The organism is Streptococcus sp. 'caviae' (assembly GCF_001937065.1).
Taxonomy (GTDB): Bacteria; Bacillota; Bacilli; order Lactobacillales; family Streptococcaceae; genus Streptococcus.
On record NZ_MOWR01000011.1, the window covers coordinates 1 to 48,700 of the forward strand.

The 48,700-nt window shown below is 40.0% G+C and carries 41 protein-coding genes, 3 tRNA genes and 1 pseudogene; 22 read left to right on the forward strand and 23 right to left on the reverse strand.

Features of this window, described 5'->3' with window-relative positions; translation table 11 throughout:
• Positions 1 to 279: 279 nt before the first annotated feature.
• From BMI76_RS09390 to BMI76_RS09475, 18 genes and pseudogenes are all read right to left on the reverse strand, one after another.
• A complete protein-coding gene (locus BMI76_RS09390; protein WP_142355081.1) occupies positions 280 to 1,677 on the reverse strand; it encodes an amino acid permease in 1,398 nt (465 codons plus the stop codon).
• Positions 1,678 to 2,012: 335 nt separating this feature from the next.
• Positions 2,013 to 3,986, reverse strand: coding sequence for an ATP-dependent zinc metalloprotease FtsH (gene ftsH, locus BMI76_RS09395; protein ID WP_075347314.1), 1,974 nt, complete (start codon positions 3,984 to 3,986; stop codon positions 2,013 to 2,015).
• A gap of 22 nt (positions 3,987 to 4,008) precedes the next feature.
• The gene (gene hpt, locus BMI76_RS09400) at positions 4,009 to 4,551 is read right to left on the reverse strand and encodes a hypoxanthine phosphoribosyltransferase (RefSeq protein ID WP_075347315.1); all 543 of its coding nucleotides are present in this window, start codon (positions 4,549 to 4,551) and stop codon (positions 4,009 to 4,011) included.
• 3 nt (positions 4,552 to 4,554) lie between these two features.
• Complete coding sequence (gene tilS / locus BMI76_RS09405) at positions 4,555 to 5,826, reverse strand: tRNA lysidine(34) synthetase TilS (protein WP_075347316.1); 1,272 nt, start codon at positions 5,824 to 5,826, stop codon at positions 4,555 to 4,557.
• On the reverse strand, positions 5,823 to 7,058 hold the full coding sequence (locus tag BMI76_RS09410) for a serine hydrolase (RefSeq protein ID WP_075347317.1): 1,236 nt from the start codon (positions 7,056 to 7,058) through the stop codon (positions 5,823 to 5,825). The genes tilS and BMI76_RS09410 overlap by 4 nt, the downstream gene beginning before the upstream one ends.
• Positions 7,055 to 7,198 (reverse strand): SP_0009 family protein, encoded by a 144-nt coding sequence (locus BMI76_RS09415; RefSeq protein ID WP_075347318.1) that lies wholly within the window; start codon positions 7,196 to 7,198, stop codon positions 7,055 to 7,057. Before BMI76_RS09415 ends, BMI76_RS09410 begins: the two co-directional genes overlap by 4 nt.
• The gene (locus tag BMI76_RS09420) at positions 7,198 to 7,569 is read right to left on the reverse strand and encodes a septum formation initiator family protein (protein WP_075347319.1); all 372 of its coding nucleotides are present in this window, start codon (positions 7,567 to 7,569) and stop codon (positions 7,198 to 7,200) included. The genes BMI76_RS09415 and BMI76_RS09420 overlap by 1 nt, the downstream gene beginning before the upstream one ends.
• Positions 7,556 to 7,828 carry an RNA-binding S4 domain-containing protein gene (locus BMI76_RS09425; RefSeq protein WP_075347320.1) on the reverse strand — a complete coding sequence of 91 codons (273 nt, stop codon included), beginning with the start codon at positions 7,826 to 7,828 and terminating at the stop codon, positions 7,556 to 7,558. The genes BMI76_RS09420 and BMI76_RS09425 overlap by 14 nt, the downstream gene beginning before the upstream one ends.
• Positions 7,829 to 7,948: 120 nt before the next feature.
• Positions 7,949 to 11,452, reverse strand: coding sequence for a transcription-repair coupling factor (mfd, locus tag BMI76_RS09430; protein WP_075347321.1), 3,504 nt, complete (start codon positions 11,450 to 11,452; stop codon positions 7,949 to 7,951).
• Positions 11,445 to 12,014: an aminoacyl-tRNA hydrolase gene (gene pth / locus BMI76_RS09435; RefSeq protein WP_075347322.1), complete on the reverse strand. Its 570-nt coding sequence runs from the start codon at positions 12,012 to 12,014 to the stop codon at positions 11,445 to 11,447. The genes mfd and pth overlap by 8 nt, the downstream gene beginning before the upstream one ends.
• A gap of 88 nt (positions 12,015 to 12,102) precedes the next feature.
• Positions 12,103 to 13,218: a redox-regulated ATPase YchF gene (gene ychF / locus BMI76_RS09440; RefSeq protein WP_075347323.1), complete on the reverse strand. Its 1,116-nt coding sequence runs from the start codon at positions 13,216 to 13,218 to the stop codon at positions 12,103 to 12,105.
• A 79-nt stretch (positions 13,219 to 13,297) separates the two neighbouring features.
• Positions 13,298 to 13,549, reverse strand: a pseudogene (locus BMI76_RS09445) (helix-turn-helix domain-containing protein); the annotation flags it as partial.
• Between the two features lie 355 nt (positions 13,550 to 13,904).
• Positions 13,905 to 14,096, reverse strand: coding sequence for a DUF951 domain-containing protein (locus BMI76_RS09450; RefSeq protein WP_075347353.1), 192 nt, complete (start codon positions 14,094 to 14,096; stop codon positions 13,905 to 13,907).
• A gap of 14 nt (positions 14,097 to 14,110) precedes the next feature.
• On the reverse strand, positions 14,111 to 14,989 hold the full coding sequence (locus BMI76_RS09455; RefSeq protein ID WP_075347324.1) for a diacylglycerol kinase family protein: 879 nt from the start codon (positions 14,987 to 14,989) through the stop codon (positions 14,111 to 14,113).
• 49 nt (positions 14,990 to 15,038) lie between these two features.
• Entirely contained in the window at positions 15,039 to 16,175 is a 1,137-nt protein-coding gene (gene dnaN / locus BMI76_RS09460) for a DNA polymerase III subunit beta (RefSeq protein WP_075347325.1), read from the reverse strand.
• Positions 16,176 to 16,331: 156 nt separating this feature from the next.
• Entirely contained in the window at positions 16,332 to 17,684 is a 1,353-nt protein-coding gene (gene dnaA / locus BMI76_RS09465; RefSeq protein WP_075347326.1) for a chromosomal replication initiator protein DnaA, read from the reverse strand.
• Positions 17,685 to 17,884: 200 nt separating this feature from the next.
• Positions 17,885 to 18,661, reverse strand: coding sequence for a ParB/RepB/Spo0J family partition protein (locus tag BMI76_RS09470; protein ID WP_075347327.1), 777 nt, complete (start codon positions 18,659 to 18,661; stop codon positions 17,885 to 17,887).
• A gap of 192 nt (positions 18,662 to 18,853) precedes the next feature.
• A complete protein-coding gene (locus tag BMI76_RS09475) occupies positions 18,854 to 20,074 on the reverse strand; it encodes a S1C family serine protease (protein WP_075347328.1) in 1,221 nt (406 codons plus the stop codon).
• Positions 20,075 to 20,290: 216 nt separating this feature from the next.
• Here BMI76_RS09475 and rlmH point away from each other — a divergent pair, with 216 nt between their 5' ends.
• Both rlmH and BMI76_RS09490 read left to right on the forward strand, forming a co-directional pair.
• Positions 20,291 to 20,770: a 23S rRNA (pseudouridine(1915)-N(3))-methyltransferase RlmH gene (gene rlmH, locus BMI76_RS09480; RefSeq protein WP_075347329.1), complete on the forward strand. Its 480-nt coding sequence runs from the start codon at positions 20,291 to 20,293 to the stop codon at positions 20,768 to 20,770.
• Between the two features lie 247 nt (positions 20,771 to 21,017).
• Positions 21,018 to 21,698, forward strand: a complete 681-nt coding sequence (locus BMI76_RS09490; RefSeq protein ID WP_075347331.1) for a YoaK family protein — start codon at positions 21,018 to 21,020, stop codon at positions 21,696 to 21,698.
• A 376-nt stretch (positions 21,699 to 22,074) separates the two neighbouring features.
• On the opposite strand, the gene BMI76_RS09495 is transcribed toward BMI76_RS09490, so the two are convergent.
• Positions 22,075 to 22,148 (reverse strand) — tRNA-Arg (locus BMI76_RS09495).
• Between the two features lie 173 nt (positions 22,149 to 22,321).
• On the opposite strand from BMI76_RS09495, the gene BMI76_RS09500 reads away from it, so the two are divergent.
• Together BMI76_RS09500 and BMI76_RS09505 are read left to right on the forward strand one after the other, a co-directional pair.
• Positions 22,322 to 22,393, forward strand: a tRNA-Glu gene (locus BMI76_RS09500).
• A 5-nt stretch (positions 22,394 to 22,398) separates the two neighbouring features.
• Positions 22,399 to 22,472, forward strand: a tRNA-Asn gene (locus tag BMI76_RS09505).
• Between the two features lie 61 nt (positions 22,473 to 22,533).
• Here BMI76_RS09505 and BMI76_RS09510 read toward each other — a convergent pair.
• Positions 22,534 to 25,128 carry a YfhO family protein gene (locus BMI76_RS09510; RefSeq protein WP_180372842.1) on the reverse strand — a complete coding sequence of 865 codons (2,595 nt, stop codon included), beginning with the start codon at positions 25,126 to 25,128 and terminating at the stop codon, positions 22,534 to 22,536.
• Positions 25,129 to 25,167: 39 nt separating this feature from the next.
• Positions 25,168 to 26,787, reverse strand: a complete 1,620-nt coding sequence (locus BMI76_RS09515) for an ATP-binding cassette domain-containing protein (protein WP_075347333.1) — start codon at positions 26,785 to 26,787, stop codon at positions 25,168 to 25,170.
• Positions 26,788 to 26,950: 163 nt separating this feature from the next.
• Here BMI76_RS09515 and trpS point away from each other — a divergent pair, with 163 nt between their 5' ends.
• Positions 26,951 to 27,973, forward strand: a complete 1,023-nt coding sequence (gene trpS, locus BMI76_RS09520; RefSeq protein WP_075347334.1) for a tryptophan--tRNA ligase — start codon at positions 26,951 to 26,953, stop codon at positions 27,971 to 27,973.
• 169 nt (positions 27,974 to 28,142) lie between these two features.
• Positions 28,143 to 29,624 (forward strand): IMP dehydrogenase, encoded by a 1,482-nt coding sequence (gene guaB / locus BMI76_RS09525; RefSeq protein ID WP_075347335.1) that lies wholly within the window; start codon positions 28,143 to 28,145, stop codon positions 29,622 to 29,624.
• A gap of 174 nt (positions 29,625 to 29,798) precedes the next feature.
• On the opposite strand, the gene recF is transcribed toward guaB, so the two are convergent.
• Together recF and yaaA are read right to left on the reverse strand one after the other, a co-directional pair.
• A complete protein-coding gene (gene recF, locus BMI76_RS09530; RefSeq protein ID WP_075347336.1) occupies positions 29,799 to 30,890 on the reverse strand; it encodes a DNA replication/repair protein RecF in 1,092 nt (363 codons plus the stop codon).
• A 2-nt stretch (positions 30,891 to 30,892) separates the two neighbouring features.
• Positions 30,893 to 31,267, reverse strand: a complete 375-nt coding sequence (gene yaaA, locus BMI76_RS09535; protein WP_075347337.1) for a S4 domain-containing protein YaaA — start codon at positions 31,265 to 31,267, stop codon at positions 30,893 to 30,895.
• A 79-nt stretch (positions 31,268 to 31,346) separates the two neighbouring features.
• Here yaaA and yfmF point away from each other — a divergent pair, with 79 nt between their 5' ends.
• From yfmF to BMI76_RS09615, 16 genes are all read left to right on the forward strand, one after another.
• Entirely contained in the window at positions 31,347 to 32,594 is a 1,248-nt protein-coding gene (gene yfmF / locus BMI76_RS09540; RefSeq protein WP_075347338.1) for an EF-P 5-aminopentanol modification-associated protein YfmF, read from the forward strand.
• Entirely contained in the window at positions 32,595 to 33,887 is a 1,293-nt protein-coding gene (yfmH, locus tag BMI76_RS09545; protein WP_075347339.1) for an EF-P 5-aminopentanol modification-associated protein YfmH, read from the forward strand.
• Between the two features lie 72 nt (positions 33,888 to 33,959).
• Positions 33,960 to 34,967, forward strand: coding sequence for a RodZ family helix-turn-helix domain-containing protein (locus BMI76_RS09550; RefSeq protein WP_075347340.1), 1,008 nt, complete (start codon positions 33,960 to 33,962; stop codon positions 34,965 to 34,967).
• Between the two features lie 11 nt (positions 34,968 to 34,978).
• Complete coding sequence (gene pgsA, locus BMI76_RS09555) at positions 34,979 to 35,521, forward strand: CDP-diacylglycerol--glycerol-3-phosphate 3-phosphatidyltransferase (protein WP_075347341.1); 543 nt, start codon at positions 34,979 to 34,981, stop codon at positions 35,519 to 35,521.
• A 3-nt stretch (positions 35,522 to 35,524) separates the two neighbouring features.
• Positions 35,525 to 36,367, forward strand: coding sequence for an energy-coupling factor ABC transporter ATP-binding protein (locus tag BMI76_RS09560; RefSeq protein WP_075347342.1), 843 nt, complete (start codon positions 35,525 to 35,527; stop codon positions 36,365 to 36,367).
• Positions 36,343 to 37,185, forward strand: a complete 843-nt coding sequence (locus tag BMI76_RS09565; protein ID WP_075347343.1) for an energy-coupling factor transporter ATPase — start codon at positions 36,343 to 36,345, stop codon at positions 37,183 to 37,185. Before BMI76_RS09560 ends, BMI76_RS09565 begins: the two co-directional genes overlap by 25 nt.
• Complete coding sequence (locus tag BMI76_RS09570; protein ID WP_075347344.1) at positions 37,178 to 37,972, forward strand: energy-coupling factor transporter transmembrane protein EcfT; 795 nt, start codon at positions 37,178 to 37,180, stop codon at positions 37,970 to 37,972. The genes BMI76_RS09565 and BMI76_RS09570 overlap by 8 nt, the downstream gene beginning before the upstream one ends.
• 184 nt (positions 37,973 to 38,156) lie before the next feature.
• Complete coding sequence (locus tag BMI76_RS09575) at positions 38,157 to 39,068, forward strand: LysM peptidoglycan-binding domain-containing protein (protein WP_075347345.1); 912 nt, start codon at positions 38,157 to 38,159, stop codon at positions 39,066 to 39,068.
• Between the two features lie 158 nt (positions 39,069 to 39,226).
• Entirely contained in the window at positions 39,227 to 39,877 is a 651-nt protein-coding gene (locus BMI76_RS09580) for a transglycosylase SLT domain-containing protein (protein WP_075347354.1), read from the forward strand.
• A 441-nt stretch (positions 39,878 to 40,318) separates the two neighbouring features.
• Positions 40,319 to 41,440 carry a tRNA 2-thiouridine(34) synthase MnmA gene (gene mnmA / locus BMI76_RS09585; protein WP_075347346.1) on the forward strand — a complete coding sequence of 374 codons (1,122 nt, stop codon included), beginning with the start codon at positions 40,319 to 40,321 and terminating at the stop codon, positions 41,438 to 41,440.
• A 58-nt stretch (positions 41,441 to 41,498) separates the two neighbouring features.
• Positions 41,499 to 42,131: an RpiB/LacA/LacB family sugar-phosphate isomerase gene (locus tag BMI76_RS09590; RefSeq protein ID WP_075347347.1), complete on the forward strand. Its 633-nt coding sequence runs from the start codon at positions 41,499 to 41,501 to the stop codon at positions 42,129 to 42,131.
• Positions 42,132 to 42,257: 126 nt separating this feature from the next.
• The gene (mnmG, locus tag BMI76_RS09595) at positions 42,258 to 44,159 is read left to right on the forward strand and encodes a tRNA uridine-5-carboxymethylaminomethyl(34) synthesis enzyme MnmG (protein WP_075347348.1); all 1,902 of its coding nucleotides are present in this window, start codon (positions 42,258 to 42,260) and stop codon (positions 44,157 to 44,159) included.
• A gap of 76 nt (positions 44,160 to 44,235) precedes the next feature.
• A complete protein-coding gene (locus BMI76_RS09600; RefSeq protein WP_075347349.1) occupies positions 44,236 to 46,206 on the forward strand; it encodes a DHH family phosphoesterase in 1,971 nt (656 codons plus the stop codon).
• 2 nt (positions 46,207 to 46,208) lie between these two features.
• Positions 46,209 to 46,661: a 50S ribosomal protein L9 gene (rplI, locus tag BMI76_RS09605; protein ID WP_075347350.1), complete on the forward strand. Its 453-nt coding sequence runs from the start codon at positions 46,209 to 46,211 to the stop codon at positions 46,659 to 46,661.
• A gap of 40 nt (positions 46,662 to 46,701) precedes the next feature.
• Entirely contained in the window at positions 46,702 to 48,066 is a 1,365-nt protein-coding gene (dnaB, locus tag BMI76_RS09610) for a replicative DNA helicase (RefSeq protein ID WP_075347351.1), read from the forward strand.
• A gap of 15 nt (positions 48,067 to 48,081) precedes the next feature.
• Positions 48,082 to 48,354, forward strand: coding sequence for a Veg family protein (locus BMI76_RS09615; protein ID WP_075347352.1), 273 nt, complete (start codon positions 48,082 to 48,084; stop codon positions 48,352 to 48,354).
• Positions 48,355 to 48,700 lie beyond the last annotated feature (346 nt).

Below are 48,700 nucleotides of genomic sequence, written 5' to 3' on the forward strand. Positions count from 1 at the left end.
ACCTTCATAAAATCGGAAAATCTTATGAAGAATTCAAGCGTGAGAGGAATACCTCTCAACCACAATTATAACAGATTTTTCACTTATCTAACCGATTTTTTCAAGACATTGTCATTTTCGATTGACATACTTTTTTTCACCTTTTTTTTCACCCTTAAATACACCTCCTCGCCTTGGACGTTTTCCTTGCTCCCTAATAACGTGAGAATTCCAACGGCGGCATCAACTATCTGTTGAAATTTAAAAAACATTTTGGAATCTCCCAAAATGTTTTTCTGTTTAATCCGTTGAAATAGTAGAGTGTTTATAGCCATAACTGAAGTAGATTAGAACACCAATCACAGTGCTGACAGCAAATGCAATCCAAGTGATTGTCATATATTGACTCATCAGCGCTAAACATATAATTATTGACATAATCGGCAGTATTGGTATAAAAGGTGTTTTAAATTCCCCGGCCTTGGGTTCCCCTTGATCTTTTCTTAGTTTAATAATGGCAACTGCCAGCATAATAAGGTAGGCTAAGGTACAAATATTTAAGAATTCTGCAATACTGGAAAGAGGAAATACACCCGCACAAATCATGGACGCAAATCCCACCACAAGTGTAGCATTCTTAGGAACCTTACTGTGTTTCGTAACAACACTGAGTTTTTGCGGCAAAAGGCCATCGCGGCTGATACTGTAGACCGTTCTTGCCAAAGCATAAGTCATTGAAATGCAGACGGTTATCAGCGTTAAAATAGCAATAATGGAAATGTAGTCGGCTGCCCAATTTAAACCTGCTTGGCGAAGGGAGTAGGCAACTGCATCAGCCACATTTAATTTGGAATAGTGGACAATTCCTGTCAGTACCAAAGTCACACTGGCATAAAGAATCGTTACAATAGTTAAGGAAGTGATAATGCCTTTAGGAATTGTTTTTTGCGGTTCCTGAACTTCATCGACAGCCATTGAAATAGATTCAAAACCTAAAAAAGCAAAAAACATCAAAGAAGCACCGGCCATTATTCCTGTCTGGCCTCCGTAAATTTGACCAAAGCCAAAAGGAGAAAAATCAGACCAATTTTCAGGTTTTAAATGAAAAATCCCTACAATGATAAAAAGAGCCAAGGCAGAAAACTTCATGATGACCAGACTGCTGTTGAAGCGCAGGGCAATTTTAGAGTTCAAAAGGACAATCCCCGTAACCAGCAGAACAACTAAAACCGGCAGCAGATCAATGTAACTGCCTTTACTTGGATTGAAAGTACCGTTTAAAGATGTTGGCAGCTTTATATTATAGCTCAACAGCAGCCCCTTGAGATAACTTCCCCAACCGGAAGCAACGCTGGATACCGCAGTCAGAAATTCCATAATGATATACCAACCGGCCATCCAAGCTGGAAATTCTCCTAAAGTAGCATACAAATAACTGTAAGCTCCTCCATTTGCCGGAATTCTTGAGGCAAATTCTGCATAAAAAAGAGCTGAAATTCCAACAGCTACTGCCGCAATGATAATCGAAATCACCAAAGCCGGACCTGCATATTGTGCCGCACCAATACCAGTAATCGTAAAGATTCCTGTTCCTACCATTGAACCCAAACCAAGAAAAATCAAGTCCGCTACTTTGAGGTGGCGCTTCATTTCTGTCTTGTCTAACTTTGTATTTTTCTTTCTGAATATAGTCATCATTTCTCCTAATAGTTTTAACAACCATATTAGTTTATCACAGTAAGCAGTCCTTGTAAATTTAATTGAACAAAAAAATGGAAGTGGAATCAACCCCAAAATTGAAAATTTTGGTTCGTATTCCCACTCCCATACATTTGTTTAGGTCTTCCGCTTTGGCCTTGTAGCAAAAGGAAAGCCAGCCAACAGTGGTTTATTGGTGCTTTAGCACCAATGAACTGTGCAGGGATGAGACTTCTTGGCCTGGCCAACAGGTCTTACTCCCAAGCACTGCGTCAAGAGCTTATTTCAAAACAAGAATATTGGACACGTTTTTGCCTAGTCTCATTTTTTCAATATCAATCAGCCTTATCTTCAGTCATTTTTTCTTTGATTTCATCATAGGACAGGGCATGAGCTTCTTCTGAATCATCATCTGACTTTTCAGGCATCTTGCCTGTTTCGTAAATAGACTTGATTTGTGCTGCATCAAGTGTTTCATACTTAAGCAGGGCTTCCGCAATTAATTTATGTGTTTCGCGATTGCCATTAATAATATCAGCTGCCTTATTGCGAGCTTCATTTAGGAGATCGCGAACTTCTTCATCAATAAGAAGGGCTGTCTGAGCTGAATAGGCCTTTTCAGGTGCAAACTGACCTGGCATCATTGAATGATTGCCTTCGTATTGAACAGGGCCGAGTTTTTCACTCATACCATATTCTGTTACCATGGCACGGGCTAATTGCGTTGCCTGTTCAAAGTCGTTGGAAGCACCCGTTGTTTGAGCATTAAAGATAATTTCTTCAGCAACACGGCCTCCCATAAGTCCAGCCAATTGCTCTTTCAAATCATCTTTAGACAGGAGATTCTGATCTTCCTTCGGAAGTGCAATCATGTAACCGCCGGCACGTCCGCGCGGAACAATGGTAACTTTATGAACAACACGCGCATTGGATAAAACAAGTCCTACAATAGTATGTCCAGCTTCATGATAAGCCACCATCTGACGTTCATGTTCAGAAATGGTTTTATCCTTCTTAGAAGGACCGGCAATAACACGGTCTTCTGCTTCATCGATATCACTGGCATCAATTGTTTTCTTGTTGCGGCGGGCTGCGACAAGAGCAGCTTCATTCAAGACATTTTCCAAGTCTGCACCGACAAATCCCGGTGTCTGCTGAGCAATGACTTTTAGGTCAACATCTTTAGCCAGAGGTTTATTCTTCGAATGAACACGAAGGATAGCTTCGCGGCCCTTAACATCCGGTCTGCCGACAAGAACCTTACGGTCAAAGCGTCCGGGACGAAGAAGAGCGGGATCCAGAACATCACTGCGGTTGGTTGCAGCAATAACAATGATATTTTCGTTTCCTTCAAAACCATCCATTTCAATCAGCAGCTGGTTGAGGGTTTGTTCACGCTCATCGTTTCCGCCGCCCATTCCGGCTCCGCGGCGGCGGCCGACAGCATCAATTTCATCGATAAAGATAATGGCACGCTCAGCCTTTTTAGCATCCTCAAAGAGGGAACGAACACGGCTGGCTCCGACACCAACAAACATTTCGACAAAGTCCGAACCTGAAATACTGAAGAAAGGAACTCCGGCCTCACCGGCAACAGCTTTAGCAAGCAGGGTTTTACCGGTACCTGGAGGGCCTTCAAGGAGGACACCTGACGGAATACGTGCTCCCAAAGCTTTATAGCGTTTTGGTTCCTTTAAGAAATCAACCACTTCAATAAGTTCTTGTTTTTCTTCTTCTGCTCCGGCAACATCTGAAAAGCGCACTTTAACATCGCTTTTAGAAGATGAACGCGCCTTGTTTTTACCAAAACTCATGGCGCCGCGGGCACCGCCTCCGCCTTGATTCATCATCATGGTAAAGAAGAAGATCATAATGATAATTGGCAGGAAGCTTATGAGGAAAGAAATCCAGGCACCGCTTGAGCTCTCTTGTTTAACAGAAATTTTGGTCCCATGATCTTCTGCCAGCTTTTCAATTTTTTCAATAGAAGCGCTGTTAGGCAGAACGATTGAGGTAAACTTCTTAACTTTTGCAGTACTGCCGTTAAAGAAGGCTAAGTCACTGTTCGTCTTTATTTCTTTAGCCTTTTCATACTCACCTGTTACTTGAACAATGCTGCCGCTGGGCTGATAGGTAATTGATTTTATATCACCTGATTTGACATGTTTAACAAGGGTCGTGTAACTGATTTTTTCACTCTGTGAACCTGTTCCTTTAAAAAAATACTGAAAACCAGTTACAATAGCCAAAATCAGTATGATATAAACAAAGGAGTTTTTCACAAATCCATTATTTCGATTATTTTTCATGTATTAATTAACAACCTTTTTCTTATTTTGAATAAACTTCTTCTTTCAGCACTCCTACATAAGGAAGATTACGGTAATTTTCAGCGTAATCTAAGCCAAAGCCAACGATAAATTCATTTGGAACATCGTAGCAGACATAGTCAGCATCAATGTCAACGACACGACCTTCCGGCTTATCAAACAAGGTAGCAATCCTGACAGAATTTGCCCGACGATACTTGAACATGTCACGCAGATATTTTAAGGTGCGGCCGGTATCAATAATATCTTCAATAAAGACAACATCGCGGCCTTCAATATTGGTGTCAACATCTTTTAAAATCTTGACTTCACCGCTGCTGCTAGTGCCGCCATGATAGCTTGATACAACCATGAAATCAATTTCAACATGCGTATCAATATGTTTCATTAACTCAGCCATAAAAGGAACAGAGCCTTTTAAAACACCGACTAAAAGGGGATTTTTCCCAGCATAGTCTTTGGTTAACTGAGCGCCTAACTCTTTGGTCTTAATGATAATTTCCTCTTCAGAATAGAGGACTTTTTTAATATCTTGTTCGAGCATCTCTCACCAATTTCTATTTTGAATATACAGTCTGCCTTTCATTATACCATCTTTAAAATCTTTTCTCAAATAAGTAATATCATCTAAAAGAATTAAAATGATTTCGCCGTCCTGCTCAAGAATAACCGCTTCTGAGCGTTTAGCAGGAGGAATTTTATCATCGATAAACAGGCGCCGCACTTTTTTAGAATATGAGCCCAGCTGAATTTTATCCCCCGGTCTGCGTTTCCTGATCAAAATAGGAGCGTCACTCTTTAAAGCAAAACCTTCTTTAGAATCTGACACTTGCTGAAAAGAAAATATGTACTGACCATATTTGACCATACTGTCATATTCTAGCACTCTTTGTTCGTCATCTCCATCCGTCTTAAGACCTATTTTAGCAATTTCAAACCTTTTATCATCCTTTTTTAAATAGTAGCCATTTTTTAAGTAATGGTGATAGTAACTTTTTGTTCTAAGAATATGCAGCAGATTATTAAACTGCGCCTTGCTTATATTTAAGTCAGGGAAATTTTCGAGATAGCCTTGCAGCAAAAAATACTGAACAGGCTCACTCTGGTTTTGAAAAACCTGACAGTCCTGAGGATCCAACTGCTTGCTTAAATCAGCAAAGGCCTGAAAAAGCTTGTCAGTTTCTGCACCCAGAGCAATTAAATGCCGAGCTATTTGAGGATTCTCCTGCTTTAATGTCGGCAGGTAAGTGTTTCTGATTCTGTTTCTTAAATAGCGGTCTTCTTTATTCGAGCTGTCATCAAAGTGAAAAATATCCGGCAGATCTTTTTTGGGAAAGGCCAAAAAAGGCCGGATCAGCTGACCGCAGGCAAAAGGCTGCACTTCCTTGATTCCGGTTAAATAACGCAGGCGCGACCCTCTCAGTAAACGTAAAAAAACTGTCTCAGCCTGATCATCAGCATGATGGGCAGTGACAAGAGCCGTGTAATCATATTTAAGCATGACTTTTTTAAAAAAAGCATAACGAAAATCACGCGCTTTTTTTTCAGAAAATGCTCCCTTATAAGTATCGCTGTAAAAAGGAAGCTGCTGTTCTTGAGCCCAGTTTTTAAGATAGGCTTCCTCTTCATCGGCTTGAAGCCTTTGTTTATGATTAACATGAGCTATGGCTATTTCTATACCTAGCTGCTTTTGATAGACATGCAAAAAGTGCAGCAGATTCATAGAATCTACTCCACCTGATACAGCTATTAAAACCTTGTTATGCTGGTCAAAAAACTTTTTGTCTTTCGCATATTTAAAAATCTTGTCGTAGGTCATTTTAAGATACCATACACATCGTCAGCGATTGCTGAGATATTGTTATAAGATGATTTATCTGTAAAAATAGATAAAATAAAGGGTTCACCAGCATAAATGACAGCTACATCATGCTTATAGTCATAGGCATCGCCGATTTTATGGGCAACAGGAGCAGCAATATCACGAGAAATACGATCACTGTCAAACTCAGTTGTTTTTAAATAATTTAAAGCTGAGCCGCTCTGATTGTAGAGAGCTTCCATGACATTTGCTGCTGTCCTTGATGAAACCTTTCGATTGTCCATATTCCACTGGACACCAGCTGCTTTTTGAATGGTTTCCTGATAAGTTTTATCGTATTTGTGGGCAATATAGTAGCCTAAAATATTGCTGGCAGCATTGTCTGAATGCTGAGTTACCGCTTTTAATAAGCTATCTACAGTATAGGCCTTATTGTCTGCTTTTTTAGGCATTTTACCGCTGCCCTCAGTCTTATAGGCCCCCTTAAATTGATTCACTTGTTCGGTATAGGTCAGCTTGTCCGTTAATTTTACTTTTCCGTCTTTAATTTGTTTTTCAACAAAATATAAAATAGGAAGCTTTGTCACACTGGCAGAGTACATTGCCTTGTCTTCATTAATTCCAGCTGTCTGCTGCGTATCCAGCTGCTTGATGTAGATAGAATAGTTCGATTTATTGTATTTTTTATTTAACAAATCCTGAACTTTTTCCATGCGATTGTCCACAGCATCTAAATCTTTTTCATTTATCCAGCCTTGGCCGTCAGCTTTTAAATAGATGCCATGGTTGGTAACAGCTCTTTTGGAAACGTGTACCTTACTATAGCCTGTAAGTTTCGTCTTGACCTTTTTTACACCTGTCACATAAGGATTTTGATAGATGGTAAACGTTTTTTTCAGCCAAAAATTTCTGGAAAAATGATCCTGCCGAAGAACAATATCGGCATAAACACTGTCATAGCTAGCCTTTATAAAGCGGCCATCTAACAGCTTAAAAACCGGTGTCTTAACATTTTTTGTAATCAGGGCCTTGATTTTCAAAGCAGAATCGGGCTTAATGGTTTGAGCTTTCCCTGTCAGATCAGCCTTTGGAAAACTGGATACAGCATGATAAATATTAGGATTTGTTGGAATATTATTAAAAAATTCTGAAGACGATTTTTCCGTACTGATTGCCAAAATAGGAGCAGAAAAAACAATCATTAACATGATGGCTAACAATTTTTTCATTTTGCTCCTCCTACTTTATTTTGAACGTTCATTTTATGAGACGGCTCTTCTCGCAAAGCCTGATTTTTTTGAGCCAATTCTTCCAGTTTATCATCAGAATAAGCTAAAAATTTTTCGACTGTTTCAATTAAATGTTCCATTATTTCGGTAATAAACTTGGTGCAGGGTAAATATTTTCTCCGTCAATAGAATAATAATATTTAGCGCGTGCATACTTTTCAACATAACTGTCATCTTTCAGACGCTTAGCAAATTTTTGTTCAGCCTCTGTTTTAGCATTTAGCTGGTCCTGCTGTTTTTGCAGTTTGACAATCTGTTCTTTTTTCTCCTGTAAATTCATATAGCTGGCAACCAGATTGTAGGCCGGCAAAATAAAGAGCAAAATAATAAAGACTAAAATCCAGCCAATGAAGCGATGGCGGCGTCTCATCTCCTCTTCTTCATAGCGTTTTCTGCTGTTTTCATCATTGATGTACTTATTATTAAGCTGAACAATGTTAGGTTTCTCCATCTGGTTCAATCCTCGTCTCACTTATGATTTCATACATATTGGCAGCGTCATCTTTTTTAGTGCTGTCTTTCATTTCCAAAACACGGACCGTCAGCAATTTATTGCCAAAGCGTATTTCAACAGTGTCATTGATTTTTAAATCTGTTGAACTTTTGGCCAAGATACCGTTAACTTTAATACGTCCTTTATCAGCTACTTCCTTGGCTACCGGGCGGCGTTTTATAATACGGGATACTTTCAAATACTTATCTAATCTCACCTAATCACCTCAAGTCTATTTTTTTATTCTAACATTTTTCTTTTTAAAAAGATAGAAAGAGCTTAGCTGCATGCTTATATTTTCTGTTGAAGACCGCTAAGAAAATGTGCTGTCCTTAACTTAATGATCAGCTTTTCTCATTTTAATCTCATTTAAACTGTCTCCAAATTTGAGCAGCTCTTCTAAAATTTCGTAATCTTTCTTTGCTCTTACATTAAAAATGACTTTAATTTGTCCTTCTTCTTCGCTGATCTGAGCTTTCAGACTGGTTTTAGATAAGGCTTCAAAATAGTCCTGCGTCAGATAAAATTTCTGAGAGGCTTTTTCAAATAAAACACTGATATGATCGTCTTTTTTCTCCAATAAAGTCACAAAAGCCTTATCCATATAGGACTTAACAAGGCCGATTTCCAGCAAGTAAGCCACCTGATCCGGATACTCGCCAAAACGGTCTATCAGCTCATCTTGAAGTTCTTGATAGTCTTCACGGCTGTCAATTTCACGGATTCTCTTGTAAATATCTATTTTTTGCCGCTCATCACTAATGTAGCTGTCTGGCAGATAGGCATCGATCTGCAGATTGATTTCTGCATTTCCTTTGGAGCGTGCCTGTGATTTTCCTAATTTTGCCGCAATAGCTTCTTCTAACAGCTGCGAATACATTTCAAAGCCCACAGAATCAATAAAGCCGCTCTGTGAGGATCCCAGCAGATTTCCAGCACCGCGGATAGACAGATCCCGCATGGCAATTTTAAAGCCTGACCCGAGTTCTGTAAATCCTTTGATAGCTTCCAAACGTTTTTCTGAAACTTCAGTTAAAATTTTATCCGGATGATACATGAGGTAAGCATAGGCAATACGGCTGCTTCGGCCAACACGGCCCCGAAGCTGATACAGGGTTGATAAGCCCATATAATCTGCATTTTCAATGAATAGTGTATTAACATTTGGAATATCAACACCAGTCTCAATGATTGTCGTTGTTACTAAAATATCATACTCTCCATCAATAAAATCCAGCAAGGTATTTTCAAGCTGAATTTCACTCATTTGTCCATGAACAAAACCAATGCTGGCTTCTGGAACTAACTCTTGAAGCTCTGAAACTTTCTTGTCAATCGTGTCAACTTTATTGTAAACATAGAAGACCTGGCCGCCGCGGTCAATTTCACGCATAATGGCCTCACGGATGACCCCTTGATTATTTTCCATAACATAAGTCTGGACAGGATAGCGGTTAGTTGGCGGCGTTTCAATCACTGATAGATCACGTATTCCAAGCATAGACATGTGCAGGGTTCGCGGAATGGGAGTAGCTGTCAAGGTTAAGACATCAACCTTTGTCTTCAGTTTTTTCAGCGTTTCCTTGTGCTTCACACCAAAGCGCTGTTCTTCATCAATAACCAGAAAACCTAAATCTTTAAAAGTAACATCTTTAGAAAGCAGACGGTGGGTGCCAATAATAATGTCAATCTGACCCTTTGCCAATTTTTTCAGCGTTTCCTGCTGCTCTGCTTTTGTCTTAAAACGGCTCATGACATCGATATTGACTGGAAAGTTTTCAAAACGTTCTTTGAAATTATTGTAATGCTGCTGAGCCAGAACAGTTGTCGGAACCAAAACAGCGACTTGCTTGCCATCATTGACAGCCTTAAAAGCTGCCCGCATGGCGACTTCTGTTTTTCCAAAACCAACATCCCCAACAAGCAAACGATCCATAGGCTGCCCTTTTTCCATGTCTTTTTTTACTTCCTGAATAGACCTTAACTGATCCTCAGTTTCAACGTAGGAAAAATGATTATCGAAAGCTTCTTGACTGTCATCATCGTGAGAAAAAGCAAAGCCCTTTAGCTGACTGCGTTCAGCATAGAGTTTCAAAAGGTCATCAGCAATATCCTCAACCTGGCGTGATACCTTTTGCTTAGCTCTCTGAAAACGGCCGTCGTTCAGCTTATTAATCTTTGGTTCTTTTCCATCACTGGCAACATATTTTGACAGCATTTCTATCTGTTCGACAGGAATAGAAATACGGTCAGAATTTTGATACTGGATGGTTAAATAGTCGCGATGGACACCTGATACCTCAATGGTTTCAATCCCCAGAAAACGGCCAATTCCATGAACATTATGAACAACATAATCTCCCTTTTCCAGCTCATTGTAATCTTTAAGACGTTCAGCATTGCTGGCAGTCTTACGGCGGATTTTGCGCTTGATTTTTTTATGGAAAATTTCACGCTCAGTGATAAGAGCAATTTTTTCATCAGCAAAATAAAAGCCGCTGGACAGATTTCCAATAATCAGCTGGGCTTGATTTTCAAGAATCTCATCAGCTTTACTAATAGGTAAAGTTAACTGGTACTCTTGTAAAGTTTCCTGTAAACGTTCCTGACTAAGCTGTGAATCTGTCTGTAAAAGAACTGTAGCGCCTGATTTCTGATAACGTTCGATTTCACTGACCAATAAAGGAAACTGATTAAAGAACTCCTGCATGGGGTACTGGGTAAAGTTATGAATGCAGTCGAACTTTAGATTTCCCAAACCCTTATGAAAATTTGAAAAGAAAACAGCGGGTTGATACTGCCGCAAAGACCTGTAAGTATCTGCAAAATAAGATAAACTTGACACTGCTTTACTATTTTGTAAATCCTCTGTCAAAAGAGTGGCAGCATCCAAATCAAAACGGCTGTTTCTATCTATAATCTTTTGAAAATCATCAAAAAAGATAGGTGTTTGTTTGGGCAGATAATCCAACAGCGTCCATTCTTTTTGATAGAAAAAAGATAAAAATTTTCTAATATCCTGATGCCGATGGTGTTCTTTTGTAACCGCTGAGACTTCCTTTAAATAAGATTTCAAATCCTCACTGGCAGTAAGAGGAACTTTCTCCAGCTGGCGGCAGGCACGTTCAAAATCACCTTCCGTAAGAACAATGTCATCAGACGGTGTTAAAATGAAGGAATCAAGATTAGCAAGAGATTTTTGGCTATCAACATCAAAAGTACGAATACCATCTATTTCATCACCAAAGAACTCAAGACGGTAAGGCAATTCCTGCTCAACTTCATAGATATCTAAAATATCCCCTCTTTTGCTGAATTCTCCTGGATTATAAACCTGAGCTACTTTTTCATAACCACTATTTGACAAGTGCTTTACAAGATTGTCAAGATCATGTTCTTCACCAACAGCTAGTTTTAATCTGGCAGCTTGATAATTTTGCGGATTTGGCAGCAGAATCCGAGTTCCCGCAATACTGGTAACCAAAATACCTTCTTTTTGCTCATCTAACAGAAAATTTAAGCTCTGGACACGAGAATTTGTCTTATCCTGAGAGGCAAAAATAAATTCAGCAGCAGCCGCATCGTCAGCAAAAAAACGATAGACTTTTTCTTCGCCTATCAAGCCGATCAAATCATCTGACAGCTTTTCAGCCTCATTTTGCGTTGAAGTAACAATGACTATTTTGCCTTTATAGCCACTCCATACTGCTGCCATTGCCAAAGCCTTGCTGGCGTTTGACAATCCTGTTATTAACTGTCTGCTGGAAACAGACAGCTGCTCAGTCAATTTTTTAAGTTTAGTATTTTCTTTAAATAAATCAATTATAGTCATCTTATCCATTAAATTTTTGCATGGTCATATTGAAATCTTTAGTCTGTAAATAATACTTTACAGCTTGGTCAACTTTGTCAATTGTCATTGAAATAGTTATGCTGTCATCTTTATCAAACTTTCCAAGAACATGATGAACGACACTCACACCAGCTTTGGGACGGCCAATCCCAATTTTAACTCGGTCAAACTCTTGTGTTCCCAGTTCTTTAATAATACTCTTAATTCCATTATGTCCACCCGCGGAACCTTTCTGTCGAAAACGTATTTTCCCCACTTCCATATCCAAATCGTCATAAATGACAATCAGGTCTTTCGGTTCTAGATTATAATAGGCTAAAAAAGCTCTGACAGCTAAGCCGCTGGCGTTCATAAAGGTAGTAGGTTTAATAAAATAAATCTTCTCACCATCTATAAAAGTACTGGCTTCCTCTGCTTTGAAAACTTTATTTTCTGTAAAGCTGATATTCAAAGAGTTGACAATCCTGTCAACTGCCATAAAACCAATATTATGCTTTGTATCCTTATACTTACTTCCCGGATTACCTAATCCCACAATTAATTTTGTCATTTTTTCCTTTCAAAGACCAAAAGGGAGCTGAGAAAATTTCCCAACTCTTTTTAGGTTATAGGTGATTTTTATAGCTTTTCTCAGCACTTTAAACATTAAAACGAAATTCCATGATGTCACCATCCTGAACAACGTAATCTTTTCCTTCTTCACGCAGCCGGCCGGCTTCTTTAACAGCTTTCTCAGATCCATAATGAATGAGATCATCATAGGACATCGTTACAGCACGGATAAAGCCCTTTTCAAAATCCGAATGAATAATACCCGCTGCTTGAGGCGCTTTGATTCCGCGCTTGAAAGTCCAGGCACGGACTTCCTTTTCTCCAGCAGTAAAGTAAGTGCCAAGCCCCAATAAATGGTAAGCAGCTCGTGTCAGCTTATCAATACCTGACTCCTCCAAGCCCATCGCTTCAAGAAACTCTTGCTTGTCTTCATCATCCAGTTCAGAAATTTCTTCTTCAGCACGCGCTGAAATTACGACAACTTCAGCATTTTCAGTAGCTGCAAACTCACGGATTTGTTTGACATAGTCAATATTATCTGGATCAGCTACCTTATCCTCATCCACATTGGCCACATAGAGCACTGGTTTCGTTGTCAGCAAAAACAAGCCTTTGACAATCTTTTGTTCATCTTCTGTAAAGTCAATGGTTCTAGCAGATTTACCGTCTTCAAGGACTGGCTTAATTTTTTCAAGCACCTTAAATTCAGCTACAGAATCCTTATCTTTCTGAGTTCTCGCAATTTTTTCCACACGCGCATAGCGTTTATTAACAGATTCCAAATCGGCCAAAATCAATTCGAGATTAATCGTTTCAATATCTGCTATGGGATCAACAAAAGCCGACTCACGGCCCTGTTCACGCATGACATTTTCATCATCAAAAGCACGGACAACATGAACAATGGCATCCACCTCACGGATATTGGCCAAAAATTTATTGCCCAGGCCCTCTCCTTTGGAAGCACCTTTGACAATACCTGCGATATCAGTAAATTCAAAAGTTGTCGGAACAGTTTTCTTAGGTTTTATCAATTCTGTCAGTTTTTGCAGCCGTGCATCCGGCACTTCAACCATGCCAACATTAGGATCAATTGTTGCAAAAGGATAGTTGGCAGCTTCTGCTCCTGCCTTTGTAATAGCATTAAAAAGAGTTGATTTACCAACGTTTGGCAAACCAACAATACCTGCTGTTAAAGCCATAAATGTTAGTCTCCGTTATTTTATTCAATCATGATTATTATAGCAAAAAAGATAAGAAAAAGCTTGCCAATTAACAAGCTTAATGAAAAATATCAGCAAGACTCCTTAAAAACCACAACACCAATCCTCCAAGAGGAAACAGCATCCACCAGTAGTTTACTAAAAATTCCCAGCCGTTCATTTGTTTTTCAGTTTTTTTATTCACAGCACTTTCACTTTCAGCAACCGTTTCATCTTCTTTGCCTAAAACAAGCTTATCTAAGCTAACTTCAAAGATCTCTGCCAGTTTTACCAGATTGTTCATATCAGGAGTCGCTTCGCCATTTTCCCACTTGGCGGTAAGACAGAAATCTATGATTTCGTCGTCGCACCCCCGCAAGGCTGATTAGAATGGTCACGAGAAGAGCGATGTGAACATTCAATCAGCTACTACGAAAATTGCCTGACGGGATATGAAAAGTTGATTGGCTAATTCTTCTTGCGAAAGTTTACGCTCAGTTCGTAATTTCTTTAATTGATTTGAAAATTGTAACACAGTAGCCCTCCTTCTCCTCCCTATCATAAATCTTTTGTTTGATGCTTACCAGCAATTGTGAGCAAAAGAGCAGTTAAAATTGCGCAACCAATGCTTGCTTTTTCTGTTAAAAACACTGATTTAACAAGTCTTTTTAAGTTGCGCGACTTTTTTATAAAACTTTCTTCATCTTTCGCTCAAAATCGTGCCGGCTCATCATGACGACATGATCACAGTTGGTGCAGCGAATTTTGATATCTGCTCCCAGGCGCATAACTTCCCAACGGTTAGCTTTTTTGCCTGTTGCTTTGATAGTGCAGGCATGAGGCTTTTTCATTTCCACAAAACTTCCTACATCGTACATGGTATTTTTTCCTTTCAAAGATATATTTTCCTCTTTTGACATGTGAAGGTTTCTCTAACAATCTTAGTCAGTTCACCATCAACCTGAGCGGCTGTCGGTTTATAGCAGTCTAAGGTTAATTCCGTGTAAGACTCATGTTTTAAACGAGAACTTTTTTGATGTTTTTTCAACACTAGAGCCAGCAATCCTTGGATATTTTGAAACACTGTTCCCTTTTCCAGATAAACCAAATCAAGCTGATTCGTTTTAACAGAAGCTTCCGGCCAAATCGTAATACCGCCTCCAAAATAAGCAGTATTGGCCAAAACAAACAAAAATAAATCAGATAAGTTTTGCGAGCGGCCTTTAGCGTCTCTAATCGTTAAAGAGACACTTTTACGGCTGAAAGCAGAACGTATGCCAAAGAGCAAATAAGTCAGTTTTCCCAAACCAAGCTGATTCAGCCGTTTTTTTAAAGAAGAATGTTGGGAGTAGGAGATGACACGTGCATCAAAACCAAGGCCCAAACTGTTTAAAATCAAATGATTAGCCGACTGAAAAACAGAAATATCTTGTGTCCTTCGTTTTTGCAGAGCTTCCATAACTGTCTCCAGACTTGCCGGCAAACTGCGGCTAAAGTCATTTCCTGAACCAGAAGCCAGATAGGCAAAGGGAATATCTTTTGGCAAGGCAAAGAGAACTTTGGACAGCGTGCCGTCTCCGCCAATGATTAACAGCTGATCTCGATCAGATTGATAGGCAGCCAGGATTTGGGTCAGCTGGTTGATTTCATCATCAGCACACTGGGTCAGATAAATTTTTGCCTTAAACTGTGGATAAGTTTTTTGAATCATTATCGCTTTTTTTAAGCCGCTTTTATCTCCTGCATTAGGATTGACAAGAATATAGAGCATGTTGTTTATTATATCATATTGATAAAAATAACGCCCTCAGGCGTTATTTTTAATTAGTACGGACAGGTGTAATCAGCTGAATGAAGTTTTCACTGTCGTCGCCCGGTGTCAGGGTGAAAGGACGAATCGGAGAGATGAAACGAATAGTTACCGTTTCACTCTTAAGTGCCTTTAAGGCTTCAATCAGATAAGTTGGGTTAAAACTAATTGTTAAATCACTGCCGGAGATGTTTTCTGTATCCAATTCTTCATTAACCTTACCAACTTCAGGAGAGTTAACATGGGCTGTCACTTGATTGTTGATAATTTCTAATTTAACAGTACCGTTTTGCGTGGCATTTGAAATAAGGTGAGCACGCTCCATGGCATAGCGCAGAGAATTGGTATTAAAAACAACTTCGGTTTCAAAATTATTAGCCAGCAGACGGTCGGTATCTGGATAATTACCCTCTAAAAGGCGCGTGTAAAAGCTGATTGTTTCACTTCTAAAGAGGATTTGGCTGCTGGAGAAGAATACTTCTACAGATTCCACATCTTCTGTGAAAACCGCTGCAAATTCACGCAAAGAACGGCTGGGGATAACAACATCAAAATCATCAGTTGAATTGTCCAAGGTCAGTTTGCGCTGACTCATGCGGTGAGAGTCTGTTGCAACAGCCTTAAATTCTTTGTGATTGGTCAAAATCAAATGAACACCGGTTAAAATCGGACGGCTTTCCTGTGTGCTGGCAGCAAAAGCTGTTTCTGAAATAATGGTTTTCAACAGTTTTGTTTCCAAGATTAAAGGATTGTTTGTGACAACTTCCTGCAAGCGCGGATATTGTTCAACATCTTTTCCTTTAAGAGTAATTTCTGATTTGCCGCTGTTTAAGACGACTTGATGCTGTTCAATTTCTTCAAAATCTAAAGTGACATCCGGCAGACTTGAAACAACGTTAATAAAGAAATTAGCTTCAAGCAGGATTGCCCCCGGAGAAGTAATTAACAGTCCTGCATTCTCATCATCAGCTGAAATGGTATTTTCAATAGAAATTTGACCATTAGAACCGGTTAAAACGATTGATTGGGAGTGTACTTCGATTTTTAAGCTGGAAAGAATAGGAATAGCATTTTTAGAACTAATAGCTCTTTTGGTTGCATTTAGAGCTTGTAAGAAAAAGGTTTTATTGATTGAGAATTTTATCATGGAATACTCCTTTATTTTATAAGTATTAAGTTAGTGGTAGTAGTAGGTCTTGTGCATAGTGCGGATAAGTCTGGGAAACTAAGGTACTGCCTAGCTTAAGAGTTGTTCACAACTTGTGGATAAAAAGTTACGTTTATCAGACTTATGCACAGAAGCCTATTTTATTTTGTTTTTGATCGTCTCCAACTCAATTTTTAAGCTGTCGTCCTGGGCCAGCATATTTTTGATTTTGTTGTAGGCATGCAGGACGGTTGAATGGTCGCGTCCGCCAAACTCTTTCCCGATTTTTGGAAGACTGTTGTCCGTCATTTCACGCGCTAAATACATGCCAACCTGACGTGCCAGCACAATGTTTTGTGTCCGTTTGGTCGATTTGATTTCCTTGACCGTTACGCCGTAAAATTTTCCTACCTGTTTTTGAATGTCTTCAATAGGAATAACAATCATTTTAGGGCTGCTGTCTTGCTTTCTGGCTCTGATAGCTTCTGCTGCGACTTCAACGGTTATAACATCAAGATTTCTGTAATTGGCCACCAGACTGATATCTTTTAAAGCACCTTCCAAATCCCGGACATTGGAATCAAACTGTCCTGCCAGATACTCAATTGTTTCTGACTGGAAGCTGTAGTTATATTCTTGAATTTTGTTATTTAAAATAGCGACGCGGGTTTCAAAATCAGGCGGTGTAATATTAACCGTCAGTCCCCATTTAAAGCGCGTGACCAAACGCTGTTCCAAATCATTAAGATCATCCGGGGTTCGGTCGCTGGTTAGCACGATTTGTTTATTATTATCGTGAAGGGCATTAAAGGTATTGAAAAATTCTTCCTGCGTAGCAGCTAAACTTTTTTTGGCCAAAGATTGAATATCATCAATCAGCAGCAAATCTAAGTTGCGAAATTTTTGCTTAAGTTCATCCATGTTTTGCAGTCTGATGTGGACAACAAATTCATTGATAAAGTTTTCGGCAGAAATATACTTGATCCGAGCCTTAGGATTATTGGCCAAAACCGCATTGCCGATAGCATTTAACAGATGGGTTTTTCCTAAACCGGGCCCTCCGTAAATAAAAAGAGGATTGTAGGTCGTTCCCGGAAGGTCTGCTACAGACACAGAAGCTGTAAAGGCCCAGCGGTTTTCATCACCAATTACAAAGTTATTAAAACTGTATTTTGGATTAAGATCGTTTTGCACAATGGGCAGAGGCTGGGCTGACGGTTCAGACACATCAGCTTGGAAATCAGTATTTGATGACGGCTCTTCCTCTTCAGAAACATAGTCAATGGAAATTTCAGTGTTGAAAACTTCAAAACCGGCTGTCAGCACAACAGGCTGCAGATTTTTTTCCCAGAACAGCTTTTTCATATCATCAAGCACAATGGTTGCAGTGCTTCCTTCAACTTTCTGCAGTTTAGCATCTGAAACGAAAAAATCAAATGTAGCTTGTTTTAATTGACTCTGTGCAAGTTCTAAGACCCTATTCCAAAAAATTTCGTCATTTTTTGTCATAGTGTGCTCCTATCAAGATTTGTAATAAGAAAATTTTACCACAAAAAGCAAAAGTTTTCCACAGCCGCAAAAGAAAAATCCACATTGTGAATAAAAGTTTTCCACAACTTGTGGAAAAAGAAACAAAAACAGTTAATTCAGCCGTTTGAGCTGCTTTTTACTGTGGAAAAAAGCGTTAGAAAAAAGTTAAAATGAACAAGCTAATTAAGCCTGTTCATTATTCTGTTGAATTCTTCTTCAGATGTGAAGGAAATTTTCAGCTGTCCCTGGTGCTGTTTATTGTAGTGAATGGTAACAGGCAGGCCTAAAAGCCGACTGATTTCTTTTTCTTTTTCTGAGATGAAAATATCTTTTGGTGGTTTTTTCTTGCTTTCTTTTTTTGGCAGCTTTTTCAAAGCTTTTTCAAGCTGGCGGACACTGAGCTGTTCATTAAGAATTTTATGGAACCAGCTATCCTGCAGCTCTTGCTTATCCAGACTTAAGAGCAGGCGCGCGTGTCCCTGAGAAATTAACCCCTTTTCAAGAGCCTGTTTGATGTTAGCCGGCAGATTTAAGAGTCTGATGCTGTTAGTAATATAAGGCCGGGATTTTCCGATGACTTTTGCGATATCATCATGGGTCATCTGACTTTTGATGATGAGACTTTGATAGGCCTTAGCCTCCTCAATCGGATTGAGATCGGAACGCTGTAAATTTTCAATAATAGCCTGCTTCATGCTGTCCCTATCGGAAACATCTTTGACAATGACAGGAATTTTATCCAATCCAGCCAGTTTAACTGCTTTTAACCGCCGTTCTCCTGCAATTAAATCGTAACCGAAAATATCTGATTTTCTGACAATGACAGGCTGAATCAGGCCATTTTCTTTGATAGACTGTGCCAGCTCTTCCAGTTCTTTAGGTTCAAAATGAAGTCTTGGCTGATATGGATTAGGATTAATATCTTTGGGGTCAAGGTATTTTAGTTCTTCAAGCATTGTTAACTCCATGAAAAAGGAAGGACAAAAACGTGCCGGAGTTGAAAAGAAACACTTTTTGTCCATTCCTGATACAGTTGAAAAATCTTATTTAATAGCGGAATGTGATTGTCAAAAGGAAAGTCAAGCACTTCATATTCAGCTTTTCAGATTGGCTGTAACAGCAGTTGTTGCTTGCTGATTTTTACATCATTAATTATTTAAATCCTGACTTGTCTTTGTCAGCTGAATATCCACTGTCTTCTTATCTTTGCCGCGGTAGAAGGTAATTTTAATCGTATCACCTTTTTTATGCTTGTAAAGAGTGCTTTGCAGATCACTGATGGAAGCTACTTTTTTGCCGTCAATTTCTGTGATGACATCATATTTTTGCAGCTTACCGTCAGCCGGCATACCATTTTGAGTTGAAAGAACAACGATACCGCTTGTAATATCACTTGGAAGTTTTAAGGACTCTCTGCCGCTGGTTGAAGCTTCGCTCAGATTAGCCATGGAAATACCAAGAGCCGGTCTGATAACTTCACCGTTTTCTTCCAATTGGTTAATGATGGAAACCACATCGTTTGATGGAATAGCAAAGCCCATACCTTCAACAGCTACACCGCTTCTTGAATCACTGCTTGATGCGATTTTACTTGAATTAATGCCGATAACCTGTCCTTTAACATTGATTAAAGCGCCGCCGGAATTACCAGGATTGATAGCAGCATCGGTTTGGATGGCGTTGGTTGAAATGGTTTCACCGTTTTCATTTTGTGAGGTAACCGTGCGGCTGAGGCTGGAGACGATACCTTGCGTTACCGAATTAGCATAGTCGCTTCCCAGTGGACTGCCGATGGCAATAGCAGGTTCGCCGACCTTGATCTTATCTGAATTAGCAAATTTAGCAACCGTGCTGACTTCTTTAGAAGAAATTTTCACAACAGCTAAATCAGAATAGGTATCAGAGCCGACTAATTTTCCGACAACTTTTTTTCCGTTAGCCAGCATGATTTCCAGCTTTTCAGCATCTTTTATAACATGGTTGTTGGTTACCAGATAGGCGCTGTCTCCATCTTTTTTGTAGATAACACCGGATCCTTCACCATAGACATTTAAACCATCTTCTGACTTATTTTCGTCTTGTGAGTCATCTCCATAGTCACCGTAGTTATTGTAATAACTGTTATCAGTTTTTTGGTAATTAATAACTGAGACCACAGCATTTTTGACATCTTTAACAGCTTCAGTGGTGTCAGATTTGGTATTATAGACTACATTGCTGACAGTTGTTTTTCCGCCGTCAGAATCTGTTTTATGGCCTGATACCCAGTAAAATACTGCTGTTGAGATAATTCCTAAGATAAAGCTTAAAAAAATAAGCAGAAAAGGGACAAACCATTTTAGGAAGGTATGGGGTTTTGCATTATTCACTTTTAGAACCTCCGAATTTTTCAATCATTAGTCTGGAACAGTCTAAGAAATTTGACTTAATTATACCTTAAAACAGTAAAAAAAGAAAGAATCCACAAGTTGTGGAAAACTTTCTGAAAATGTTGACTTATATTTGCAAATAGGTGCTTTTTAGAAAAGCCGTCTCTTTAAAAAACTGTGGATAAGTCTGCTGAAAAAGATGTTATAATAGAAAGTATGAAAGTAAAATTAATAACAGTTGGCAAGCTAAAGGAAAAGTATCTAAAAGACGGCATTGCTGAATACAGCAAGCGTTTGAGCCGTTTTTCTAAGTTTGAAATGATAGAGCTGCCAGATGAAAAAACGCCAGACAATGCCAGTCAGGCACGGAATGAGCAGATTCTTGAAAAAGAAGGTCAGCGGATTATGTCTAAAATTTCTAACCGAGATTTTGTGATTGCTTTGGCTATTGAGGGTGAGCAGCTTTCTTCTGAGAAGTTCAGTCAAATCCTGTCCGATGCTAAACTAAAAGGTTATTCTGACCTCAGCTTTATTATTGGCGGGAGCCTGGGACTTTCCCAGAAAGTTAAAAAGCGGGCTGACCTGCTCCTTAGTTTTGGCCTTATGACTCTGCCTCATCAGCTGATGCGCTTAGTGCTGACAGAGCAAATTTACCGAACCTTTATGATTCAGGAAGGAAGTCCTTATCACAAATAGGAGACCTGCTGACCTATTCTGAGATGATTAATTGTTTGAAAGGAATTCCGATTTAGAAAAAGCTGCCAAAATGACTAAAATATCAAAAAAAACCATTTTGCCTTTTATGGGATTCCAACGCCTTTGCAGCGCCAGCTGGGTTTATCACTTTATTAAAAAATATCAGGGACAAATGAATTGTTTATCCGTCCGAGAAGCCAGTAAATATCTATGAAAGGTGTTTCACGTGAAACAAAAAGGAGAAAAAATGGCAAAAAAGTATCAAAATTTTGAAGGACTGAGGGTGGCCATGCTCTTAACGTTTATCAGCGGTTTTATTGATGCTTATACCTTCATCACTCAGGAAGGACGCTTTGCCAGCATGCAGACGGGAAATTTGCTGTATATGACCATCAATATTGCAGAGGGACATTTAAAAGAGGCCTTTAGTTTTTTGATTCCCATTGTTTTCTTTATTTTAGGACAGTTTTTCTATTATTTGCTTAAAAAATGGGTCACACCTAAAAACGTGAGATGGCATAAATGCAGCACTTATGTGATGCTGATTCTGTTGGCGGTGATAGCTGTATTAAGTCCTTTGCTGCCTTCTATTTTTACGATTGCAGGGTTGGCAACTTTTGCCTCTATTCAGCTGGCGACTTTCAAGCGGGTCAGAGGATATGCCTATACCAATACCATGATGACAGGCAATATAAAAAATGCTGCCTATCTGTTTCTTAAGGGCAGTGTGGAAAAAGATGAGCAGATTCTAAAGCAGTCGCTCTATATCATTGCAGTTATTATTACCTTTATGGCTGGTGTGTGGGTGTCTGCTGCTCTGTGCCGCTACCTGACCGAAAGCAGCCTTTATCTTTTGCTTTTACCAATGTTAGTATTGGTGTATTTTCTAAATATGGAACGAAAAGAAAATGACATCAAGGATTCGTGATTACTGTTCAGACATTAACCTTAAGCATGATAATAAAAAAGACTGGCACATGCCAGTCCCAGACTGAAGAAAAAGTCAATTTTTATCAAAAGAACTATTGTGTTATGATACTTTCCTTAGGTAGCGCGGACGGTAGCAACTTCCTTTGGAATTTCATACCTAGATTTTGAGCCCAAGTCTCAAAATCTCCGAACGCCAGAAATAAGTGATTTCTGGCGTTTTTGCTACAGCGGAAAGTATCAGGGTCAGGCTCGTTCAATTCGCCTATTTTTCTTATAGATTGTGAATTAATATTATCCTAAGATGTGTATGCTTGTGAAATGCTAACTATAGAGTTTGTCTACAACCTGAGACTGGCACATGCCAGTCCTGCTTTTGATCCCAGCAGGATTCGAACCTGCGACCGTTCGCTTAGAAGGCGAATGCTCTATCCAGCTGAGCTATGAGACCTTATAACCTCATTATTTTACCAAAATTTATGGGCTGCTGTCAATCTTTACAGATTGGTGTATTTCTAAGTCTTTTGTCTAACAGCAAAGGGGAAATATTCTCATAATTTTTTTGAAAAAAAGCTAGACAAATCAAAGATATTTGTTATAATAATAAGAGTGTTAATCAATAATGGTCCGTTGGTCAAGGGGTTAAGACACCGCCTTTTCACGGCGGTAACACGGGTTCGAATCCCGTACGGACTATTAATTCCGGCATAGCTCAGTTGGTAGTAGCGCATGACTGTTAATCATGATGTCGTAGGTTCGAGTCCTACTGCCGGAGTGATAAGACATTTAATCCTGTATAATTGCAGGATTTTTTTATTGCACTTTTTCAGCACCTTTCAGCCTTTTGGCGGTGTGTCAGCTCTAATAGATTTTTGCTTATGCAGCCGATAAAGTATAAAAAGAAAGAGACCAAAAGCAGATATTAGAATTCCTTGATATAAACCTTGAGGAATAAAGGTCATGGTGATCTTGCCTTGGCCTTTTTCAACAGTGATTTTCATAAAGCCTTTCTGAGCTTTTTGAATGTTCAGCTTCTTCCCGCCTTGTACTGCTGACCACCCTTTGTCATAAGGCAGGGTATAAATCAGCGAGCTCTTTTTCTTAGCTGTGTAAGATGTCATGATTTGATTTCTTCGAGTTGACACCTTAACTGCCGAATTTTTTAATTGTGCGATGGCTTTTTGGTAGGCTGTTAAATTTAGGGCATAAACATGCGGCAAGTCATAGCTGACGGTTTTATTATTAGGAAAATCAAATTTGAAAGTCAAAAGCTGCTCTTGTTTATAAGGGCCTAAATTAAACAAATAGTAGCTGTTGTCTGCCGTTTGCTGCATTTTTCGGTTTTTAACTGTCAGTAAAATATTTTTTTCTTCTTCCTTGCTAAAACTCATATTAGGAAGATTGACATAAAGCTGACTGTTAGCAGGTGCCTTTACAGTGTAGTAAACTTTTGCTTGACTCCCTTTAAAATCAGTAACAGCTGTGCGGCCGTTTAAAACTTGGCTGTTTTTGCTTGAGAGGAGAGGAATTTCTGTAAAGAAGCTGTCTTTTATTCCTGTTAATTCTTTGACAACTTTTTCTTGATTGCTAAGCGGATCGGAATCTAACTTGACATCAGTGTAAACGCCTTTTGACATAAGGGCCAAGGGCAGCTGGTAAGAATTTTTATAGAGGCTGTAGTGTTTGCCTTTTTTTCTAAGCTGGAATCCAAATTTATCTGGATCTTGGCTGCTGATATTATAGGCAACCGAGAAAAGGCTGTCCATTAAAATCGTATTGTTATGGTAATTGATGAAAGCATGGTTGCCTTGAGAATAGTAGCCTAGGGCATTTAATAATTCAGCAGACAGAGTATTTTTGACAGATGAAAATTGAGAAATGCTGTTATAATTGAATTTCATGCCATCATTTAAAGTCTGATGAAACAGTTTTTCCAGACGGAAAAAACCAGATGTTTCTCGGTCAGCTAACTTGACATAGTTGTCAACTTCTTTGATATTATCCTCATAAACATTTCTGGAAGGAAAGTTCCAGTCATTTTCAATTCCCTCAATTTGGAAAAAACTGTTTAAAGACAGTTCGAAAACTGTAAAGATGAGTGTAAAGGAAATAATCAGCTTTTGAGAGGCTCCTTTAGTGAAGAAAATGAAGAAAATTGTACCGTAGGCAATTAGAAAGAGGCCGGTCAGTATGAAGTGTGCTGGTGTCAAAAAATCATAGTTTTCCTTAGAAAAGAAAACGCCTGTAAATCCAAGAACTAACAGAACAAAGGCAGGGAAAAAAACTTTGAAGGTCAAATGCTCTGATCTAGACAGGGTTTCGGCTGCCATCATCACTATAACAATGGAAAAGACCCAGGAATAACGGTGAAGAAACATATTGGGCGAATGTATGCCCTGCCAAAAGAGATCCAGAGGCTGGAAAATAAAACTGGCAATAACGAAAGCAATAAGCAGTAGGTAGGCTATCTTGACAGAACCTTTAATGGTTTTAATAAAAAAGAAAGCAAGAGCTAAAATTAGGGGCAATAATCCAATGTAAATGGTTGGGATGGAGCCGTATTTTGTCGTGTCGTAACTGCCAACCATGTTTTTAGCAAACAGATCAAAGAGGCCAAAATCTTGAGATAATATGCCAAAATGCTCAGCTGCCTTTTCTCCGTGGCTGTTCAGATCGAGCAAGGCTGGCAGCAGCATAAAAGCGCTGGTGAGTGCCGAAAAAAGAGAAACCAAAGCAAAATCAGCAAATCTTTTGATTCTTTCCTTAAAATGCCATGATGCCTGAACGAAAAACCAAAGCAGCAGGAAAATGGCTGTCATAAAGCCGAAGAAATAATTTTGGATAAATAAGCAGCTTAAGGCAAGAAAATAAAGGGTTAGGCCTTTTTTATTCATTAAGCGATCTAAGCCCAGCAAAATCAGCGGCAGCCAAATAAAAATGTCCAGCCAGTTATTTAACTCCAGCTGACTGCTGGTAAAACTCATAAGAGCATAGGAAGTTGACAGCATTAGAAGCAGATGTTTTGCTAGGCTGGGATAAAGCTGGCTCATACAATAAAAAGCTGACAGACCAATTAATCCAAATTTTATCAAGGTAAAAAGATAAAAGGCATCAGCCATTGTTTGAACAGTGAAAAAATAAGTCAGAGGTGTCAAAAAGCTGCCTAAGTAATAGCTCATCAGAGCGAAAACGTTAAAACCCAGTCCGTCCTTAAAAGAATAAAATAAGCTGTCTGTTCCATGAAGGATATTGCGAATCAGCGTATCAAAATTGACATACTGATGAAAGCCGTCGCTGGCTAAAAGAGTGGTCTGACTGCCCCAGTAAATGTTTTTTGCAAAAAGTACAGTAAACATGATAAAAGCAGGCAGTACAAAACTGATGCAATAAAAAATAAGGCTCTGTTTGTGATTTTTTAAATAGTTCATCATAGATTTTCTTTATAAAAAAATAAAAAGCGTTTCCGCTTTTTATTGCCAGAGTTGAGCAACTTTTGCCTGCACTTCTTCATTTTCAAGGAATTCATCATAGGTTTCATCAATACGGTCAATAACACCGTTTTTAGAGATGACAACGATATGGTTGGTCAATGTCTGAATGAATTCGTGGTCATGGCTGGCAAAGATGATAGATTCTTTAAAATCTTTGAGACCGTCATTTAAACTTGAAATGGACTCTAAATCCAAGTGATTGGTAGGGTCATCGAGGACAAGCACATTAGATTTGAGCAGCATTAATTTAGAGAGCATCACGCGCACCTTTTCTCCTCCTGAGAGGACATTGACAGACTTGTTAACATCATCACCGGAAAAGAGCATGCGGCCCAAGAAACCGCGAAGAAAGGTATTGTCATCTTCTTCTTTGCCGGCAAATTGGCGCAGCCATTCTAAAATAGATTCATCACTTGCAAAATCACTGCTGTTGTCCTTTGGAAGATAAGAGCGGCTTGTCGTAATTCCCCATTTAATTGTGCCTTCGTATTCAATGTCTCCCATAAGCGCACGCATAAGAGCTGTTGTCTGAATGTCATTGTGACCGATGATGGCAGTCTTATCTCCCGGATTTAAAATAAAACTGATATTGTCAAGGATGGTCTCACCGTCAATTTTAACTGAGAGGTTTTCGACAGTCAGAAGATCGTTGCCAATTTCACGCTCTGCCTGGAATTTAATGAATGGGTACTTCCGGCTGGAAGGAACAATCTCTTCCAGTTCAATTTTATCCAGCATTTTTTTACGGGATGTCGCCTGTTTTGACTTAGAAGCATTGGCTGAAAAGCGAGCCACAAACTCTTGGAGTTCCTTGATCTTCTCTTCTGCTTTGGCATTGCGGTCAGCCTGCAGTTTTGCCGCCAGTTCGCTGGACTCTTTCCAGAAATCATAGTTTCCGACATAGAGTTTGATTTTACCAAAATCAAGATCGGCCATGTGGGTACAGACTTTGTTGAGAAAATGCCGGTCGTGGGAAACAACGATGACCGTATTTTCAAAGTCTATCAGAAAATCCTCCAGCCAATTAATGGACTGAATATCAAGACCGTTAGTGGGCTCATCGAGCAAGAGAACGTCCGGTTTGCCAAAAAGAGCCTTGGCCAGCAAAACCTTGACCTTATCACCATTGGCCAGTTCACTCATATTTTGATAGTGGAGATCCTCAGGGATATTAAGGTTTTGCAGCAGCTGAGCGGCTTCACTTTCAGCTTCCCAGCCTCCTAATTCAGCGAATTGTCCTTCCAGTTCAGCGGCACGGACGCCGTCTTCGTCTGAAAAATCTGCTTTCATGTAAATAGCATCTTTTTCTTTCATAATACCATAGAGCTCTTGATTGCCCATGATAACAACATCGATGGCACGTTCGTCTTCGTAGTCAAAGTGATTTTGACGAAGAACAGACAAGCGTTCATTAGGACCGAGAGTTACATGTCCGGTTGTAGGTTCAATATCGCCAGCTAAAATTTTTAAAAATGTTGATTTTCCGGCGCCATTAGCACCGATCAAACCATAGGTATTTCCCGCTGTAAATTTAATATTGACATCATCAAAAAGTTTACGATCGCTGAAACGCAGCGAAATATCTGATACAGTTAACAATTTCTCACCTCATCTTTTGATACTACTACATTTTACAGGAAAAGCCCTTATTTTTCAATTAAATCCCTTTGCTGTAAAAATTTCCTGCAGCTGCTTTTGATTTGTCCTCCTGCTGCTTATAATTATGTTATAATTGAACTAATTGTAATTTAGGAGAACAGAAATGACAAAACCTATTATTTTGACAGGTGACCGTCCGACAGGAAAACTGCACTTGGGGCATTATGTCGGCAGCTTAAAAAACCGTGTTCTTTTGCAAAATGAGGACAAGTACCGCATGTTTGTTTTTTTGGCAGACCAGCAGGCCCTAACCGATCACGCTAAAGAATCTGAAATTATCAAGGAGTCGGTGGGCAATGTTGCCCTTGATTATTTGGCAGTGGGTCTGGATCCGGAAAAGGTGACTATTTTTATTCAGAGTCAAATTCCTGAACTGGCTGAATTGACCATGTATTATATGAATTTAGTGTCTCTTGCCCGTTTGGAGCGCAATCCAACGGTTAAAACGGAAATTGCTCAAAAAGGCTTTGGACAGTCTATTCCGACAGGTTTTTTGGTCTATCCTATTTCACAAGCTGCTGATATTACTGCCTTTAAAGCTAATTATGTGCCGGTTGGCAATGACCAAAAGCCAATGATTGAGCAGACACGCGAAATTGTCCGCAGTTTTAACCATACTTATAAATGCGATGTTTTAGTAGAACCGGAAGGCATTTATCCAGAAAATGAGGCTGCCGGCCGCCTGCCGGGGCTTGACGGCAATGCTAAAATGTCCAAATCTTTGGGCAACGGTATTTATCTGTCAGATGATGCGGAGACTGTCCGCAAAAAAGTGATGAGCATGTACACTGATCCAAATCATATCCGGGTTGAAGATCCTGGCTCTATTGACGGCAATATGGTTTTCCATTATCTTGATGTGTTTGGCCGTCCTGAAGATGAAGCTGAAATTGCAGCCATGAAGGAACACTATCAAAAGGGCGGTTTAGGCGATGTGAAGACAAAACGCTACTTGCTTGATGTTTTAGAACGGGAATTAAAGCCAATTCGTGAACGGCGTTTGGAATATGCCAAGGATATGGGCTATGTTTTTGATATGCTGAAAAAAGGTAGTGAAAAAGCTCGTCAGACAGCTTCAAAAACCTTGGATGATGTCAAAAAAGCTATGGGCATTAATTATTTTTAGAAAGTTTCGTATAAAAATAGCAGAGGAAACGCTGTAAAAATCAGCCTTTGACTCTGCTTTTTTCTTTGGCAAATTTTCCGGAATTTATTGACAAATGATTTTAGCGTGTTATTATAGTAACAATTAAAGTAGCCGACCGGCAAAAATGTATAGAAAAGAGGATTAAATAATGTCAAATTGGGACACTAAATTTTTGAAAAAAGGTTATACCTTTGATGATGTATTGCTTATTCCGGCTGAGAGCCATGTTCTTCCAAATGAAGTTAATATGCAGACCAAATTGGCCAAAAATTTGACATTAAATATTCCAATTATCACTGCAGCTATGGATACTGTCACAGATAGTAAAATGGCAATCGCCATTGCGCGTGCAGGCGGTCTTGGCGTTATTCATAAGAACATGTCTATTAAAGAGCAGGCTGAGGAAGTTCGTAAGGTCAAACGTTCGGAAAACGGCGTTATTATTGATCCTTTCTTTTTGACACCTAATCATAAGGTTTCTGAAGCTGAAGAATTAATGCAGCGCTACCGTATCAGCGGGGTGCCGATTGTAGAAACGCTTGAGAATCGTAAATTGGTGGGTATCATTACTAACCGCGACATGCGTTTTATTTCTGATTATGATACACCGATTTCAGAGCATATGACCAGTGAAAAACTGGTGACTGCTCCTGTAGGAACAGACCTTGAAACAGCAGAGCGTATTTTGCACGAACACCGTATTGAAAAATTGCCTTTGGTTGATGAAACTGGCCGTCTGTCCGGTCTCATTACCATTAAGGATATTGAAAAGGTCATTGAATTTCCAAGTGCTGCTAAAGATGAATTTGGCCGTCTTTTAGCTGCCGGTGCTGTCGGCGTCACTTCTGATACTTTCGAGCGTGCAGAAGCACTCTTTGAGGCTGGAGCAGATGCCATCGTCATTGATACAGCTCACGGCCACTCTGCTGGTGTTCTTCGGAAAATTGCTGAGATTCGATCGACTTTTCCTGACAAGACTTTAATTGCCGGAAATATTGCCACTGCTGCTGGTGCACGGGCTCTCTATGATGCCGGTGTTGATGTGGTTAAAGTAGGAATCGGTCCGGGCTCTATCTGTACAACCCGTGTTGTTGCCGGTGTAGGTGTTCCGCAGATTACAGCCATTTATGATGCAGCCAGCGTTGCGCGTGAATATGGCAAGACCATTATTGCAGATGGGGGTATCAAGTACTCAGGAGACATTGTTAAAGCTCTTGCTGCAGGCGGCAATGCTGTCATGCTCGGTTCTATGTTTGCGGGTACTGATGAGGCACCGGGTGAAACCGAAATTTATCAAGGGCGTAAGTTTAAAACATACCGTGGCATGGGGTCAATTGCAGCTATGAAGAAAGGGTCGAGCGATCGTTACTTCCAAGGTTCTGTCAATGAAGCCAATAAGCTTGTTCCGGAAGGCATTGAAGGCCGTGTAGCTTATAAAGGTGCAGCAGCAGATATTGTATTCCAAATGTTAGGCGGTATCCGATCTGGTATGGGCTATGTTGGAGCGGCTGATTTGCAGGAACTTCGTGAAAATGCTCAGTTTATTGAAATGTCAGGAGCTGGTCTGATTGAGAGCCACCCGCATGATGTTCAGATTACAAACGAAGCCCCTAATTATTCTGTACAGTAAAAAGAGATAAAAAAGAAACTGTTTAGTTACTACAGTTTCTTTTTTTATCAAAAATATGCAAGTGTAAAAAAATACTTGACAGCAGCTTTAATCATAAATACTTTAAAACCAGTATTTGCCAACAACGTTTTTACATAATTGTAAAGTGAACTTGACAACATTTTTACAGCTTCGTTAATCTTCAGAGACTTGTCCCTGATGGATGGTAAAGAGCTTCAAATCTTCAGGGAGCTGCTGAAGGTGCTCCAGACTGGTTGTCGTGATAAATGTTTGGACATTTTCCTTGATGCCTTCTAGAAGCTTGGTTTGTCTGTGGTTGTCAAGCTCACTCATCACATCATCCAGCAAAAGGATGGGATAATCACCGGTGACAGATTTGATGAGTTCGATTTCAGCTAACTTTAAAGATAAAATTAAACTGCGGTGCTGACCTTGACTGCCAAAACCGGCATTCATTCCGTTGATGAAAAACTCTAAGTCATCACGATGAGGCCCCAGACCAGTGTTTTTCTTGAAAATGTCTCGCTGACGGCTCTGTTGCAGCTGGGATAAAAAATTTTTCTCAATGTTTTTTTTATCATCAAATTTGACTGAAGAAAGATAGGAAATGCTTAAATGTTCCTTCTGATTTGAAATGGTAAAATGGTGTTTGTCTGCTTCCTTGGTCAGATCATGGATGAAATCAAAGCGATGCCTGATGACTCTGCTGCCAAAATCTGCCAGCTGCTCATCTAAAACACTTAGAAAATCTGAATCAACCTTGTCAGCTTTTTTAAGATAGGAATTTCTTTGTTTTAAAACATGATTATAATTCGATAAATCAGCCAGATAGACAGGTTTGATCTGTCCTAAATCAATATCAATGAACTTTCTTCTAAGACTGGGCGATCCTTTTACGAGCTGCAAGTCCTCCGGCGCAAACAAAACAACCGTCATCATACCGATGTAGTCTGACAGTTTGGATTGTTTCAAATGGTTGATTTTCGTCGTTCTGCCCTTGTCTGATAAGGTTATTTCTAAAGGAACTTTGCCGTTGATTCGGTTTAAGATTCCTAAGACATGCAGCTCTTTTTGACCAAACCGGATCAGCTCTTTATCTGAGCGTGTCCGATGGCTGCGTGTTAAAGACAGAAAATAGATAGCTTCTAAAAAGTTAGTTTTTCCTTGGGCGTTTTGACCGACGAAAACATTAAGTTTTGGCGAAAATTCAGTCTCAAGCTCCTGATAATTGCGGTAATTTGTTAATTTGATTTTTTCTATCCACATAGTTAAGTGCCGGGGAATCTGACAGCTTTTTTAGTTTTAGGAGCTGTTTTTGATTCTTTATGCTGCTTGGTTTTCTTGTTTTTTTGGTTCAATTCTTTTACCAGAGCCGCTACTCTTTCTTTTTCGGCCAGCTGGCTAAGGTGCTCTGCCTTCTCCTTTGAGGAAGGTTCAACAACAGTAATCAAAATGTCTGATGCTGGAATAGCAACTTGATCTCCCAAGCGAATCTTTTTGCCGCGTCGTGTCTCCGGCTGCCCGTTAAATAAGACCTCTGTATTGGCCAAATAAGATTTAACGGCACCTCCGCTTGAGATAATGCCTAGATTTTTCAAAAGTGCCTGCAGTGTAATATAGTCTCCAAAAAGTTTATATTCCATAAATTCCTCAACTTTCTCTAAGGATAATTATAGCATAAAATGATATAATTGAACGGAATAACATATTAAAGGAAGTCCCATGAAATTAGCCCAAGATGTACATTTACACTTGATTAAAACGACCAAATTTAAGACTAATCATATTACTTTTCGTTTTTCCGGAGAATTAAACAGCAAAACATTAGCCCGCCGTGTTTTGGTTGCTCAAATGTTGGCAACAGCAAACAATGCCTATCCGACACCGCAGGCATTCAGAGAAAAATTGGCCAATCTTTATGGTGCTCGCTTTTCCACACAGGTCTCAGCCAAGGGCCGGGTTCATATTGTTGATATTGACATTTCTTTTGTATCGGATCGGTTTGTGCCAGAAGGCGGATCTATTTTGGAAGAAATAGTCGCTTTTTTAAGAAACGTCCTGTTCAATCCCTTAGCCTCAGTGGAGCATTATCAGAGCAAGAGCTTTGACATTGAGAAGGCAAATTTAATGAGGTATTTAAAAGCTGATAAAGAAGATGCCTTTTACTACAGCCACTTGGAGCTGCAAAAGCTTTTTTTCAAAGAAGAAGTCATGCAGCATTCAAAGGATGCGACAGCTGATTTAGTGGCCGCTGAAAATTCTTACACCGCCTATCAAGAATTTCAAAAAATGCTGAAGGAAGACCGCATTGATATTTTTGTTTTAGGAAATTTTGATGACTATCACGTTTTGCAGTTAGTTGAAGAGTTCCCTTTAAAAGATCGGCAGAAAGAATTAACTTTTTTTTATCAGCAGAATTACTCAAAAGTTGTTCAGGAAAGAGTTGAACAAAGAGAAAACCAGCAATCTATTCTGCAGCTGGGTTACCATCTGCCAATAACTTACGGTGACAGCAATTACCATGCTTTGTTGGTCTTCAATGGTATTTTAGGCGCCTTTCCGCATTCAAAATTGTTTACTGAAATCAGAGAAAAACAAGGTCTGGCTTATAGTATCGGCAGCCATTTTGACAGTTACAGAGGTTTACTGCAAATTTACACTGGCATTGACAGTAAAAAAAGGCCCCAGACTTTTCAGTTAATCAATAAACAGTTTAATGATTTGAAGCTGGGGCGCTTTTCCAGCCATCTATTAAATCAGACTAAGAAAATGCTGGTCAACAATATCCAATTATCGGAAGATCATCCTAAAAGTATGATTGACTATCATTACAACTGTCAATTTTTAAAAGAGCGCTGTCTGGCTGCAGAAGATTTGATTGACAAGGTTAATAAGATAAGTAAAGAAGACGTTGTCAGGGTGGCTAACCTTGTTAAGCTACAGTCTATCTATTTTTTGGAAGGAGAATAAATGGCTGCAACGAGATTAAAAAAGCGTCAATTTCCAGATAGTGGTGAAGAGTTTTATTTCAATCAGCTGGACAATGGGATCACTGTTTTTTTGCTGCCTAAAAAAGATTTTAAAGAAACTTTTGCTGCTATAAGCAGCCGATTTGGTTCAATTGACACAGAGTTTACAGTAGACGGTAAACTTAAGAAGTATCCGGCAGGCATTGCACATTTTTTAGAGCATCAGCTGTTTGAAATGGAAAAGGGCACAGATGCTTCCTATGAGTTTACAAAACTAGGGGCAGACAGCAATGCCTACACAGATTTTAATAAAACGGTATATTATTTTTCAGCAGTTGACAGCATTAAAGAAAACCTTGCCTTGCTGCAGGATTTTACCAGTAAAGCTATCTTTACAGATGCGTCAATTGAAAATGAAAAAGATATCATTGCTCAGGAAATTGACATGTATCAAGATGATGCCGATGACTTTCTCTATCAAGGGATTTTAGCTAAGCTTTATCCTAAAACTCCTCTGGCAGAAGATATTGTCGGCAGTCAAGCGAGTATCCGTGATTTGACTAAGCACGATTTAGAGGAAAATTTCCGTTATTTTTACCATCCTTCAAATTTAATTCTTTTAGTTGTTGGATCTTTTGATGTTAAGCAAGTTTACAAGGACATTGTCACTGTTCAAAAGGAAGGCCCTCAAATCAAGCCTCCTCAAATTGAACATTCAGATTTAAAGCTGCTGCCTGTTACATCAGCCAGTTCACTGCAGAAAGATATCACGCTTCCCAAATTGGCTGTAGGCTTTCGTTTTAATTTTATCGGAAAGAAAACCAAGTCTTTATTAAGAGAAAAGCTGCTGTTGAAGCTCTTTTTCTCCCTGCTGTTTGGCTGGACCTCTCAGCGCTATCAAAAATGGTATGAAGAAGGGAAGATTGACGATTCTTTTGATATGAAAATTGAAGTGTCAGCTTCTTATCAATTTGTTGTCATCATGCTTGACACAAAGGAACCCATTGCCATGTCCAATCAGATTCGTCAAGCAGTCAAGAAGTTTGAAGCAGATGAAAATTTATCAGAAGCCCACTTGCAAACTCTGCGAAATGAGCTGTATGGAGATTTTATCAGCAGTTTGGATAGCATTGACACCCTTGCCAATCAATTTATTGATAATTTGTGGCAAAAAGAAACTTACTTTGATTTTCCAAAAGTTTTGCAAAGTCTGGAAATAAAAGAAGTTATGGAATTTGGACGGCAGATTATGACAGACATGCAAGTGACAGATTTTACACTATTTCCAAAATAGGCAGAAAAACAGTCTAAAATTTGTTATAATAAACAGGATTAGTAGCGACGGAAAGGACTGGAGTAGACTAAAATGAATAAAATAGGTGATATTTTACGTGATGCGCGGATTGAAAAAAAGCTAAGCTTTGATGATGTGGTTGACAAAACAGGCATTGCGCCTCATTACATATTGGCTATGGAGCTGGATCAGCTCAAATTACTGCCGGAAGGAAAGACCAATGAGTATTTAGAAAAGTATGCCCAAGTTGTTGGTCTGGACCCGGTTTCTATCATTCACGGCTACCGCAATCAAGAGCTAAGCGACGATTTAATTCTTCCTTCTTCAGTAGACGAGCCTGCTTCTTCATCTTCAGCAGATACGGCAGCAGATAAAGATGAGCCTGAAACTCAAAGCGAAGAAAAATCAGCTGAAACCCCTCAGGATTTGTCCATTGATTTGGATGTTACTCAAAATATCAGTCTGACAGAGGAAACACCGCAATTGGAAGAGACCGAGGAAGATTTTGAGAAAACGGATACTGCAGTTGAAAAAATTCCATCTCGCCTCAGCAAATATGATTATGATGAAGAACCGAGCAGACGATTCCCTTGGGCCTTGATTTTGCTTGTGCTGCTGGCCTTGGCTATTGTCAGCTATGTCGGCTATATTGCTTATAATCAATTGCACAGTGATTCTGATAAAACCGAACTTACGACTTCTTCTAAAAAGAAAAAGACCACTGATCAAACTTCAACATCAACAACAGCACAAAGTCAGACAAATATTGAAACAGATTTCGCAGAAGGCGGAAATAATGTCACTTTGAGTAATACAAATGGTAAGGTAGAAATTACCTTTACCTTGACAGGAGAAGAAGACAGCTGGGTTTCAGCTACCAATACTGATGCTGGGGAATCCGGAACAACTCTGACAGCATCCGGGAAGACCTATACAGTCACTTTGGCAGAAGGTTCAACAACTTCCATGCTGACAGTTGCTGTGCTGAACGGTGTTGACATAACCATAAACGGTCAAAAACTGGACACCTCTAATCTCATTAATGCCGGTTTGACCAACATTAATGTAACCGTCCAATAAAGGAGTTTTTAATGACTAAAAAAGAAAATATTCCCAATTTATTAACGCTTATTCGTATTTTACTGATACCGGTTTTCTTGCTTTTAACCTCTGTAAGCAGCAGTACGGGCTGGCATATTGCTGCAGCGATTATTTTTGCCGCAGCAAGTCTGACCGATTATCTGGATGGTTACTTAGCCCGTAAGTGGAAAGTTGTGACTAATTTTGGTAAATTTGCTGATCCTTTGGCAGATAAGATGCTGGTCATGAGCGCTTTCATCATGCTTGTTGGTCTTGATTTAGCACCGGCCTGGATTTCAGCAATTATCATCTGCCGTGAATTGGCGGTGACCGGCCTGCGTTTGCTTTTAGTTGAAACGGGCGGGGAAGTTTTGGCTGCCGCTATGCCTGGAAAAATTAAAACAGCCACCCAAATGTTTTCCATCATCTTTTTGCTCTGTCACTTTGAGCCCTGGGGAACTATTTTGCTGTACATCGCTTTGTTTTTCACTCTTTACTCAGGCTACGATTATTTCAAAGGAGCCAGCTTCCTTTTCAAGGATACGTTTAAATAGACAATGGCAGATAAAACGATTGAATTAAAAAACGTTACGTTTCGTTATGATGAGAATCAAAAAGAACCGACATTAAACAATATTTCGTTTCACGTGAAACATGGAGAGTGGTTAGCCATTATCGGTCACAACGGCAGCGGTAAATCAACAGCTGTTCGCCTGATTGACGGATTGCTGGAAGCTGAATCCGGACAAATTTTCATAGAAGGCGAAGAGCTGTCAGACAGCAATATTTGGGATATTCGTCATAAGATTGGCATGGTTTTTCAAAATCCAGACAATCAATTTGTCGGCGCAACTGTCGAAGATGATGTTGCTTTTGGTCTGGAAAATCAAGGCGTTCCCCTCGAAGAAATGCAAGAGCGCGTCAGAGAAGCTTTAAGCCTTGTTGGCATGCTTGATTTTAAGACAAGAGAGCCTGCCAGACTGTCTGGGGGACAAAAGCAAAGAGTAGCGATTGCAGGTGCAGTTGCCATGCGGCCGAGTATCATCATTTTGGATGAGGCAACCAGCATGCTGGATCCGGAAGGGCGTCTGGAGTTAATTAAGATTATCCAAAAAATTCGTGATGACTTCGGAATGACGGTTATATCCATCACTCATGATTTAGATGAGGTAGCTCTCAGCGATCGGGTTTTGGTGATGAAGAAAGGTCAGATAGAATCCAGTTCAACCCCGAAAGAATTGTTTTCTCGGGGAGATGAACTGTTAAGCTTAGGATTGGATATTCCTTTCGCCTCAGCGCTTATCAAAGCTCTGGAGCCAATCGGTTTTACATTTAATGAAGGTTATTTGCCAGAAAAGGAATTGGAAGATAAGTTATGGGCATCATTCTCCAAAAAGTAAGTTATACTTATCAAGCGGGAACCCCTTTTGAAGGGCGTGCCCTTTTCGATGTTGATTTGGAAATTAAAGATGGCAGTTTCACAGCCTTTATAGGGCATACGGGCAGCGGCAAATCTACGATTGTGCAGCTCTTAAATGGTCTTAATACACCGACTGAAGGAACTGTTTATGTTGATGATGTGGCTATCAAGCCCGATTCCAAAAATAAGGAGATCAAAAGTATTCGCAAAAAAGTTGGCCTGGTCTTTCAATTTCCGGAAAGTCAGCTTTTTGATGAAACGGTTTTAAAAGATGTTGCTTTTGGACCGCAGAATTTTGGTGTTTCTCAGGAAAATGCTGAAAAAATAGCCCGTGAAAAATTAGCCCTAGTTGGTATTTCTGAGGAATTATTTGAAAAAAATCCTTTTGAATTATCGGGCGGCCAAATGCGCAGGGTTGCCATTGCGGGTATTCTGGCTATGGAGCCGAGCATTTTGGTTTTAGATGAACCCACTGCCGGTCTTGATCCCAAGGGCAGGCGTGAGCTGATGCATTTGTTTAAAGAGCTTCACCAGCAAGGGATGACCATCGTATTAGTCACTCACTTAATGGATGATGTCTCTAATTATGCAGACTGGGTTTATGTGCTGGAAAAGGGGAGGATTGTCCTTTCGGGCAGTCCTAAATCAGTTTTTCAGAAAATTGAATTTTTAGAGAGCAAACAATTGGGCGTTCCTAAGATTACTCAGTTTGCAGCTGATTTAAGAGACAAGGGAATGGCTTTCGATTCTCTGCCCATTACCCTAGAAGAATTTGTGGAGGCGATTAAGAATGAATAATCTTATCCTTGGCCGTTATATTCCCGGTGATTCGTTCATTCATCGTCTGGATCCAAGAAGCAAACTGCTGTCAATGTTTATTTTCATTATTGTTGTTTTTTGGGCCAATAATGTCATTACAAATCTTTTGATGTTTGCTTTTACCATGGTTTTGGTGGTGCTGTCCCGCATTAAAATCGGTTTTTTCCTCAAAGGCTTAAAGCCTATGATAGGCTTGATTCTTTTTACGACTCTGTTTCAGGTCTTTTTCACTCAGGCAGGGGAGGTTTTAGTTCAATTATGGATTATTAAAATCACCGATTACGGTCTTGGACAGGCCGCATTGATTTTTATGCGTTTTGTGCTGATTATCATCTTTTCAACACTGTTGACACTGACAACAACCCCTCTTAGTTTGGCAGATGCCGTTGAGTCTCTTTTGAAACCCTTGGAACCATTAAAAGTTCCCGTGCACGAGATTGGTTTGATGCTGTCGCTGAGCCTGCGCTTTGTACCGACACTGATGGATGATACGACGCGCATTATGAACGCTCAAAAAGCACGCGGTGTTGATTTTGGAGAAGGGAATCTCATTCAAAAAGTAAAGTCGATTATTCCTATCCTAATTCCTCTTTTTGCTTCCAGCTTTAAAAGAGCGGATGCTTTAGCAACAGCGATGGAAGCACGCGGTTATCAAGGAGGTTCAGGCCGCAGCAAATACCGATTGTTAAAATGGACCTATAAGGACAGCCTGGCCATTATTGGTATCTGCTGTCTTGGAATACTATTATTTTTATTAAAAAAATGAGAAAAACGTTTGACAGGTGCGCAGATGTAATTATTTGACAAAGCTTAAATAATTGCTGATGAAGCAAAGGAAGGCGTTTTCTTTTTCTAATTAAAACTTAATTGTAATATATTTAATCTTACTCTAAAAAGTGAGTAATATATCTACTGTATGATGGGATATATAATGCTAAAAGGAGTAAGTTATGTCATTAAAAAATATTTTAGAAAATAAAAGTAAGACAGTAAAAACTAGCTTCGCAGGTCTTGCAACAGCTGCCAGTCTGATTTTGCCCATTGCAGCACATGCAGAAAGCTATACTGTAAAATCAGGAGACACTCTGTCAGAAATAGCTTCAGCTCACGGAACAACGGTTAAAAAGCTGGCTAAAATAAATAAGATTAAAGATGTTCATCTTATTTATATTGATCAAGTTTTAGAGTTAGATGAGGAAAAAACAGAAGTTCCTCAAGCAGCAGAAGAAACAGCACCGGCTGCTTCATCACAAACACAGGCTCCAGCAGTTTCGGAAACCACTCAGGCAACTGAAACGACAGTACAACCTTCATCTGCTGAAACACAAGCAAGTGAAGCAACAACAGCAGCTCCTGCAGAAACACAGGTAAGTGAAGCAACAACGGCGGCCCCAGCAACCACACAAGCTAGCGAAGCTGCAACAACAGTTACAGAAGCTCCTCAAACGACGGAAGCAACGACAGTAGCTCCTGCAGAAACACAGGTAAGTGAAGCAACGACGGTGGCACCAGCAACCACGCAAGTCAGCGAAGCTGCAACAACAGCTGCAGAAGCTCCTCAAACTACAGAGGCAACAACGGCAGCTCCTGCTGAATCGCAGACAACTGAGGCAGCATCAACCAGCAGCAGTTTGAGTGCATCGGATGCAGCTGCAAAAGAATTTATCGCTCAAAAAGAATCAGGCGGCAACTACAGTGCTCAAAACGGGCAGTATTATGGCCGTTATCAGCTGAGCAGCTCTTATTTAAATGGAGATTTATCAGCTGAGAACCAAGAACGTGTGGCAGATGCTTATGTCACCAGCCGCTATGGTTCATGGACAGCAGCTCAGGCCTTTTGGAATACTAATGGCTGGTATTAATTTTAAAGAGATGTCTAAAATGCTCAAAATTTCAATAGTTTTGGGCATTTTTTATTTACTTTAAATATGATTGTAATATTTTTAATATAAAAATAAAGCCAAAGTAACAATTAATTTATATGATAGAGAGCGAGATAATGAAAGGAAACAAATTTTTTATGTACAGTAGAGTCAAAAAATCGAAATTCAAAAAAGTTGTTAAAAGCCAATTTTTAGTTTTACCTTTTTTTGTAGGATTTGCGACCCTTTTTACAGGAGAATCTGTCAATACAGAAGCACATATTAAGAAATCAGAATCTGTTCTCGCTCAAGCTGCAGTGGTACAGCCTAAAAATACTGATCAAACTCAGGCACAGCCTGCTGCAGCACCTGAAAATAGTCAGCCTGTTGCTGAGCAAGTCTCTTCTGCAGAGACTGTGACAGAAGTTGCAGCACCTGACGACACTGCGGCTGTTCAAAACACGGCCATTGCAGCTAATGCAGCTTATAGTAATACGACCTATGCTTCACAGCAGGCTCAGGCGGCTAACGCAGTCTCTAACGGCAATCTTGCTAATGGTAATACTGCTGGTGCAACTGGTTCAGAAGCAGCAGCACAAATGGCAGCAGCAACTGGTGTTCCGCAATCAACTTGGGAATATATTATTGCCCGCGAATCAAACGGTCAAGTAAATGCAACCAATGGTTCAGGAGCTTCAGGACTTTTCCAAACGATGCCTGGCTGGGGTTCAACAGCAACTGTTCAGGATCAAATCAATTCTGCCATCAATGCATACAATTCTCAAGGATTATCCGCTTGGGGCATGTAGACTTTAGAAATTTTAATTAAACATAGAGTCATTAGGATTTTGCTAATGGCTTTTTAGCTGTCCTAAAAGTTAAATGTAAAGGTTAGTTGACAAGGTTTTACAACCTTGACACATTATTAAAGTTATTAAAGCTTAATTTATAAGGTATGAGACCAATGATATTGACAAAAGTGTCAAGTTTTTGCTTAACTGTAATAGAGAATAGACAAGCTGACAATCGGTAACATGCGAGAATTTTTTCTTAAAGTTATATAGTGGTGATTAGAGCCTCTTTTGTGATATAATATGTTTTGCGCTGAGGCGCTTCAAAATCGACCTTCAAATCGATATTTGAATAACTGGACCCTTCAAGTCTATGTTTAAAAATAACTGAACTTGGGTTGAATTCTTGAAACTAGAATTTCATATCTAAGTATCTTACATTTGATGGGAGGATTATCAATGACAGATAATTCAAAAACACGTGTCGTCGTTGGTATGAGCGGAGGTGTTGATTCGTCCGTGACGGCTCTGCTTTTAAAGGAGCAAGGTTACGACGTGATTGGCGTCTTCATGAAAAACTGGGACGACACAGATGAATTCGGTGTTTGTACAGCCACCGAAGATTACAAAGATGTAGCTGCAGTAGCAGACCAAATTGGCATTCCCTACTACTCTGTCAACTTTGAAAAAGAGTACTGGGATCGTGTTTTCGAGTATTTCCTGGCAGAATATCGTGCAGGACGTACGCCAAATCCTGATGTCATGTGCAATAAGGAAATCAAGTTCAAAGCCTTTCTGGATTATGCTCTGACTTTGGGAGCAGACTATGTGGCAACTGGACATTATGCGCAAGTGTCACGTGATGCAGATGGCACTGTTCACATGCTGCGCGGTGCTGATAATAACAAAGACCAAACCTACTTCTTGAGCCAACTGTCTCAAAAACAGCTGCAAAAAGTGATGTTTCCGCTTGGCCATTTGCAAAAGCCGCAAGTTCGTGAGATTGCAGAAAAAGCAGGACTTGCGACAGCTAAGAAAAAAGACTCGACCGGTATTTGTTTTATTGGTGAGAAAAACTTTAAAGAATTTCTCAGCCAGTATCTGCCTGCCCAAAAGGGCCGTATGATGACGGTTGATGGCCGTGATATGGGCGAACATAATGGGCTTATGTACTACACCATCGGCCAGCGCGGCGGCATGGGAATCGGCGGACAAAAAGGCGGTGACAATGCACCTTGGTTTGTTGTTGGGAAGGATTTGTCCCAAAATATCCTTTATGTGGGGCAAGGTTTCTATCATGAGGCGCTCATGTCAACCAGCTTGACAGCCAGTCAGGTTCATTTTACAAGGGACATGCCTGATGAGTTTACAATGGAGTGTACGGCTAAGTTTCGTTATCGTCAACCAGATAGTAAAGTAACTGTCAATGTAAAAGGTGATAAGGCGGAAGTTGTCTTTGATGAACCGCAGCGTGCCATCACGCCAGGTCAAGCAGTTGTTTTCTATAAGGGAGATGAATGTCTTGGCGGCGGATTGATTGACAATGCCTATCAGGAAGAAAAGGTCTGTCAGTATATTTAGCTTTACAGTTTTGTCAAACACTAAATGGGATTTGTAAACATATTGATAGGAGTTTGAAATGAAAATTGGTGTGATTCAAGCCAGTACAAGAACCGGCATCAATCAACTGCTTTTTGAATCTGTCAAAAAGGCAGCTGGAAGCCATCATGAAGTCATAAATTTTGGTATTTTTCCTGATGAGACTGAAAATTACTCTTACGTTGAGGTCGCTGTCATGATTAGTCTGCTTATTGAGACTGGTGCTATTGATTTTGTTGTTTCTGGCTGTTCATCTGGTCAAGGCATGATGATGGCTTGTAATAGTCTGCCAGGTTTACGTGCAGGTTTCATCCAAACACCACAGGATGCTTTTCTCTTTGGACGTATTAATAATGGTAATGTCGCTTCTTTGTCATTTGGCTTAAATTTTGGCTGGGCTGGGGAATTAAATTTGCAATATACTTTAAATGAACTTTTTCATAGTGAATTTGGGATCGGCTATCCGCCAGAAGCAGCTAAACGAAAGCGTGAGGAAGCACAGCTTCTACTTACTTTAAATGCTATTACTAAAAAATCGTTTTTAGATATTGTTGATCAAGTTGATGAAGTCTTACTTACTAAGATTCTAAAAAGAAAAGCTTTTGCAGATTACCTTTTTAAATACGGGGCTAACTCTGTCTTATTAGAACGCTTATCCTTTTTTAGGAATTGACTTTTACGGCGAATTTGATAGAATAAACGTAACAATAATCATGATGGTCAAAGCTCATGAGAATTGTAGGTCTTTTGACGTACAATTTTCGAGGGTTTTGGCTATTTTTGTGTTTGGGAGATACAAATGATACACGAATTTACTGAAAACTATGATGTTATTGTCATCGGTGCTGGGCATGCCGGTGTAGAAGCCAGTCTTGCTGCCAGCCGCATGGGCTGCAAAACTTTGCTTGCGACTATTAGTCTTGAAATGCTGGCTTTTATGCCCTGCAATCCTTCTATCGGAGGGTCGGCTAAGGGAATTGTGGTCCGCGAAATCGATGCTCTTGGCGGCGAGATGGGCAAGAATATCGATAAATCTTATATTCAGATGAAGATGCTTAATACTGGCAAAGGGCCTGCGGTTAGGGCTCTTCGTGCACAGGCTGATAAGGCTCTTTACGCCCGCAATATGAAGCATACTGTTGAGCAGCAGGAAAATCTGACGCTCCGTCAATCTATAATTGAGGAAATTTTGGTGGAAGACGGTAAGGTTATAGGTGTTCGGACGGCCACCAATCAAAAATTTTCGGCTAAGGCTGTCATTGTTACCACAGGAACTGCTCTGCGAGGAGAAATCATTCTGGGGGAACTCAAATACTCTTCCGGGCCTAACAACAGCTTAGCCTCTATTGGCCTTGCTGATAACTTGAAAGAACTGGGTCTTGAAATCGGTCGCTTTAAAACCGGGACGCCTCCCCGTGTAAAGGCTAATTCTATTAATTATGATGAAACGGAGATTCAGCCCGGAGACGAGAAACCTAATCATTTCTCATTTATGTCTAAGGATGATGACTACGTGCAAGACCAAATTCCCTGCTGGCTGACTTATACCAATCAAACCAGCCATGACATCATCACTAAAAATCTTTACCGTGCTCCCATGTTTTCTGGCATTGTCAAGGGTGTCGGCCCGCGTTACTGCCCCTCTATTGAGGATAAGATTGTTCGTTTTGCGGATAAGGACCGCCATCAGCTGTTTTTAGAGCCTGAAGGCCGGGAAACTGAAGAGGTTTACATTCAGGGGCTGTCAACCAGTTTGCCGGAGGATGTCCAAAAAGATTTGGTTCATTCCATTAAAGGTCTTGAACAGGCTGAAATGATGCGCACAGGCTACGCTATTGAATACGATATTGTTTTGCCGCATCAATTGCGCGCAACTCTGGAAACCAAGAAAATTTCCGGACTTTTTACTGCTGGGCAGACTAATGGAACATCTGGTTATGAAGAAGCTGCGGGCCAAGGAATTGTGGCTGGAATTAATGCTGCTCTTAAAATACAAGGGAAACCAGAACTGATTCTCAAACGCAGCGATGCTTATATCGGTGTTATGATTGATGATTTGGTGACCAAAGGAACTCTGGAGCCTTATCGCTTACTGACATCTCGGGCGGAATACCGTCTTATCCTGCGGCATGATAATGCGGATATGCGTCTGACGGAAATTGGGCATCAAGTTGGTCTTGTTGATGAAAAACGCTATCAGCAATTTGCTATTAAAAAGGCCCAATTTGACAATGAGCTCAAACGGTTAGAGTCCTTGAAATTAAAACCGGTGCCTGAAACGAATCAGATGGTTGAAGAAATGGGCTTCAAGCCTTTAACAGATGCAGTAACAGCTAAAGAATTTATGCGCCGTCCCGAAGTGACCTATGCTGATGCTGTCAGGTTTATCGGTCCGGCAGCAGAGGACTTGGACAGTAAGCTGATCGAGCTTTTAGAAACAGAAATTAAATATGAAGGCTATATCAAAAAAGCTCTTGATCAGGTTGCCAAAATGAAGCGTATGGAAGAAAAACGCATTCCTAAAAATATTGACTGGGATGCGATTGATTCTATTGCAACGGAGGCGCGTCAGAAATTTAAAAAGATCAATCCGGAAACGATCGGACAGGCCAGCCGTATTTCCGGAGTTAATCCGGCGGATATTTCTATTTTGATGGTTTATCTTGAAGGAAGAAGAAATTCAGCTAAGAACGAGCAATAGGAGGCAGGCAACCTTCTTTACCCCCTATATTTTATCAAGCTTTTATGGTATAATTAGGGCTTAAGAGGTTTAGATAATGAGAAGATTTCGTTTTGCAACCAGTCACCTAATCATGATAGGTATGATTATCTTTGGAATTCTGGCTGTCAGTGCTCGTGTTTTTCCAGATTCTGCGCTGCTGATGTTTATTATTTTTGCAACATGTGCAGCCATCGTCATATTACTTTATTATCAAAAAAGCGTCTATGAAATTTCTGAGTTAGAGCAGATTGAACTTTTGAACAGTCAGACGGAAGGCAAGCTGATTGCTCTGCTTGACCAAATGCCGGTCGGTGTTGTTCAGTTTGATCCTGAAACAGATAAAATTGAATGGTTCAATCCCTTTGCAGAATTGATTTTTACTAAAGAAGACGGCGAATTTGACAGTGAGTTTATCACCTCCGTTATCAAAAGTAAAAAAGAAGGCTCCGCTGACCAGACAATGGAAGTTGGCGAGAATAAATATTCTGTTTATTTAGATGTAACTAAGGGTATCTTTTATTTCTTTAATTTATCCAGAGAAAATGACAGTCCCAAGCAGGGTCTGGATTTGCAGCCGGTTATCGGCGTTATTTCTATTGATAATTATGATGATACTGTCGAATCCTTGGCGGATGCAGATGTATCTCAGATTAATGGTTTTATTGCCAATTTTATTTCTGGATTTGCCCAAACTAACGGTATCTTTTATTGCCGTGTCGATATGGATCGATTTTATTTCTTTACGGATTACGGCACCTTAAATCAGCTGATTCAGGATAAATTTGATGTGCTGGAACAATTTCGCAAAGAAGCTCAGGAACGCCAGCTTCCTCTGACTTTGAGTATGGGAATATCCCACGGCAGAACCAATCATGATCAGATTGGCCAGATTGCCCTCAAAAATCTTAATATTGCTCTGGTTCGGGGCGGAGACCAAGCTGTTGTCCGTGAAAATGAGGAGAACAAAAGGCTGCTTTATTTCGGCGGCGGCTCTGTTTCAACAGTAAAACGTTCCCGAACAAGAACGCGTGCGATGATGACCGCTATTTCAGATAAGATAAAAACGGTTGACCGTGTTTTTGTGGTTGGTCATAAAAATCTGGATATGGATGCTTTGGGAGCCTCTGTTGGTATGCAGGTTTTTGCTAATAATATCATTGAACATGCTTATGCGGTTTATGACGAAAACAGCATCGGTCATGATGTCAAAAGAGCGGTCGAACGTTTACAGTATGATGGCAATACACAGCTGCTGACTGTAAAGGAAGCTCTGGATCAGGTTACGGAAAACTCCCTTCTTGTCATGGTTGACCATTCCAAACTGCAGTTAACGCTGTCAAGAGAGCTTTACGATAAGTTTACAGAAGTTATTGTTATTGACCACCACAGAAGGGATGATGATTTTCCGGAAAATGCTACGCTGACCTTCATTGAGAGTGGTGCCAGCAGCGCCAGCGAGTTAGTGACCGAGCTTTTACAGTTCCAAGACAGTAAATACCGTTTAAGTAAAATTCAAGCCAGCATTGTCATGGCAGGAATCATGCTTGACACTAAGAATTTTTCAACGCGTGTCACCAGCCGTACTTTTGATGTTGCCAGCTATCTGCGGACTCTGGGGAGTGATAATGTTGAAATTCAAAACATATCAGCTCTTGATTTTGATGAATACCGGTCAGTTAATGAGTTAATTCTGCGCGGAGAACGTGTCCTGCCAAATCTCATTGTGACGGCCGGAGCAGAGGATGTCAGCTATTCTAATGTTATTGCCGGCAGGGCTGCTGACACTATGCTAAACATGGCGGGCATTGAGGCGACATTTGTTATTACCAAAACACCTAAAGGTTTTGTTTCGATATCAGCCCGCAGCCGCAATAAAATCAATGTTCAGCGGATTATGGAAGAAATGGGCGGCGGCGGTCATTTCAATTTAGCAGCTTGTCAAATACAGGACATGACTGTTAAAGAAGTTCGCGAGCTCTTGTTAGAAAAAATTGAAGAAGAATTTAAAGAAAATAAGGAGTCTTAGTGATGAAAGTTATTTTTTTGGCAGATGTCAAGGGAAAAGGCAAAAAAGGCGAAGTCAAGGAAGTTCTTACAGGCTATGCTCAAAATTTTTTAATTAAGAAAAACTTGGCTAAAGAAGCTACCAAGCAGGCCATTAATGAACTTAAAGGCAAGCAGAAATCTGAAGAAAAAGCTCAGGCAGAACTGCTGGCTGAAGCTAAAGCAATCAAGGCAGAGCTGGAAAAAGAGGCGACTCTTGTTCAGTTTACAGAAAAAGTTGGCCCAGACGGCAGGACTTTTGGTTCTATCACAGCTAAAAAGATTTCTGAAGAATTAAACAAACAGTTTGGTATTAAACTGGACAAACGCCATATTAAACTCGATCATTCCATTCGTGCTATCGGGCTTATTGAGGTGCCTGTAAAGCTTCATAAGGAAGTTGACGGTATCATCAAGATTCAAGTTAAGGAAGCCTGACTGCATGATCAGACAAATTAAGGTTAGGGGGTGAGAAGTTTTGCCAGAGACTCCGGAATTACGAGTTCAGCCTCAGGATTTGGTAGCAGAACAGTCTGTTTTAGGTTCTATTTTTATAGCGCCGGATAAGCTTATTACTGTTCGAGAATATATTGAACCTGAGGATTTTTATAAGTATGCGCATCGAGTCATTTTTAAGGCCATGATCAGTCTTAATGATCGAAATGATGCTATTGATGCGACAACCGTCCGTGCCATACTGGACAGTCAGGGGGACCTGCAAAATATCGGCGGCATCTCTTACCTTGTTGAATTAGTCAACAGTGTGCCGACCAGTGCCAATGCCGAGTATTATGCTAAAATTGTAGCTGAAAAATCCATGCTGCGCCGGATTATTGATCGCTTGACAGAAACTGTCAACCAGGCCTACGAAGGAGCAACAGATGCTGAGGATATCATTGCAGGTGCTGAGAAAGCTCTTGTTGATGTCAATGAGCGCAGCAATCGCAGCGGTTTTCGCAAGATTTCTGATGTTTTGGCTATCAATTATGAAAATCTTGAATTGCGCTCAAAACAGACGTCAGATGTTACCGGACTGCCGACTGGTTTTCAGGAGCTTGACAAGATTACAACGGGTCTGCATCCGGATCAGCTGATTATTCTGGCTGCCAGACCGGCAGTTGGTAAAACAGCCTTTGTTCTTAATATTGCGCAAAATGTCGGAACAAAGAGCAACCGTCCGGTTGCCATTTTCTCACTTGAAATGGGGGCAGAAAGCCTAGTTGATCGGATGCTTGCCTCTGAAGGTATGGTAGATTCTCATAATTTGCGGACTGGTCAGCTAAGTGAGCAGGAATGGCAAAACATCACGCTGGCTCAAGGAACTCTTGCTGAGGCTCCCATTTACATTGATGATACGCCGGGGATTAAAGTTACAGAGATTCGGGCGCGTGCCCGCAAATTGGACCAGGAGCTTGAAAATGGGCTGGGCTTGATTGTTATTGACTACCTTCAGCTCATTACGGGTACACGTCCTGAGAATCGTCAGCAGGAGGTTTCTGATATTTCCCGCCAATTAAAAATTCTTGCCAAGGAGCTTAAGGTTCCGGTTATTGCCCTCAGTCAGCTGTCTCGCGGTGTCGAACAGCGTCAGGATAAAAGGCCGGTTCTCTCTGATATTCGGGAGTCCGGTTCCATCGAGCAGGATGCTGATATTGTCGCTTTTTTGTATCGTGATGATTATTATGACAGAGGCGATAAGGAGGAAGGGCAGGACCAATTAGAAGACAATACCATCGAGGTTATATTGGAAAAAAACCGGGCGGGTGCCAGAGGAACTGTCAAGCTAATATTCCAGAAGCAGTACAATAAATTTTCAACGATAGCCCCATTTGAAGAAAGATAGGAGAGATACAGTTAAATGAGTGATGCATTTGCAGATGTCGCAAAGATGAAAAAAATTAAAGAAGATGTCAAAAATCATGAAGGTCAGTTGGTTGAACTGACGCTTGAAAACGGCCGTAAACGCGAAAAAAATAAGGTCGGCCGTCTCATTGAAGTTTATTCTTCACTTTTTATTGTTGAATATAAAGATGAGGCAAGCATTCCAGGTGAAATTGACAACACCTATGTTGAATCATACACCTATTCTGATATTTTGACCGAAAAGACGCTGATTCATTATTTTGATTAGACCACATTAAAGGTCAAGTCTTTTTTTACTTATTGTCTAGAAAAGTTCTGCATGGGCATACTTTAAGCTATATTTGCTACTTTTCGGCAGTTTACAAAGAATTGACAATATTGTAAACTTAGAAAGAACAAATTTCTGAGAGGGCAGCAGCTGTCAGTCCATTAAAACAATTAGTTTTTAGATAGACGAGATTCAGTTGCCTTTTATAGACAAATATTATGAATCATTCCCGTAGTTAGTTATCCCATACCCCGCATAGCTTTTCAAACACCCAAAAAGAAAAATCGCCACGATAAGTAGCGATTTTTCCCTTTTGTGAGCCTCAATGAAACGTCAAAGCGTTATA

What these genes read in the sequence shown, in the direction of transcription:
- BMI76_RS09390 (WP_142355081.1), bottom strand. Translation starts at nt 1,677, where the DNA reads ATGATGACTATATTCAGAAAGAAAAATACAAAGTTAGACAAGACAGAA.
- ftsH (WP_075347314.1), bottom strand. Translation starts at nt 3,986, where the DNA reads ATGAAAAATAATCGAAATAATGGATTTGTGAAAAACTCCTTTGTTTAT.
- hpt (WP_075347315.1), bottom strand. Translation starts at nt 4,551, where the DNA reads ATGCTCGAACAAGATATTAAAAAAGTCCTCTATTCTGAAGAGGAAATT.
- tilS (WP_075347316.1), bottom strand. Translation starts at nt 5,826, where the DNA reads ATGACCTACGACAAGATTTTTAAATATGCGAAAGACAAAAAGTTTTTT.
- BMI76_RS09410 (WP_075347317.1), bottom strand. Translation starts at nt 7,058, where the DNA reads ATGAAAAAATTGTTAGCCATCATGTTAATGATTGTTTTTTCTGCTCCT.
- BMI76_RS09415 (WP_075347318.1), bottom strand. Translation starts at nt 7,198, where the DNA reads ATGGAACATTTAATTGAAACAGTCGAAAAATTTTTAGCTTATTCTGAT.
- BMI76_RS09420 (WP_075347319.1), bottom strand. Translation starts at nt 7,569, where the DNA reads ATGGAGAAACCTAACATTGTTCAGCTTAATAATAAGTACATCAATGAT.
- mfd (WP_075347321.1), bottom strand. Translation starts at nt 11,452, where the DNA reads ATGGATAAGATGACTATAATTGATTTATTTAAAGAAAATACTAAACTT.
- pth (WP_075347322.1), bottom strand. Translation starts at nt 12,014, where the DNA reads ATGACAAAATTAATTGTGGGATTAGGTAATCCGGGAAGTAAGTATAAG.
- ychF (WP_075347323.1), bottom strand. Translation starts at nt 13,218, where the DNA reads ATGGCTTTAACAGCAGGTATTGTTGGTTTGCCAAACGTTGGTAAATCA.
- BMI76_RS09450 (WP_075347353.1), bottom strand. Translation starts at nt 14,096, where the DNA reads ATGTACGATGTAGGAAGTTTTGTGGAAATGAAAAAGCCTCATGCCTGC.
- BMI76_RS09455 (WP_075347324.1), bottom strand. Translation starts at nt 14,989, where the DNA reads ATGCTCTATATTCTTGTCAATCCTAATGCAGGAGATAAAAGCGGCTTA.
- dnaN (WP_075347325.1), bottom strand. Translation starts at nt 16,175, where the DNA reads ATGATAAAATTCTCAATCAATAAAACCTTTTTCTTACAAGCTCTAAAT.
- dnaA (WP_075347326.1), bottom strand. Translation starts at nt 17,684, where the DNA reads ATGACAAAAAATGACGAAATTTTTTGGAATAGGGTCTTAGAACTTGCA.
- BMI76_RS09470 (WP_075347327.1), bottom strand. Translation starts at nt 18,661, where the DNA reads ATGCTTGAAGAACTAAAATACCTTGACCCCAAAGATATTAATCCTAAT.
- rlmH (WP_075347329.1), top strand. Translation starts at nt 20,291, where the DNA reads ATGAAAGTAAAATTAATAACAGTTGGCAAGCTAAAGGAAAAGTATCTA.
- BMI76_RS09490 (WP_075347331.1), top strand. Translation starts at nt 21,018, where the DNA reads ATGGCAAAAAAGTATCAAAATTTTGAAGGACTGAGGGTGGCCATGCTC.
- BMI76_RS09510 (WP_180372842.1), bottom strand. Translation starts at nt 25,128, where the DNA reads ATGATGAACTATTTAAAAAATCACAAACAGAGCCTTATTTTTTATTGC.
- trpS (WP_075347334.1), top strand. Translation starts at nt 26,951, where the DNA reads ATGACAAAACCTATTATTTTGACAGGTGACCGTCCGACAGGAAAACTG.
- guaB (WP_075347335.1), top strand. Translation starts at nt 28,143, where the DNA reads ATGTCAAATTGGGACACTAAATTTTTGAAAAAAGGTTATACCTTTGAT.
- recF (WP_075347336.1), bottom strand. Translation starts at nt 30,890, where the DNA reads ATGTGGATAGAAAAAATCAAATTAACAAATTACCGCAATTATCAGGAG.
- yaaA (WP_075347337.1), bottom strand. Translation starts at nt 31,267, where the DNA reads ATGGAATATAAACTTTTTGGAGACTATATTACACTGCAGGCACTTTTG.
- yfmF (WP_075347338.1), top strand. Translation starts at nt 31,347, where the DNA reads ATGAAATTAGCCCAAGATGTACATTTACACTTGATTAAAACGACCAAA.
- yfmH (WP_075347339.1), top strand. Translation starts at nt 32,595, where the DNA reads ATGGCTGCAACGAGATTAAAAAAGCGTCAATTTCCAGATAGTGGTGAA.
- BMI76_RS09550 (WP_075347340.1), top strand. Translation starts at nt 33,960, where the DNA reads ATGAATAAAATAGGTGATATTTTACGTGATGCGCGGATTGAAAAAAAG.
- pgsA (WP_075347341.1), top strand. Translation starts at nt 34,979, where the DNA reads ATGACTAAAAAAGAAAATATTCCCAATTTATTAACGCTTATTCGTATT.
- BMI76_RS09560 (WP_075347342.1), top strand. Translation starts at nt 35,525, where the DNA reads ATGGCAGATAAAACGATTGAATTAAAAAACGTTACGTTTCGTTATGAT.
- BMI76_RS09565 (WP_075347343.1), top strand. Translation starts at nt 36,343, where the DNA reads ATGGGCATCATTCTCCAAAAAGTAAGTTATACTTATCAAGCGGGAACC.
- BMI76_RS09570 (WP_075347344.1), top strand. Translation starts at nt 37,178, where the DNA reads ATGAATAATCTTATCCTTGGCCGTTATATTCCCGGTGATTCGTTCATT.
- BMI76_RS09575 (WP_075347345.1), top strand. Translation starts at nt 38,157, where the DNA reads ATGTCATTAAAAAATATTTTAGAAAATAAAAGTAAGACAGTAAAAACT.
- BMI76_RS09580 (WP_075347354.1), top strand. Translation starts at nt 39,227, where the DNA reads ATGTACAGTAGAGTCAAAAAATCGAAATTCAAAAAAGTTGTTAAAAGC.
- mnmA (WP_075347346.1), top strand. Translation starts at nt 40,319, where the DNA reads ATGACAGATAATTCAAAAACACGTGTCGTCGTTGGTATGAGCGGAGGT.
- BMI76_RS09590 (WP_075347347.1), top strand. Translation starts at nt 41,499, where the DNA reads ATGAAAATTGGTGTGATTCAAGCCAGTACAAGAACCGGCATCAATCAA.
- mnmG (WP_075347348.1), top strand. Translation starts at nt 42,258, where the DNA reads ATGATACACGAATTTACTGAAAACTATGATGTTATTGTCATCGGTGCT.
- BMI76_RS09600 (WP_075347349.1), top strand. Translation starts at nt 44,236, where the DNA reads ATGAGAAGATTTCGTTTTGCAACCAGTCACCTAATCATGATAGGTATG.
- rplI (WP_075347350.1), top strand. Translation starts at nt 46,209, where the DNA reads ATGAAAGTTATTTTTTTGGCAGATGTCAAGGGAAAAGGCAAAAAAGGC.
- BMI76_RS09615 (WP_075347352.1), top strand. Translation starts at nt 48,082, where the DNA reads ATGAGTGATGCATTTGCAGATGTCGCAAAGATGAAAAAAATTAAAGAA.